The organism is Paenibacillus sp. J22FR83 (assembly GCF_059691955.1).
This window is the reverse complement of record NZ_JCAUAM010000001.1, coordinates 57,672-115,342: the sequence shown is the minus strand read 5'-3', so window position 1 is coordinate 115,342 and position 57,671 is coordinate 57,672. Positions and strand designations below refer to the sequence as shown.

The 57,671-nt window shown below is 44.0% G+C and carries 42 protein-coding genes (2 of these 42 cut by a window edge); 34 read left to right on the top strand and 8 right to left on the bottom strand.

Features of this window, described 5'->3' with window-relative positions; translation table 11 throughout:
* From AC58PV_RS00385 to AC58PV_RS00355, 7 genes are all read left to right on the top strand, one after another.
* Positions 1-95, top strand: the 3' portion of a protein-coding gene (locus tag AC58PV_RS00385) for a hypothetical protein (protein WP_497430312.1). The gene continues 88 nt to the left of window position 1, outside the view; the window shows 95 of its 183 coding nt (coding positions 89-183); the start codon falls outside the window, past its left edge; it ends in the stop codon at positions 93-95.
* Positions 96-413: 318 nt separating this feature from the next.
* The gene (locus AC58PV_RS00380) at positions 414-857 is read left to right on the top strand and encodes a GNAT family N-acetyltransferase (protein WP_497430311.1); all 444 of its coding nucleotides are present in this window, start codon (positions 414-416) and stop codon (positions 855-857) included.
* Between the two features lie 264 nt (positions 858-1,121).
* Complete coding sequence (locus tag AC58PV_RS00375) at positions 1,122-1,511, top strand: HIT family protein (RefSeq protein ID WP_497430310.1); 390 nt, start codon at positions 1,122-1,124, stop codon at positions 1,509-1,511.
* A 798-nt stretch (positions 1,512-2,309) separates the two neighbouring features.
* Positions 2,310-2,456, top strand: coding sequence for a hypothetical protein (locus AC58PV_RS00370; RefSeq protein WP_497430309.1), 147 nt, complete (start codon positions 2,310-2,312; stop codon positions 2,454-2,456).
* A gap of 610 nt (positions 2,457-3,066) precedes the next feature.
* Positions 3,067-4,473, top strand: coding sequence for a hypothetical protein (locus AC58PV_RS00365; RefSeq protein ID WP_497430308.1), 1,407 nt, complete (start codon positions 3,067-3,069; stop codon positions 4,471-4,473).
* Positions 4,474-4,478: 5 nt separating this feature from the next.
* Entirely contained in the window at positions 4,479-4,634 is a 156-nt protein-coding gene (locus tag AC58PV_RS00360; protein ID WP_497430307.1) for a hypothetical protein, read from the top strand.
* A 69-nt stretch (positions 4,635-4,703) separates the two neighbouring features.
* Positions 4,704-5,246 (top strand): ATP-binding protein, encoded by a 543-nt coding sequence (locus tag AC58PV_RS00355; protein WP_497430306.1) that lies wholly within the window; start codon positions 4,704-4,706, stop codon positions 5,244-5,246.
* Between the two features lie 658 nt (positions 5,247-5,904).
* Here AC58PV_RS00355 and AC58PV_RS00350 read toward each other — a convergent pair.
* Both AC58PV_RS00350 and AC58PV_RS00345 read right to left on the bottom strand, forming a co-directional pair.
* Positions 5,905-7,254, bottom strand: a complete 1,350-nt coding sequence (locus AC58PV_RS00350; RefSeq protein ID WP_497430305.1) for an MATE family efflux transporter — start codon at positions 7,252-7,254, stop codon at positions 5,905-5,907.
* 333 nt (positions 7,255-7,587) lie between these two features.
* Positions 7,588-10,296, bottom strand: coding sequence for an MGH1-like glycoside hydrolase domain-containing protein (locus AC58PV_RS00345; RefSeq protein WP_497430304.1), 2,709 nt, complete (start codon positions 10,294-10,296; stop codon positions 7,588-7,590).
* Between the two features lie 149 nt (positions 10,297-10,445).
* On the opposite strand from AC58PV_RS00345, the gene AC58PV_RS00340 reads away from it, so the two are divergent.
* From AC58PV_RS00340 to AC58PV_RS00295, 10 genes are all read left to right on the top strand, one after another.
* Positions 10,446-11,339 carry an AraC family transcriptional regulator gene (locus AC58PV_RS00340; RefSeq protein ID WP_497430303.1) on the top strand — a complete coding sequence of 298 codons (894 nt, stop codon included), beginning with the start codon at positions 10,446-10,448 and terminating at the stop codon, positions 11,337-11,339.
* Positions 11,340-11,560: 221 nt separating this feature from the next.
* Positions 11,561-12,511 carry an ABC transporter permease gene (locus AC58PV_RS00335; protein ID WP_497430302.1) on the top strand — a complete coding sequence of 317 codons (951 nt, stop codon included), beginning with the start codon at positions 11,561-11,563 and terminating at the stop codon, positions 12,509-12,511.
* A gap of 17 nt (positions 12,512-12,528) precedes the next feature.
* Positions 12,529-13,398: a carbohydrate ABC transporter permease gene (locus tag AC58PV_RS00330; protein WP_497430922.1), complete on the top strand. Its 870-nt coding sequence runs from the start codon at positions 12,529-12,531 to the stop codon at positions 13,396-13,398.
* A 106-nt stretch (positions 13,399-13,504) separates the two neighbouring features.
* On the top strand, positions 13,505-15,094 hold the full coding sequence (locus AC58PV_RS00325; protein WP_497430301.1) for an extracellular solute-binding protein: 1,590 nt from the start codon (positions 13,505-13,507) through the stop codon (positions 15,092-15,094).
* Between the two features lie 164 nt (positions 15,095-15,258).
* Positions 15,259-16,695: a response regulator transcription factor gene (locus tag AC58PV_RS00320; RefSeq protein WP_497430300.1), complete on the top strand. Its 1,437-nt coding sequence runs from the start codon at positions 15,259-15,261 to the stop codon at positions 16,693-16,695.
* Positions 16,696-16,907: 212 nt separating this feature from the next.
* Positions 16,908-18,509, top strand: a complete 1,602-nt coding sequence (locus AC58PV_RS00315; RefSeq protein ID WP_497430299.1) for a sensor histidine kinase — start codon at positions 16,908-16,910, stop codon at positions 18,507-18,509.
* Positions 18,510-18,613: 104 nt separating this feature from the next.
* The gene (locus AC58PV_RS00310; RefSeq protein WP_497430298.1) at positions 18,614-19,258 is read left to right on the top strand and encodes a zinc dependent phospholipase C family protein; all 645 of its coding nucleotides are present in this window, start codon (positions 18,614-18,616) and stop codon (positions 19,256-19,258) included.
* 107 nt (positions 19,259-19,365) lie between these two features.
* A complete protein-coding gene (locus AC58PV_RS00305) occupies positions 19,366-20,520 on the top strand; it encodes an acyltransferase domain-containing protein (protein WP_497430297.1) in 1,155 nt (384 codons plus the stop codon).
* Between the two features lie 660 nt (positions 20,521-21,180).
* The gene (locus tag AC58PV_RS00300) at positions 21,181-21,711 is read left to right on the top strand and encodes a GrpB family protein (RefSeq protein WP_497430296.1); all 531 of its coding nucleotides are present in this window, start codon (positions 21,181-21,183) and stop codon (positions 21,709-21,711) included.
* Positions 21,708-21,911 carry a hypothetical protein gene (locus AC58PV_RS00295; RefSeq protein ID WP_497430295.1) on the top strand — a complete coding sequence of 68 codons (204 nt, stop codon included), beginning with the start codon at positions 21,708-21,710 and terminating at the stop codon, positions 21,909-21,911. The genes AC58PV_RS00300 and AC58PV_RS00295 overlap by 4 nt, the downstream gene beginning before the upstream one ends.
* 80 nt (positions 21,912-21,991) lie before the next feature.
* On the opposite strand, the gene AC58PV_RS00290 is transcribed toward AC58PV_RS00295, so the two are convergent.
* Positions 21,992-22,993: a helix-turn-helix transcriptional regulator gene (locus AC58PV_RS00290; protein WP_497430294.1), complete on the bottom strand. Its 1,002-nt coding sequence runs from the start codon at positions 22,991-22,993 to the stop codon at positions 21,992-21,994.
* A 145-nt stretch (positions 22,994-23,138) separates the two neighbouring features.
* On the opposite strand from AC58PV_RS00290, the gene AC58PV_RS00285 reads away from it, so the two are divergent.
* Complete coding sequence (locus AC58PV_RS00285; RefSeq protein WP_497430293.1) at positions 23,139-24,020, top strand: SDR family oxidoreductase; 882 nt, start codon at positions 23,139-23,141, stop codon at positions 24,018-24,020.
* A 469-nt stretch (positions 24,021-24,489) separates the two neighbouring features.
* Here the strand turns inward: AC58PV_RS00285 and AC58PV_RS00280 are convergent, their stop codons facing one another.
* The 3 genes from AC58PV_RS00280 to AC58PV_RS00270 form a co-directional block, all read right to left on the bottom strand.
* Positions 24,490-26,025: an extracellular solute-binding protein gene (locus AC58PV_RS00280; RefSeq protein ID WP_497430292.1), complete on the bottom strand. Its 1,536-nt coding sequence runs from the start codon at positions 26,023-26,025 to the stop codon at positions 24,490-24,492.
* Between the two features lie 84 nt (positions 26,026-26,109).
* Entirely contained in the window at positions 26,110-26,991 is an 882-nt protein-coding gene (locus AC58PV_RS00275; RefSeq protein WP_497430291.1) for a carbohydrate ABC transporter permease, read from the bottom strand.
* A 12-nt stretch (positions 26,992-27,003) separates the two neighbouring features.
* Positions 27,004-27,981 carry an ABC transporter permease gene (locus AC58PV_RS00270; RefSeq protein WP_497430921.1) on the bottom strand — a complete coding sequence of 326 codons (978 nt, stop codon included), beginning with the start codon at positions 27,979-27,981 and terminating at the stop codon, positions 27,004-27,006.
* A 256-nt stretch (positions 27,982-28,237) separates the two neighbouring features.
* Between AC58PV_RS00270 and AC58PV_RS00265 the strand changes: the two genes are divergently transcribed.
* From AC58PV_RS00265 to AC58PV_RS00250, 4 genes are all read left to right on the top strand, one after another.
* Positions 28,238-30,532: a helix-turn-helix domain-containing protein gene (locus AC58PV_RS00265; RefSeq protein WP_497430290.1), complete on the top strand. Its 2,295-nt coding sequence runs from the start codon at positions 28,238-28,240 to the stop codon at positions 30,530-30,532.
* Positions 30,529-31,356, top strand: coding sequence for an AraC family transcriptional regulator (locus AC58PV_RS00260; RefSeq protein ID WP_497430289.1), 828 nt, complete (start codon positions 30,529-30,531; stop codon positions 31,354-31,356). The genes AC58PV_RS00265 and AC58PV_RS00260 overlap by 4 nt, the downstream gene beginning before the upstream one ends.
* Before the next feature lie 167 nt (positions 31,357-31,523).
* Positions 31,524-32,132, top strand: coding sequence for a pentapeptide repeat-containing protein (locus AC58PV_RS00255; protein WP_497430288.1), 609 nt, complete (start codon positions 31,524-31,526; stop codon positions 32,130-32,132).
* Between the two features lie 48 nt (positions 32,133-32,180).
* Positions 32,181-33,020: an AraC family transcriptional regulator gene (locus AC58PV_RS00250; RefSeq protein ID WP_497430287.1), complete on the top strand. Its 840-nt coding sequence runs from the start codon at positions 32,181-32,183 to the stop codon at positions 33,018-33,020.
* A gap of 29 nt (positions 33,021-33,049) precedes the next feature.
* On the opposite strand, the gene AC58PV_RS00245 is transcribed toward AC58PV_RS00250, so the two are convergent.
* On the bottom strand, positions 33,050-34,042 hold the full coding sequence (locus AC58PV_RS00245; RefSeq protein WP_497430286.1) for an aldo/keto reductase: 993 nt from the start codon (positions 34,040-34,042) through the stop codon (positions 33,050-33,052).
* A 213-nt stretch (positions 34,043-34,255) separates the two neighbouring features.
* On the opposite strand from AC58PV_RS00245, the gene AC58PV_RS00240 reads away from it, so the two are divergent.
* From AC58PV_RS00240 to AC58PV_RS00185, 12 genes are all read left to right on the top strand, one after another.
* Complete coding sequence (locus AC58PV_RS00240; protein ID WP_497430920.1) at positions 34,256-36,625, top strand: helix-turn-helix domain-containing protein; 2,370 nt, start codon at positions 34,256-34,258, stop codon at positions 36,623-36,625.
* 225 nt (positions 36,626-36,850) lie between these two features.
* On the top strand, positions 36,851-38,491 hold the full coding sequence (locus AC58PV_RS00235; protein WP_497430285.1) for a type 2 periplasmic-binding domain-containing protein: 1,641 nt from the start codon (positions 36,851-36,853) through the stop codon (positions 38,489-38,491).
* Positions 38,492-38,568: 77 nt separating this feature from the next.
* The gene (locus AC58PV_RS00230) at positions 38,569-39,546 is read left to right on the top strand and encodes an ABC transporter permease (protein ID WP_497430284.1); all 978 of its coding nucleotides are present in this window, start codon (positions 38,569-38,571) and stop codon (positions 39,544-39,546) included.
* 12 nt (positions 39,547-39,558) lie between these two features.
* Entirely contained in the window at positions 39,559-40,431 is an 873-nt protein-coding gene (locus AC58PV_RS00225) for a carbohydrate ABC transporter permease (protein WP_497430283.1), read from the top strand.
* Between the two features lie 42 nt (positions 40,432-40,473).
* Positions 40,474-43,584 carry a glycosyl hydrolase family 95 catalytic domain-containing protein gene (locus AC58PV_RS00220; RefSeq protein ID WP_497430282.1) on the top strand — a complete coding sequence of 1,037 codons (3,111 nt, stop codon included), beginning with the start codon at positions 40,474-40,476 and terminating at the stop codon, positions 43,582-43,584.
* Between the two features lie 87 nt (positions 43,585-43,671).
* Positions 43,672-46,890, top strand: a complete 3,219-nt coding sequence (locus AC58PV_RS00215) for a galactose-binding domain-containing protein (protein ID WP_497430281.1) — start codon at positions 43,672-43,674, stop codon at positions 46,888-46,890.
* Between the two features lie 248 nt (positions 46,891-47,138).
* On the top strand, positions 47,139-48,758 hold the full coding sequence (locus tag AC58PV_RS00210) for a glycoside hydrolase family 10-like protein (RefSeq protein ID WP_497430280.1): 1,620 nt from the start codon (positions 47,139-47,141) through the stop codon (positions 48,756-48,758).
* 21 nt (positions 48,759-48,779) lie between these two features.
* Entirely contained in the window at positions 48,780-50,378 is a 1,599-nt protein-coding gene (locus tag AC58PV_RS00205) for a response regulator (protein WP_497430279.1), read from the top strand.
* A 234-nt stretch (positions 50,379-50,612) separates the two neighbouring features.
* The gene (locus tag AC58PV_RS00200; RefSeq protein WP_068663776.1) at positions 50,613-51,518 is read left to right on the top strand and encodes an ABC transporter permease; all 906 of its coding nucleotides are present in this window, start codon (positions 50,613-50,615) and stop codon (positions 51,516-51,518) included.
* Between the two features lie 30 nt (positions 51,519-51,548).
* Positions 51,549-52,469, top strand: coding sequence for a carbohydrate ABC transporter permease (locus tag AC58PV_RS00195; RefSeq protein WP_497430278.1), 921 nt, complete (start codon positions 51,549-51,551; stop codon positions 52,467-52,469).
* Between the two features lie 103 nt (positions 52,470-52,572).
* Positions 52,573-54,105 (top strand): type 2 periplasmic-binding domain-containing protein, encoded by a 1,533-nt coding sequence (locus tag AC58PV_RS00190; protein ID WP_497430277.1) that lies wholly within the window; start codon positions 52,573-52,575, stop codon positions 54,103-54,105.
* Positions 54,106-54,168: 63 nt separating this feature from the next.
* Positions 54,169-55,005 (top strand): Gfo/Idh/MocA family oxidoreductase, encoded by an 837-nt coding sequence (locus AC58PV_RS00185; protein ID WP_497430276.1) that lies wholly within the window; start codon positions 54,169-54,171, stop codon positions 55,003-55,005.
* 147 nt (positions 55,006-55,152) lie between these two features.
* Here AC58PV_RS00185 and AC58PV_RS00180 read toward each other — a convergent pair whose 3' ends face one another.
* A protein-coding gene (locus AC58PV_RS00180) for an Ig-like domain-containing protein (RefSeq protein WP_497430275.1) crosses the window boundary here: on the bottom strand, positions 55,153-57,671 show its 3' portion. The gene runs 643 nt beyond the window's last position; 2,519 of the gene's 3,162 nt are visible here — the last part of the coding sequence; its start codon lies beyond the right edge, outside the window; it ends in the stop codon at positions 55,153-55,155.

Sequence of the window (57,671 nt, the reverse complement as noted above, 5' to 3'; positions counted from 1 at the left end):
TTATAGAATGTAGGAAAAATTGGGTAGCTTTCTGTAATGAGATAGACGGGACAAAACGCACTTTCGAAAAATTCATTTTGCGTTGGTTGGCGTGATGCGTACAGTCAACCTATATATTTCGCATTTTTTACAGAACCAAAATTTAAAATAATTTTCCCACGTGATAAAAACTGGGTTTCAATATTTAGAAATGAAAAAAAGAAAATCAGGCGTGATTTCGTTAGAATACAATGGAAAATTATTGATTGTGGACATACCACTTATGATCTAGGCTAATCCTGTCATTGCTCTAACGCAGAACGATAGTTGAACGGCTGCCTCAAGGCAGCCTTTATTACGTTAGCGTGCAGGATTGCTTCATCAGTTGTCGAATTCCATTGCTCATGAAAACTTCATTTTGCGGGGGGCAGGGCATGGAAATAAAGATACGAGAAATTGAAACAAACGATTTTTCTAAAGTTATTTTCTTATGGAACGATGTACTTGGCGTTCGTACTGTTACGATTGAGAACTTCCGCGTTACGATAGAACAGATGAGCAAAGCGGGCAATTACAAAACGTTTGTAGCCGTAATTGAAAATCATATAGTTGGTTTCATATCTATCGTTCATGCATTAGCTGTAGGGTCTGAGAATGGTTATCTGCATATTACCGGTCTTGCTGTTCATAGTGATTATCAGCGTCATGGGGTAGGCACTAAACTGCTACGATTCACAGAAAACTATGCGAAAGACAGAGGAATAGCCAGCATTATTCTATGTACCGGGATGAAGCGAACCAAGGCCCATGCATTCTATGAGCATAATGGCTTTGACAAAGATTCATACTGCTTTGATAAAGTTATTAGTCTTGACTAATGAATAACCAATTTGCGTTCAAGCTTTTATTAAAGAAATGAAATTGAGATTCGGTGATTCTCCATATGAGGGCATCGCTGCTATGGCCAAGAAATTGCAAGCTGAGCAGAGAGAGAAGGACGTACGCTTGGCTACAAATATTATTGAAGGTGATTGAGGGATGTAGAACGATAGTTGAGTGAAAAAAGCTGCCGTCACAATCATTAAGAGCTTTACGTTGAAGAAAAGAAAATAAAAATCAGGATCAGCAGCATTTTCTGTGAGGTGTGGAGTTTGCTTAATTGTCCATATTGCAATATTTCCGATGATAACAGTCATGAAGTCATAATGAGCAATGAAATTTGCACTTATACTTTACTTGAAGAACAAGAGATTAAAGGGGCTGGTATAATTGTCCCTAAAGAACATAGGGAAACTGTTTTTGACTTAACTCAAGATGAATGGAATGAAACATTTCAGTTACTACAAGAAGTAAAACTGTATTTGGATCAAAATTACAAGCCAGATGGCTACAATGTTGGATGGAATTGTGGTCATGTGGGAGGACAACATATTTTTCATTCACATTTACATGTAATTCCTCGCTATACTGACGAATTAATGGCTGGAAAAGGTATTCGATATTTATTTAAAAAGAATCAGAAAATCGATTAAGCTATCGAAGGAACGTTAGATGAATAAAGGAATCGCGGCAGCCGGCTATAAATGATCGGCTGCCATTCCGCGTTATAGGCAGGATAGTTTCATTATGTTCGTTTTATCCCACCTAAAAGGTTTCCCCTTAGTGATAATATTAAGTTTAATTATTACTTATAATTTGCTAATTCGATGCCAAAGGGGCTTGTTTATTCATTGGTTATTTTGGTATAGGGTTTATGGTTTCTGCAACAAGAGTCGGAATGATGAAATTACGCTTTATTCTGATCAAGATCAAATAAAATTCTTAGGTTATTTTGAACTTACAACAGTGACAGGTCTAATTAATCTTTTAAAATACGATATGGATATTATTGGTGATGAAAAAGAATAGTGTAATGATATTGAAAGTATTAAATGTTGACGAAGATATCCATTTCCATTACGTATACCCAAGAGACTTAGAGGATGTTTCTCGTCAAGTCCCTCATTATGCTCCTACGAATATAGTTTGGTATAAACCAGTCTATATTGATATATGGTCGAGACGTTAAGCACATTAAGAAAAGCGTGAGAATAATTGCAAAAGAATTTTTGGGATTGAATATAGAAAATGTTGAAATCATAGATATTCCAACGATTGAGGAAACAAAATTATCGTACGAGCGAGATTATAGCCTTTCGTAAACGAAAATTTGATTGAGCTAAAGGGACACTATAGCTCAATAATAAACCAGCTTGCCGACATATTCCTTTGCCTGTCCAAGTATCGCAATGAACAATAACCAATTATGGTAATAAGGAAAATGAAAGGGGATGGAGATTATTTTTAGAGACGCACAACATGCCTGGAATCCTACTCCGGAAGAAATAAGAGCATGGGCATACAGTGATGAGAAGATTCCAGATCAAGATTGGGAGTTGGCTGTAAATAGTTTTGAAAATATACCGATGATCTGTTGATTTATTGACGACGAGAACTGCAATGAATATCACATTTCATTTTTTCTTAGCAGCCTCTACGTTTTCACAGGAGATATCGTTAAGTCAGGAGAAATTAAAGAAACAGCAAGGCTATCTGTGTTATTAGAAAAAATGGAAGTGACAGCTAAATCGGTTAAACTAAATGACTGGATCAAACGCTCTAAGCACCTTATTCAGCAACCAAAGACCTATGATTATGCCTACTGGGGGCTTTTTTCCAAGTACGTTTACTAAACTTACGGTGAACGTTAGTTGAACAAATACAGCGGCAGTCTAAAGCTTTATTTTTTAAGTCTTAGTCCGCCGCTGTTAGTCCAATGCTTTTTATTCTGAGCCTTAGTGATTGAGGAATCCTCATAGGATTAACAATTCCAGTCTACAACTTTATTTTCATCGGATACCGTTACCCACTGTTTCACGTACTATTCTAGTTTCGATCTTAGCAAATTTTCTTTAATAAATCTCTCGAATTATTGCGTGGGGAAATAATATCCGGAAAATAGAAATGACAATGAGGACAAAATTCCAATTCTTATATAGGCGAATATGATGCTTAAGTTTACTAACTAAGATTTTGGAGGTTATTTAAATGAATTTGTTTTATCAGTTTTTTTTAACTCCGTGGGGGAGTGCCAGTTATCCATCGGCTGAATCCGATATGGAAATGCTCACAGAATTTAATCATGTTCAACTTTCTAGAAACCATAAACCTCAATTGAGCACACATATCTTTCACGATATAAATCCATATATGTCTTATATTCCTTTAATACATGATCCATATCAACGCATTACTCCATATTTCCATTCTCCTCAACATTCAATATCTTCCTATACACCATACCATGCATATCTAGATGTCCCGTTTTTCCCATACGTACACATTCCTTCTCCAACTGTACCATTTAGTTTAGACCCAATTGAAGAGTATGGTAAAGTAAGGATAGGTACAAACCAGCAATTTAGAAGTTTTAAGGTTCCAAAAACTAACATCCCAACGCCAAACATCCCAACCCCAAACATCCCAATCCCAAACATACCAACCCCAAACATTCCAATACCACCGCAAAGTCCAGCGCCGATGCCAAAAATTTCAATGCCACCACAAAGTCCAGCGCCGACGCCAAATATCCCAACGCCACACATCCCAACGCCACACATTCCAACGCCACACATCCCAACGCCACACATTCCAACGCCACACATCCCAACGCCACACATTCCAACGCCACACATCCCAACGCCACACATCCCAACGCCACACATCCCAACGCCACACATCCCAATGCCACACATCCCAACGCCACACATCCCGACGCCAAATATCCCAACTCCAAATATCCCAACGCCACACATCCCGACGCCAAATATCCCAACGCCAAACACCCCTAAACCGGATATGAAAAGCTGGGAGGAAAAAGCGAAAGCCATGGGTGGGCATTGGGTGGAAGAAGGGACGGAGAAGTGGCATGAAATTACACAAGGTGTAAAATCCGCTGGTCAACAATTAAATGAAATTAAAAAGCATTTTAAGGCATGTATACCTCAGGAAAATTACAGATGTATGGAGTATCAACTCCTTAACAATATGCCAATTTTAGGTCATTCAACTTCGCAGGATGTTCTGCTAAGGATTTGTTATCCAAAAGATGTCGAGTTAGATGCAAAAAAAATAATCAAAGACTGGATAAAAAAATGTATTGACTTAGCATTAAAAGCAGCTGAAAAGGCTTTTATGGCAACAATAATACTCACTGCATGGGGAGCCTTTGCTGGATCGATAAGTGCAGCATTAACAAATGCAATAAATACCTTTATATCTAAAGTCGAAGAGTGCTTGTTAACACCACCAGATATTGAACTAGGTAATAATCTCAAAGTAATTAGTACTATATATATCAGAGATTACAGTTATTGGGCTCCTGTAGGTAATCCTTGCTATCTTTTATATTCTACGCCAGGATCACCGATGAAGCCGAATACATGGACGGAATAAATGTAATGACTGTTATAGTATTTGACAACAATACAAATAAGGCAGCCGAACTAACGGCGAACAATAGTAAAAACAGCAAAGGGCTGCTGAGTGCAGCCCTTCACCCCGTTAACTGGCAGGATATTTCAATTGTTTCACGAATAAATTCCGGGATTGAGTAAGTTATGAACTTTCTAAAGTTTCATCTTTTCTGAAAATATGACCTAAAACATGAAGGAGTGATTACTTATATGAACCGCCTAGTCATTATGACAGTTGGAAAAACGCATAGTGGAAAAACAACCTTTGCTAAAGAATTGGAAACTGTCTTACAACGAGCTGTTATCATTGATCAGGATAATCATGCTGAATTTATTAATAGTCATTATAAGAAACTTCGCCCTATAGAAGGACCTAACACGCTAAAATTCTCTATTACAAATGCGATAGTTGAGTATGCTGCAGTGCAAAGTAATTTTCACATCATATTAAGCAATTCAAATCTAAATAGGTCAGGACGAACGAATGTACTCAGATATTTTCATGAAAAGGGATTTGAAAGTATAATTGTTTACTTTAATTTATCTACTGAAATACTTAGAGCACGAGTGGAAGCTACGCAAAGAAGTAAATCTATTTTTAGAGTTGCTTCGAGTTTTCTAGAAGTGTTGGAAAGGCAAGAAAATTCGGTAGAAAAACCACCTAGTAAAGACGAAGCTAATTATCTATTTGAAATAAAAGATCCCAATAATATCTCAGAAATAATACAACAAATAAAAACAATCATTGGTTAACCGAAGAATTTAACTTTTCGGGATTCAACTAACGAGGAACGTTAGTTGAACAAATACAGCGGCAGTCTAAGACTTTATTTTTTAAGTCTTAGTCTGCCGCTGTTTCTTTTTATAGTCAGTCTAATACTCATTTTCGAAATCTGACGATGTTATATCCCCAAAACCCTGTTAGATCAAGTCTTTCAGTCTAGAAATTTATTTTCACTGGACACAAGGAGGATTATGGAAACAAAACAGCGAACAAAGAAGAAGTTGTAATTAATTGTATAAAAAGGGGTTTATGTGGAAAATGGATCAACACAAAAATTTGCTTTATGGCGTTTTGGCTGGTGTAATTCTCATATGTTTAAATAATTCGATCTCACTTCATACCATACAAAGTCTCTTTGATAGCCTACCGATCGCTTATATTACAGTTAGAGGCATACTCTATATTTTATCTTTTATTGGTATTCTAACAGTGGCTTATTGCTCAATTGAATTGATTATAGTGGTACATAAATTTAGAAAGCAAAGATAACCGTCACTTTATCCAGAAAAAAGAAATCGTAGCTGTTCTTGCGCCAACGCACAGTTTTTACTAAAAAGCAAACAAAACGAGACTGCCGTGTAAGTAACGGCAGCCTCATAAAGATTAATCGAGAGAGGAATGTCCTAACTAAGCCATTTCCTCCCTACTTACCAACACTTTCTTCTCCCATGCTCTGCTGCGCCAACGCAATAATAGTAGCAGCCCTCGGACTCCTTCGTCCATGATGAACACGCACCACATTCCTACCAATCCGTATCCCAGATGGACACCTACCCAATAAGTTAGCGGAACGCACAGCCCCAGCATGACACATGAGCCGATTAAGAGAATAAATCTCGCGTCACCCGTAGCGCGGAGAGCTTCTCCAATCACAATATTTAAACATCGGACAGGCTCTAAGAGGAAACCGTAGGTCAATAAAAAGGCACCTAATGCGATGATTTCGACGTTGTCCGTGAATAAGCCAATTAACGATTTTCTGAACAATACGGTTAACGTAACCGCGGCGAGTGAAAGAAATAAACTAAGTAGTAAACTACGGAATAATTGCCGATAGGCTTCTTCTTTTTCACCTGCACCAACCAATCGACCAATGATAATTTGTGTGCCGCGCCCAAGCGAAATGGCCAGTACCATGATGAATGTCATAATATTTTGCGTATAGATCCGTGTGGAAAGCATCTCTGCGCCTAGCTGTGTAATGAAATATGTCGTCATCAATTGACTGATCGAATAAATAAGCTGGCTCCCGGCAGTGGGAATACCGATGGTTAATATCTTTTTTATTTCTGCAAATCTCGCTTTGTAAAAGTCGCTAAAAGATAAGTTCAATCGAACGATCTTGGTTAAAATTAGGCTATAAATAACCAGTCCGAGCAATTGGCTGAATACGGCCGATATGGCGACACCAGGGACGCCGAGCTTTGGAAAACCGAATGGGCCAAAAATAAATAAAATGCTGCCTGTCAAATTGACAATGTTGATTCCCAAGCTAACCGCCATTGTGTATCTGGTATAACCGTGCACTTGCGTTATGGCGGCGATGGTCAGATTAATAGCTTGAATAAATAGGGCACTTCCAACGATGGATAAGAATATACGCGCTTGTTCCAAGGTTTCTGGTTCCAACCCGAAGGGCTGTAGCAGTTGTTTGCTGAAGCAAACAATACAAACGCTTATGAAGAAGCCGAATATGCAATTGAGCGAGATGGCGCCAGCGGCAAATTTTTTGACATCTTTGGTTTTATTGGCACCCAGATATTGCGAGATGACGATAGCTGAACCAGTTGATATGACTTGGAGTAACAAAAATAAAAAAATAATCAGTTGATTGCTAACGCCAACCGCGGCAACAGCTTGATCCGATACATGACTGACGATGAACGTATCAGAGGTTCGCATAAACACGAGAAGTGACGATTCAATAAATAAAGGCCATGTAATAGCAAACAAACCTAACTTCTTCGGATTGGTCATGGGGACGGAACTCCTTCAATACGCCTCGATATGGATCTCTTCTTTATTTTGGGGGAAAACGAAATCGTTTTCATTGCGAAATTTGTACAAATGAATGCTTAAATTGATGAAGTTCATTTATAAGCCCATGGAAGGGATTTGAAACGGTTTTGAAAGGAAAAGCAAACCGAAGATTCTGGAGATGTTCCACAAGGATGAGAGGAAGTCTCTAATTATAAAGGATAATCATAAGATTGAGCATTATTTTAGCGAAATCTTACCATGAGGTTTTTATGTGGAAAAAAAGATAAAACGGAGAACCTGTAACCAGATTCCCCGCATACCTGTCTATGATTATTCAATAGGTTGAATGGAGATCGCCGCACGAGGTGAGCAGTCAGTTATTATCAACGCTAATCCACCGCTAGTTTGATCCGAGATGTGTACATTACAATCCGTGCCAACAACCTTATACGCTATTCCTTCGGCGAGATTGACCAGCATGACAAATGCTTGTTCAGCTTCCCCGACATAGTGAAATTCTGCGTGGTATTCCGTGAATGCTTCATCGAAGTTTTGTTGCAGCATCCATACATTGAAGCCAGTTGTTACTTTGCCTAGCTGATAATAGGAAGCAAACCAGTTGATGACAGGGGCCGATAATCCGCCAAAATGATGCCATCCTGCGCCACGTCCTGTCTGTACGATAAAATGCTCGTAACAATTGTAGGTAGCCTCGGTCTCGCGTTTCCATAGTTCTAGCGCTGTATTGGCTATGCGGAAAGCATGGTCATGGAAGCCCAAGTCGAGCATGGTTTTCCAGAAAAACCACTGATGCGACATCCAAACCGCACCGTTCCAATAACCATCCGCGCGATAGTAAGGAGCGCTTTGGTCAACGGTTGATAAGCCAATGGATGTCCAGAAGCGGGATTCATTGAACAGTGATGTAACTAAACGGTCAGCACGTTCGCTATCGCAGACACCAGCAACCAGTGGGTAGAGCCCATCCATCCCCATGTTGTAATTGGCGCCAGAGGCATGATGCAGAAGGCCCACTGACTCGCCCTGCTCATTATGGACAACATAGCCGTAGTAACCGGCATTTTCATCCCAAGAATGGGCTTCCAATGCTTCGCTCCATAGCTGAATATCCTCCTCGTATTCTCGAATATCCCTATGCCATTCCTCAGACATGGCTGCGGCCATCTTCAATGTCTTGGCGATTCGAATCGCCTGGCTTGTTGTAATGATGGGAGCAACCGTAGCTCCCAAATGCTGTTCATGCACGTATTTCTGTGGTGGATAGTCGTCCCAACCTCCGGAATTATAGAAATAATCCCATGTTTTGAGTAGTCCTGTACGGAGTGTGTTGGTCGTTGTACTGCTGGTCTTTCCTGCGAAGAACAAGTAATATTGCCGCAAACGCGGGTAAAAATGTTGCAGAAAGTCAGCAGACTGTCCGTGATTCCACAACTCTTGGAACAGATAATGCTGCACAGGTACAGGGCTGCCGTGATGAATGAAAGCGGCTTGAGGGTCGCCAGGCTCCGTCATATACGCATTCAAGCAATCGATCGCTCGCCGAGTGTCGATATCGGAGAAGCCGAGTCCGATAAACCCGGAATCCCACGTATACAGCGAATCCCACCAACGGCCAGGCGTGCTGTGCCTTATATAGGTTCGTTTCGTATAAACGGGATACACGGTATTCGTTAGCAAGGTAGCACGCATGAGCTGCTGGCTGAACGCATAGCGATTCCCCGATGGGTAGGAAGGTGGTGGGTTTAACTTAGTTCGCTCAGCATGATAGATAGACTCGCACTTCTCATAATCTAATGTGAAGTTGGATAAAGAGCCCAGCACTTCTTCATAAGTACCTGAGTAAACCATGCCATAAAGGATCGTGGTTGAATCAGGATGTAGATGAATAGGACGCATAAAGACATTGGTGTAATGCCCTTTTCCATTACCTTGCAATATATCATCGACATGGTTATGCACGGTATGGCGGGCAAAGCGGTCCAACTCATCATGTCGAATTTGCCGAATCTGGACATCTGAATAATTCCATAGGAGGCCATAATAGCAGGGACTGTCAGGATATCGTAGTATAAGGCTTCCTGGAACAGGACCTGGTAGTATGTCAGGTTCAATCTGCCATGGACGATCGATGAAAGCGACATCTTGGCATGCGCTGCCCTCCAGTAACGTGAATCCGTCAATAATCATGGGACTTGAACCTACCGTGTTGTGCATGCTAAGCCTGATCTTGCCTGCAGAAAGGATCCCCACAGGAAGCTCTGCAACGATCAATGTGTTGGATGGCTCTAAGTGAAGTCGGTGTGTCTGCTCTCCTAGCCCAATTTCAAGCTCTCCGCCATGCGCTGCTTGATAGCGCAGAAGAAACACACCCTCTTGTAAGGGAGTCGGGACATGAACCTCATAGCGCAGCATGTCACCAATATCCCTTCCGAATTGGCATCCGATTGCAGATCCGCCGGTGTAATGCTGCCCACGAACCTCTCCACGAGCAAATCCGTCATAGACTAATCCATCGGATGGTCGCGGCTTTGCAAATGTCAATTCGCTGTAATCTAACGCATCCACCCACGATGCGCCATCTGGGAGCTGCGCATCTGCATAAACATGAACTTCACCATGACCTGGAAGCCGAGGCGGTTGCAGGGATGCCATCCAATGGAGCACAAGATTTTGCGAATGCTCCGTGTGATTAACAAGTTCCGCTCGGATAAGTCGGCTCTGCTCGTCAATGCGACTGAACGAAATATCGGCGTAGACACGATCTTTCCACTCCAATTCATGGCGGTGGGAGAAGAAGCTGTAATCTGGTGTAGCTTCCCATGGATGATAGCCAGATTCCCACAAAACACTTGGAATATCTATTTTTCTTCGATAGAACCCTGGCATGAAACTCAGGTCAAATCGTAATCCTCTCGCGGGATCACTAATATGGGAGATGCCCATATATTGTTTGGTGTAGGGTCCCCAAGCAGGAAGATTAAGGTCATGATTAGTGGTGAGGTTGTCATATTCGTACATGAAGTATCGCTCCTTTAACATCGGATCCTTTCTCTTTATTTTAAAGTAAGACAATGATAAAAGCCTCTTGATAGCGGGCTAATTTATCTTGAAAACGGACATTCGTGATATACTAGTAGGAGTTTCGCGAAAGAAAGGACTATCACCTAATGGCCATCAATTTGACCGCTTATGATAACGAACAAGTCGATTATGAAGATCCGAATTTTCGGATGAAAATTTGGACCATCAGTCACCCACCCCAAGCGAACATGCAATACGGTCCCTGGCATTACCATGAAGAAGTAGAGTGGATCACGGTGCTGGAGGGGATGATGATCATTGAGACGACACAGCAATCCTACACGCTGCAAGCTGGTGATGTGGTGATGTTAGGCTCGAATGAACTGCATCGGTCCCACAAATACGGGCATTCTCCTCTGATGTATATCGTTTGCCATGTCGATATGTCTGCGTTTATGGACCCATCGTTGCTGTCGTATCTCGCTGCTTTTACCGGGAGATCAGCTAATTTAACAGGGCTGAATGACGCGTTGAGGAAGTATCCATTAAGCATTCAACACATGCATGAACTCCTTCATGAGATGCTTCAAGACTTTACGGCTAAAGGGAGAGGCTACGAGCTTGCCGTTAATGCTAGTTTGAAGAGGCTCCTATACCTATTCATTCAAATTGACGATGAGCAAATGATTGAACCCATGGATCATCAACTAGCCCTGAAGTTGCGCCCAGCACTAGCCTATATTGAGGAGCAGTTGGAATCACCTTGCCAAATTACAGATATCAGCTCTAAGTTGAATTACAATAGCAGTTATTTTGCCAAGCTGTTTAAGAAGGGAATGGGGATGACGTTTACGTCCTATGTGCAGATGCGTAGAATGAAACGAGCAGAACAGCTTCTGTTGACAGAGACATGGTCAGTAACAGAAATAAGCGGTAGAGTGGGTTTTACAAGCCCTGCCCAGTTTTATCAATTGTTTAAAAGGCATTTCGGCTGCAGCCCGAGACAGTTCGTTGAACGAAGGAATATCCATAAAATGTAAAATATCGCCGTAGCATATAACAGCTCTCATCATCAACGTGGTGGGGGCTTTTTTGTCACTTCTTTGTATGCAAATTGTAAAAGTTAATTTATTACAAAAACAATTTAAATTAATACATTTTATTAAAAATCCACGCGCGTATAATTCTTTACATAAGTGATCCAAATTTGAAACGCAAATGCACTTGCGCAAACAACTTTGTAGTGGGAGGGATGATATAGTTGAAAGCGGTTTTAGGGAAGTATGGAGACAACATCCAGCTAAGAAAGAAGAACAGTATCGTACATTATTTAAAAAGAGATTTTCTACTATATGTGCTCTTACTGTTGCCCATGGCTTATTTACTCATTTTTAGATATGCGCCTATTTATGGTGTGCTGATGGCTTTTCAGGACTATAACATCTTTGAGGGAATTAGCGGTAGCGAGTGGGTTGGCTTGGATGTCTTCAAATTCATTTTCGAGCAAAATAGTTTCTACCGTGCGCTTAAGAATACGCTTGTTCTAAACTTTCTGGATCTGATCGCGGGTTTCCCAGCACCAATTATACTAGCCATTTTGTTAAACGAAATTCGGCATGTTAGGTTTAAAAAAGTAACCCAAACCATTCTATATTTACCACACTTTTTATCCTGGGTCATTATAGGTGGAATGGTCTACCTGATGTTTTCTTCAGGCGGGATGGCGAATAGTGTCTTATCTAGTATTGGCATTGGCAATATTGAGTTTCTTTCTCAGAAAACCAACTGGCTGATCATGTATCTGGCGATTGGGGTATGGCAAAGTGCAGGATGGGGGACCATCATCTACTTAGCATCCATCATTGGTATTAATAAAGAGTTATATGAGGCAGCAGATATGGATGGGTGCAGTAGACTTCGGAAAATATGGCATATTACATTGCCTGGCATCAAGCCGACCATTATTATTTTGCTGATTTTGCAAATTGGAAGAATGCTCTCCATTGGGTTCGATCGGCCATTTGTCATGGGGAATTCCTTGGTCAGTGAATACTCGGATGTTATTAGTACATTTGTCTATCGGATCGGGATTGGATCTGGGGATTTCTCGCAGGCAACCGCAGTTGGATTGTTTCAATCGGTTGTAGGATTAGTATTTTTATTAGCAGCTAATTATATAGCCAAGAAAATTGGTGAGCAGGGAATTTGGTAGGGAGTGTGAGCTAGTTGATTAGGAAGCAGAGAATAAATTTCGTTGATATAGGTATTATCGTATTCATTATTGCTGTAGCCATTACCTGTCTTGTTCCATTTCTATATATGATTGCGCTTTCTTTGAGTTCAAATAATGCGATTACTTCACAGAAGGTGACGTTATGGCCGGTAGAATTCACGCTGGAAACTTATAAAACGATCTTAAGTGACGTAGAGATGATCTATACGTTGGGGTATTCCATTGTGCTTACCATTGTATACACACTCGTTTGTATGTTTTTAACCATCTGTGCAGCGTATCCGCTTACAAAGAAAAGATTGAAGGGAAGAAGCTTTTTTCTATCCCTGTTGGTTATTACGATGTACTTTAGCGGTGGATTAATTCCAAGTTATTTGTTGGTGAAAAATTTAGGCATGATGAATTCCATTTGGAGCTTAATTCTGCCTGGTGCGATGAGTGTGTTCAACTTAATTATTCTCAAAACATTCTTCTCCTCACTCCCAGAAAGTTTGGAAGAATCGGCATCCATAGATGGCTGTAATGAATTAGGGATACTTTTCCGAATTGTTCTTCCACTTTCCTTGCCGTCTATCGCAACGTTAAGTCTCTTTTATGCGGTGGACAGATGGAACGGATTCCAGGATGCACTCTTTTATATAACCGATAAGAATTTGTATCCGATGCAATTAAAGCTGTATCAAATCATTACGGCCAATCAACAGTTAGATACCCAGCAAGGAGAAGGAAGTGTCGGTGCCTATATTGTGCCAGAATCATTAAAAGCTGCAAGCGTGATGTTCGCCACAGTGCCGATCTTGGTTGTATACCCGAAGCTACAGAAATATTTCGTTGAAGGTGTCATGACAGGAGCAATTAAGGGCTAAGAAATAAGGAACATGAAAGGTGGTGATTCTGTTACCGTTAGGCTAGGATTAGATCATGATGTGAACACGAATCGAAATGACTATGAGATAAAGGTGAGGTTGAACGATGAAAATAAAAAAAATGATGGTTATCTTGCCAGTTTTAACACTCCTAACGAGTGGATTAGCGGGATGCAGCAGCAATAAAAATGAAAGCCAAGCAACATCAGCGGCAACTACAACAGAAACGGCATCTGCGAAGCCTTCAGGACCACCCACTACACTTACCGTTGAAATATTTGACCGAGGTATTCAAGGCCAACCTGATCTCAACAATAATACGTGGACAAGGTACATCAATGATAATTTTGGTAAGCAAAATAATGCCATTGTTAAATTTGTTCCGGTTCCAAGGTCACAAGAAATTGATAAACTGAATGTATTGATGGCAGCTAATGAGGCACCTGATATTTCATTTACCTATGACAGCCCGACAATCTCGAGATATTCCAAAGTGAATGGTATCCTTCAATTAGATGATTTATTGGCTAAGCATGGTAAGGAATTAACGAATTATTTAGGTAAAACTGTACTTTCTTACGGACTATTTAATGGGAAACAGATGGCGATCCCTGCCAAAAGAACTTCGCTAGCATGGGGTGGCATGTTTATTAGAAAGGATTGGCTAGATAAACTAGGGATGCCGGTTCCGACTACAAAGGACGAATTATATAATACGTTGATTGCGTTTCGAGATAAAAATCCTGGTGGCGTGAATAGTGTTATTCCATGGGGATTGGCAGCAACAGGGTTTAACTATAACACTGGCAATCTTAGTGAATCTTACTGGGGAAAACAGACAGAAGAAGAATTCGTTACAGCTCCGAACTGGTTAAAACCAGGAAATAAGGATGCCCTAAAGTTTCTTAATAAGCTTTATAATGAGAAGTTAATCAGCCCTGATTTCGCATTAGATAAAACAGCCAAGCAAGCGGATGCCGATGTGACTAACGGTAAAGTCGGATTCTTCAGTGCAAACTGGGATTATCCATTACGTCAAAATATCAGTGTACCTTTGAAAACGAATGTGCCTGATGCAAACTTTATACCTGTTGATGTGTTCAAGAATTACGAGGGTAAATACAAGAAAATTGCGTACAATGAAAATGGCGTGAATGTGTTTATCCCTAAGAGTTCCAAAAATGCCGAGTTGGCGATTAAATATTTAAACTGGATGTCCGATCCTAAGGTATTATTCTTCTTGCAATACGGACTTGAAGGTGTCAATCATAAAATGGTTGATGGTATTCCACAAGTGATTAATCAAACAGGCGACAATATGCAAACCAGCTATCTGAACCTGGATCTTACCTTAGTTGTAAACGGTGTTGAGCTTGGTGATCAGCAGAAGAATATTAAAGCATTAGCTGCATCGGCTCCTGGCCTTGAAGCTGTTGCAGAACAGTCTTACAAAATCAATACGACAGATACGTACACAGGCTACTTCTATGATACGCCAAGTGAATCCAATATTAAATTTGGTAAAACACTTGGGGATATGAACAAACAAATGACGGATAAGTTAATCGTCTGTAAGCCTGCAGAATTCGACGCTTTGTACGACAAGTTGGTTGCCGAATATATGGCAGCAGGCGGGCAGGCAGTAATGGACGAGAATGTGAAAATCTACAAGGCTATGCAAGCAAATAAGAAGTAGTACATTCGTTTTATCGAGCTTTATCGCATACAAAGCCTATGGACATAACAACGTTATTTCCATAGGCTCTTATCATGAAATGCCAAGTAGCGAGCACTTGTTATCTTTCTAGCAAAGCGTTAAAATTCTGAGTACGATTAAATAAGCTGACACAGGGGGTACTTATGCATCGTGTAATTATTGTAGATGATGAACCTTGGGCAATAAAAGGCATCCGGAATGCATTTAACTGGCATAAATACGGGTTCGAAATTACGGGGCAATTTACAAGTGTTCATAAAGCGATTGCGTATATCCGTGAAGAGAGTCCTGATCTGGTGTTTACAGACATTAGAATGCCTGAGATTTCAGGTCTTGATCTGATGAAAAAGACTAAAGACATGGGATTGGATGTAGACTTTGTTGTTGTAAGCGGTTTCGCGGAGTTTGCTTATGCACAGGAGGCATTGCGATATGGAGCGCTGGATTATTGCCTCAAGCCACTGGATATCGAGATGGCAGATCCATTAATAGAAAAGCTGGCCGTGCACTTTGCTAATAAGCGAAGTGTTAGAAATAATCTTATTTTAGAGGCGCTAACCTCATCGGATAAAAGTGAATTGAATCGTTTAACCCAAGTTTTTAATGGGTCTTCGAGCGCTTATTATCGTGTAGTAATCACGCATGCCAATGGTGAGAAGAAGCATGACCATAACCGAGAGGCGTTCCCTATTAAACCTGCATTGGAAGTGGATTTGGGCTCAAGGAAGACGCTCTATATTCTCAAAAGTGACAATCCCACAGTTTTGGATGTTCATTTGGATACAACCGGTTTCAATGATTTAGATTTGCAAGCCGTGGGCATTAGCTCCATGTCCAATCAATATGATCATATGGCAAAACTGATGAAAGAAGCAGATATTGCCGCCTCAATCGTATTTATAAAAGAAGCGAATGGTATTTATGAGTATGAACAGAAGCTTAATTTGGTTAAGCCGTATATAGATGGGATTTCTACGATTATCCAAGAGAAAAAGTTTGAAGAGATGGATGACATCATGGAAAGGCTCATTGCTTTCTTTCATCAGAATCAGCTAGGGATGGGCGAAGTTGTTTATTTATGGAATCAGGTGGTCAGCAACTTGGTTGGCAGTTATTATGAAGAGCTGCAAGACATGGAGCTTGATTTCCTCAATTACTCGGAATTGAAGGAGCGGTTTGAATCCTTTGAGTCCTTATGCAGTTTCTTGCATGACATCTTGACTTACATCAAACAACTGAATTATCAGTCTGCGAATGAAGCGGATAGAAACACCTATTTTGCCCAAATGGTGAAATATATCGATAACAACTTTCAGAGCGAGTTGTATTTGAAGGATTTATCCGTGAAATTTTTAATTAATCAAGTCTATTGCTGTCAGCTGTTCAAAAAAAACCTGGGCAAAACCTTTACGGAATATGTCACTGATTTACGAATTAAGAAAGCTTGTGAACTTCTGAAACAGACCGAATTGTCCATTGATGAAATTGCAGCAAAAGTAGGCTACATGGATTATTATTATTTCAACAAAGTATTTAAGAAACAAAGTGGGATCACACCTACGAAATTCAGAAAGAGTTGAGGGTTGGGGTGGGGAATTTGCAGATTAGCAGGCTGAAACTAAAACATCAGATCTTACTGATATTTTTATTTTCGGTTACTATTTTTACAATAATGGAATTTTATTCCTATTATAGCTTCTATAATCTGACGCAGAACAGAGCTGCCAATTATGGCAATAAGATCATTGAACAAACAAGTCAGAAGATAAATTCCGTTTTTAATGATATAAAAGTGAGTACGAACATAGCTGTTGATAATAAAAAAGTACAAGAGTTTACGATTGTTGATGATGATTATAAGCGAAGTTTCGATATCGGTACGTATGTCATTGAACTGATGGAATATATGAGGTCCTTTAATTCCTATGTGAATGGCATTGTGATTAATGATAATTATGGGCGACGCGTTCATAGTAATGGGAACAATGATATTTTTTATTCCAATCAATACGAAGCGTTTATCCGTACATATAAATATAATTTGGAGTCTGTAAAAAAAGGGCAGTTTACAAGTCTCCTAAAAGACGAAAAAACAGGAAGTGAATATTTCTTTTACATAGCACCCATAGTTGAAGCGATTGGCGGGGTTCAATTTTCCGAGAAGACAGGCTATTGTTCCATCATGGTGAATACAGAAAAGTTGAAGGAGCTTGTTGAGAATACGGAATTAACTCCTAACTCTACGTTGTACATTTTAAACAGCCAAAATGAGGTTATCGTATCCAACAATGCTAATTTCCGCGGTATTTTGTTTGAGGATATCCTCCCTGTTGATCGGAGCCGTTTAACGAATGGCGTCACAACAAAGATTAATGACGAAGAAGTGATTGTCCAGGAAAAAGATTTGGAGCAGGCAGATGGCTGGCGTATAGTCAGTATTATCCCCGTGCAAGAGCTGACGACGGACATGCATGCCATTAAGAACATTAGTATCATAGCTGGAGTTGGAATCATAGTAAGTATGCTTATTCTGGGGTATTTTTTCTTGAATAACCTAACGCGGCCTGTTATGGGTCTGATTGCAGATATGAAGAAAATTGGCAAGCTTGATGTAGGCTTCAGAGTGAAAGTACGTTCAACCAATGAAGTCGGCGTGTTGGCTTATGATATTAATAGCATGATTGATAAAATGGAAGAGATGACTAGCAATATTTTCCACACACAAGCAAGGTTATATGAATCAGAACTCAGTAAAAAACAGGCAGAATTCTCTGCCTTACAAAGTCAAATCAATCCGCATTTCCTCTATAACACTTTAAATTGTATAAGCTCTATCGGACTTGAATATGGCAGCAAAGAAATAGCGCTGATTACGTCATCCATGTCTAAGATATTTCGATATAGCATTAAAAAAGACGAGCTTGTGATGATTAGTGAAGAAATTCAGTGTATTCAAGCGTATCTGAAAATTATCTCCATTCGCTATGAGAACAAGTTTGACATGGAAATAGATGTAGATGACAAGCTTATGGCCATGAAAACACCTAAAATGATCTTGCAACCCATCGTTGAAAATTCCGTCTACCACGGACTTGAAAGTATGGACGCTGGGGGACATCTTCGTGTGAGTGGTCATGTCGATGAGAATGGCGACGTCTGTTTCCAAATTTGGGATTCTGGAAAAGGGATAGAGAAAGATGAGCTCGACAAGATGAAAGCGAAACTGAATATGGCCTTTCCAGAACGCGTGGCAAACAGCTTTGTTGGCAACAGTATCGGGATTTCCAATATTAATAACAGGATTCAACTGCTGTTTGGGGAAGGTTATGGGGTTGGGATCGAGAGTGAGATTGGTTACGGGACAACGGTAATTGTTAAGATTCCGAGTTTGTGAGGGGAAGAAAAATAGTCCAACTAAGCGGCTATGAACTATTTTCCACTTTCTGGCGTCATTATGTTGCTGGAATGTTATGAACCTGAAAGGTGGAGTAGTCAATCATGCCTTGGCCAATGGTACATTTTAGTATTGCGGAAAAATGTTGGGATCATGAACCATCGCCAGAATTTTTGTTGGGAAGCATCGCCCCGGATGCTATTCATATGAGGGCGAATTCCACTAGGAAAGACAAAGGTAGAACTCATTTGTGTGAGGATGACGGCACGATGCCTAATCTTCAAGTTTTTCATGATTTTTGTAAACAACATAATACACATGGTGATCACAAGTATAATCAATTTATACTTGGATATGTCTCACATCTGTATGCTGATTTAAGATGGACGGAGACAGTTTGGAATGACTATGTCGAGAAAGTTAATCTTGTGATAGACGGACAGAAGGAATCGATTAAAAGTCGATACAACATAGAAGTTTGTCAAATTGATTATCATTTATATCGGAATGAAGGTTGGTCAAATAGGATATTCGACTCCTTGCTTTTAGCAAGGGTATATTCAGTTCCTCACCTACTTACTCCCATAGAAATTACGCAATACCGTGAGCATATCATGCAGAATCTTAGAAATGAAGGAAAAGAACCTTGTATTGTACCCAGTTATATCACGGATGACATTGTGAAGTTATTTATTAACGACACCGTAAATGAGCTGCGAAGTCTAATAAGAGTTTGGACGAGTGGGTAGCCAAATGAGGAGACGCGGCGGTGAATTGTGAACGGAATTACTATCCGTAAGATAATCGGTTATAATTGTTTAGATAGCAATTGTTTAATTTGAAGGGGAGTACAGAAATGGAATTATTGTTATTAAATAAAGAGGTAACAGAGCAGTACTGCCGGAAAATATTGATGCCCGAAGGTGCTACCGAAATCTTGATGAACATCGTTGATCACCTGCATAATGATCCCAAACTGTTGGGGATTTATAAGGATTTTTATAAAAATACGATTGAAAGCGGCTATTGGACAACGGTATGGGAACCCTTGGCTATAGATGCTTATGTGGAAGAAATTCTCGGAAACTCGGCTTCCCTGTTATATCTGCATGCAGCACTTCAACGACTGCCTCTTGCCGAGCAGAAGTATGCTGAAAGAGGACTAAGTGAAGAGTTATTCGTAGAAACGTTACGGGATATCGGTGTATGGGTTCAAAATGCTTACAATCTAGTCGGCCATTATGCTATTAGAAATTTCAGTTGGATCTGGCGCCATCTAGAGGCTAGAATGTTCAGGATCAGTGGTATGCAATTCATTGCAGTCAATTTTTCTGGAATCGTCAAAGGTTTTTACAATGCGAAAGAAGACCGTTTATTGTACTTAGCCAGTGCAGGGATGGAGTTAAGGGCAAATGGCGATAAGCAAGGCGTGTGCAATAAAGAGAAAACAAGCGGTTTTGTGACGGAATATGAAGAAACGGAAGATTATTTCATCGGAAATCCCATTACACCTGAGGGTAAAGGTTTGAACGACCTTGTGAAGCTTAAGAAGGGTGAATGGGAGAAAGTCCTGGACAAAGATGATACGTTGCTTGAGATTCATATTCCGCGAGATACGTCTTTTGATATGGAACAAATCAAAGAAACTTACCAACAAGCCAAGGCATTTTATGCCACTTATTTCCCGGAGGTCAACTATAAAGGTATGGCCTGTCATACATGGCTGTTTACGCCTCAACTCAAGGAAATGTTACCGGCTACCAGCAATATTGTCAGGTTCCAAGAGCAGTTCTACCTCTATCCGACAGCGGGTTCGGTGCGTTTTCTATGGAATTTCGTATTCAATGAATTAACCGAAGTGAAGGATGCGAAACCGGATACATCGTTACGGAGAAAGGTTCTTGCTTATTTGGAAGAGGATAAAGAGATCTTCGATATGAACGGTATTTATCTTGATGTATACGGAGATTTCGGAACTGTAACGTACTCCAAGGAAGTCAAAACCGTGTAGACGCGGGACGTTATCGAGAAGCGATCGTGGAGGAGCTTGCCTTGTGGCAATGGCTCCTTTCTGCGATCGAATAGTATCCCCATTGCCTCCAATACACCTCAGTGCTCCCCGTGTGCTCGTACCGTCGCCAATACGCCTTAGCGCTTTCGGTGCATCCGCAGCCAATGCACCTCAAACTCACCGTACTCCCACAGTCGCAGATACACCTCAGCGCTTTCGGTGTTCCCACCACACCCTCCATCACACTTCAGCACTTCCGGCAACACTTCCGGCAACACTTCTGGCAACACTTCTGGGAACACCTCCGGCAACACCTCCGGCAAATAGATGGATTTTATGTAGTTAATTTCTTAGATTTCCCAGTCAAATGGCGAATAAATGGAATACCTACAGTTAATTAGGTGGATTTTACTCGATCAGCGTGAAATCGCCAATTTTAACTACATGTTTTCCAGTTAAATTGAAATCTCGGAGAAATATCGTGTAAATAGCTGTACTTTTTCCAGTTATTGCACGAATGTCACTAATCACTCCCCCTCATTTCACCTACGATCTTCATCAGCAGGAGGAGGGGGAGGAGGTTTTTTCCAATTCATAGGGAAGTAGTATGAACTAGCATCGGTACGATAGAAGCAGCCTGCATGTGAGAGGAGTAAGCAAGTGAAGAGACATTGGATGATTACCCCTTGGACCCAGGAATGGAACCTGCAATTCGAGGTAGAGTCGAAGGTTTTACAGGATATTTTCCAAATGGAAGTTGTCGGCATACATCATGTTGGCAGTACCGCGGTGCCCTCGATCGGTTATGCCAAGCCTATTATCGACATTTTGATTATCGTCACAGATATTGAGCGAGTGAGTTTGTATAATGAACAAATGGTTAACGCGGGGTATAGGATTAGAGGGGAGAACGGTATTCCGAACAGAAGATACTTCTCCAAAGGAGATACCCTACGAACGCATCACGTTCATATATTCCAGACGGGGGATTCTAGGATATTAACCTATTTGGATTTTAAAGCGTACTTGTTGCAACATCCTCTTGAAGCTGAAAAGTACGGTCAACTCAAGCTTGACATACTAGCGTCCTATCCCAATGACCAATACCAACAAGTGAAAGAAAACCGCATAAATCATTTGGTTGAGAAAGCACTGCGATGGGGAGAAGAAGAAAGGAAACGATTGGATTGAGTCGGAAAAATGTGATGATGGGAATACTTGTTTCCTCGATTGTACCTTTATTGGCTTATATTGTAACGGTTGCAAATGTCAATCTTAGTCGTTTACATGAGCCTCAAGAAGATTTTCAGTATCATGACTCGTACTTTACCGTGATTCATATGGATCCAGTCATGTTTCCAGTCATTGCTGTAATTACTTTCATTATGTAAGCAGCCATTTCTAGTGTTGTGCGATACGTTAGGCGAAAAGAGTAGGCATAAATGAACTTACGAGTACGTCGGAAGAGACTTCAGTTACCATTATACATTGCAGCAATGTTATTCGCTGCCTCAAGCAGCGCTTCGCGGAGCTCCACTGGTTCCAACACACGGACCATAGTTCCAAAGCCGAGCAAAATTTCACACGCGGAGCTCAGCGTGTTGAACGCCAACTCCGCTATGCGCCAGGCCTCGGAAGGGTTGGCGTTTGCCGAGCTTGCATCGTCTTCACACTCGTCATGCCAGGCGGTTACACGTACGAAGCGGGTCATCTCGAGCCGAGTGGCGACACTCGGATGCACAAGTGCATGTGCCGCATAATGTGGAAGCCCGTTGCGGAACAGGTCAACCGAACGCTGCCAATAGGCAGCGAGGTTGAAGTGATCCGGTCGGATCACCGGCTCATCTAGCAAGACAGCATCTTGGATGCGCGAAACCCGATAGGTGCGGGGTTCCTCCTCGAGCCCAGCTGCTGCAATGAGATACCAAAGTGAACCCTTGAGAACAAGCCCGAGTGGGTTCACAATGCGTTCACTTGCCCCCGAGTCGCCGCTCGAGGCATAACGGATTCGCAGTTTGCGGTCTTCCCAAACAGCTTCTTGTAAGAGGGATAGCCATGGCAGTTCTTCAACATTGTGATGCCAGCCTATTCCATCCACATAAACTCGTTGTCGCATATAATCGGCATCACGCCGCAACGAAGGAGAGAGCGATGCCAGCACTTTCAGAACCGCCGCTTCATAAGCGCCTCTGAAGCCCAAATCGGTTAAATGGCGATGGGGCTCAGATGCCAGCAACGCGAGTAGCTCATCTTTGTGCAGTCCAGCCCAATCTGCGCGATACCCCTCCATAAGCCGCCATCCACCTGCTGCTCCACGTTCTGCATAGACCGGCACGCCCGCCGTGCTTAGGGCTTCCATATCCCGATGAATGGTCCGTTCCGACACTTCCAGTTTCGTGGCTAACTCGCGAGTTGTCATGCCGCCGCGAGTTTGCAACAGCATCATAATTTGCAATAACCGATCCGCTCTCATCTGCTTCCCTCCTTGTGTAATTTGATTCTATCATACATATATGACAACGGGTGACATGATACTAGAGGTAAAATGAAACAAAGGTAGATACTCGTATGATAACCACATACAGTCCACTATCTTATACTTGGGAGGAGTTGGTTCCATGACAACGACAAATCAACCATTACGCCATCAAATCGCAGTAGTCGCAGGAGCGACTCGTGGAGCGGGACGCGCGATTGCAATCGAACTCGGTCGCGCAGGAGCGACAGTTTATGTAACAGGACGTTCCACGAGAGCGAAACGCTCGCCGATGAACCGACCGGAAACCATTGAAGAAACTGCCGAACTTGTGACGCAAGCAGGGGGGAAAGGCATCCCAGTCTGCATGGATCACACTAGGGAAGAAGAGGTTGTAGCGCTGTTCAATCGAATTAAGATCGAGCAGCAGGGGCGGCTGGACATTCTAGTTAATGATCTTTGGGGCGGTGACCCGCTTACTGAATGGGGCAAAGGTTTCTGGGAAACCCCGCTTGCAAACGGGTTGTTAATCCAACGACAAGCGGTCCACTCTCATATAATGACCGCTTATTATGCTGCTCCATTAATGGTGGAGCGCAAAGCTGGGCTTATTGTTGAAATTACGGATGGCGTCGGCTATCACTATCGGGGGAACTTGTATTATAGTTTGGCCAAAATCGGAGTTTCCCACTTAGCGCAGGGAATGGCGGCGGATCTGAAACCTCACGGTGTGACAGCTCTTGCCGTAACGCCTGGTTTCCTACGTTCGGAAGCGATGTTGGATTATTTCGGGGTGCAGGAGAAGAATTGGCGAGATGCTGCGAAGCAGGACATCCATTTCCTGCAGTCCGAGACGCCTCACTTCGTTGCTCAGGGGATAGCCGCACTCGCTGCAGATCCGCAGGTGGCAGAGAAATCAGGGCAACTCCTAAGTTCCTGGTCATTGTCCGACGACTACGGCATCATCGATATCGATGGGCGCAGTCCCCATTGGGGGAAGTACGCTGAGGAGAATGGATTCTGAGTCGACTGGCCATAAACGCGCGCCCACCACGCTGCAACGGTGAAAAACACGCTTACAGATGCCACTTATACAGCAAATGTATGCGGTGCATGGTCAAAGATGCAAAAGGGCACTTATTTTCGCGGGGAACGCATCATTTTGGATGAATACGTGCAAACGTGCAACCTTTTGGCCCAAAAGAACCCGAAATGGGCAGTGACAGCAAAAATTGTTGCACATTTGCACGCATTTTGCCTAGAGGAGCTATTCATAGGTAAAAAGGATGCTCTTTTGCACTTTGCCTTTTTCCCTTACGCCCTAGTGCATTATGCTTGCTCCAATGCGTCGTTTGTACCCTTGTGCTATATACCCTAAAGCCAACCAGACCAACCCAGGTACAATTGTACCTGGGTTGGTCTGGTTGACGTTCAGCGCTTTTATTAATTTGCTAAGTTTACCTACCTGTTTATCTGTTAAGTTTTCGGTATCCTTATTTATTCTTATAAGCATCCGTCATTTCTTGCACAATTTTCAGATACGTTGGATCTGCTTTCGTTTTGGCAACGAATTCATCCCAAGCGGCTAAGGTTTCCTTGCCCATGATGACTTTGATTTTCATATCCAAAATTTTCTTGTTCAATTCGGGTCCGGCCGTCAAGTTGGTTTGTGAAATGAGGCCGTAAGCGGCATTGGGTTTACTAAATGCTGAACGGTCATCGATAATTTTCTTGCTGCGATCATAGAATTCTTTGGGAATCCCGTTATAGTAAGCTCGCGTATATTTATCGTATTTCTGTGCAATTTGCAGTAGATTATTGGTCACGTCTGGAACGTTGTCCACTTTGGCTTGTTCAGTCGCCTGCTTAAATCCGTCTTTAATCGTATAATGCTTATCCAAAATGCCATACGCTGCAAGATCAGCTACATCATCGGATAACAGTTTATCCATAAAGCTTAAAAGTTGCTTCATTTTGGCTTCTGACACCGTTTTCGGAATGACGTACATACCGAAGTTCCCCGAATCTTGAGCGGCAAATTTATTTCCGTCTGGCGTCATCAAATATGTGAGTGGGAATGAGTCTGCTTTCGGATCAATTTTGCGCATCGCATCTGTGTAGAGCCACTGTGGGTTAAGGGCAGAACCAAGTACACCAGCCTTGCCACCCATGTATTGCTCACGTGCTTGAGAATTCTTGATTACAGCGAAGTCTTGCGTTAGCACTTTCTCGTCATATGCTTTTTTGAGCCATTCTAATGCTTTGCGTTCTGTTGGCTCTAAAGCAGCAATAACAATTTGATTATTGGACAGCTTCCAGTACCCATTATTGTTATTGAATACATCTTCAATCCATCCATATAAGCCCATGCCATCTGCATCAACTTGACCTGTGATTCCAATTGTATCGTTTTTGCCATTGCCATCGGGATCTTTTTCGGTGAAAGCTTTCAGCACAGCATACATCTCATCCATCGTTTCAGGTACCTTCATACCAAGCTTATCTAACCAATCTTTACGGACATGCACACCCCAAGAACCTTCTAGAGGACGAGGACGAGGGATCCCATAGTTTTTTCCTTTGATTTTGGCATTGTCCCATACGACAGCGGGCATCGCACTTAAGGTTTTATAATCTTTAATATATGGTGTAATGTCCCAGAACGCGCCGGATGTCGCCATTTGGACAACTTGTGAATCAAAGACATTCATCACTAGACTAAGATCGGATAAATCACCGGAAGCCAGCATGACCTTCGTTTTCTCCGAGTATGTGTTCACGGGGACCCAAGTTATATTCAACTTCGTATTGGTTTTCTTCTCGATCTCTTGCAGAATAGGATTCGACGGGTCAACGGCCTGAGCCCCCTGTTGATTCGTGAACATGGAAATCTTGACAGGCTCGTTACTAGTAGCTTCCGCTTGCTTATCCGTTGTTGCTTCTTGTCCAGAGCTGCAAGCTGTAAGTGTTAAAGCCGCGATCATGCTGATAACGGTGCCCTTCGTGAATACGTGTTTGTTAGTGTTCAAATGAATCAACCTCCCATGGTTATCATACAATTTCTCATTGAACTTATAAACCTATCTGACTTCGAGGTGCGTTTCCCCAATCTTTTACCCCTTAATTGAACCGACCATCACCCCTTTAGCAAAATGTTTCTGAAGCAGCGGGTACACGAGTAGGATAGGAATTGTTGCGATGACAACTGCAGCCATCTTCAGCGTATCTGTCGGAATGGCAATTTCCCCAACCATGCTATTGGCAATCTCTCCAGATGAAGAGGATGAGGAATCGATAAGAAGCTGTTGAAGCACAATTTGCAAGGGACGAAGATCAGGCTTCGTAATGTACAGCACAGCAGAGAAAAATGTGTTCCAATAAGCAACCGCATAGAAGAGGCCAAAGGCTGCAAGCGAAGGTAAGGATAAGGGTAAAATAATTCGGAACCACACGCCCATATCCGATGCGCCATCGATCTTGGCTGCTTCTTCAAGCTCATCAGGGATGCTGTCAAAGAACCCTTTCATTAAGATGACATACCAACCACTCGTCAGAACGGGGAGAATAAGCGCCCAGACCGTATTAATCAGATGCAAATCTCTCACAACGAGATAAGGGGGAATGATCCCAGGGTTGAATAACGTCGTCATTAAGATTAAGATGAGCAGTACTCTTCGACCTTGAAGTCGTTTTCTAGACAAGGCATATGCACCGGCAGAGGTAACGATCAAGCTTAACGCGGTACCGACAGTGGCTAGGAAGGTGCTGACACCAGCAGCCTGAATGAAGACATTATTGGAGAACAGATAACGATAGGAGTCCAGTGTCCATTTTTCCGGGAAAATCACGATGGTTTTCTGTAAGTATTCAATTGGTGATGTGAAAGAGACAGCCGTTATATAGTAGAAAGGAAATAGCATGACTAGAGCGACCACGATCAATGCTGCTAAAATACTTCCCTCAAACCACTTGTCGGATGTTGTACGTTGATTCATGGGTGAACCCTCCTAATAGATGCCGTCATCGCCGAATTTCTTGGCAAGCCGGTTCGTTAAAACTACCAAAATGACACCAACAATGGATTTAAACAAACCAACAGCTGTACTGAAGCTGAATTGTGCTTGTTGAATACCGCTGCGATACACATACGTATCGAAGACATCTGCGACATCTGAAACTGCGCCGTTCATCATAAGATAGACTTGTTCAAACCCGACATCCATCATATGTCCAATACGCAGAATGAGCAGAATAATAATGACATTGCGGATCGCTGGCAGTGTAACGTGCCATATTTGGCGAAGTCTTCCTGCGCCATCGATGCGAGCTGCTTCGAAGAGTTGTGTATCCACAGATGCGATGGCAGCCAAGAAGATAACGGTACCCCAGCCGACTTCCTTCCATATGGACTGCAGGGTAAGTAAGGCCCAGAATAAGCTCTGACTTGTTAAGAAATTGATTTTGTCATAACCAAGTGATTCCAGAAATTTATTCACGAAACCGCTTGAAGTCGATAGCATCAAATAAGTTATCCCTACAATGACCACCCACGATAAGAAATGCGGCAAATAGATAACGGATTGAATGATGCGTTTCACCCATTCTTTGCGTACCTCATTGAGCATAAGTGCGAGTACAATTGGTAAGGGAAAGAAGAAGATCAAGTTCAGTAAATTGATAGCGAGCGTGTTTCGTAATAAAAGGAAGAAGCTGTCATTCGAGAAGAAACGTTCGAAATGTTGGATTCCCACCCATGGACTGTTCCAGAATCCTAGATAAGGCGAGTAATCTTTGAAAGCGATCAGAACGCCCCACATTGGCAGATACTTAAAGATTAGGAAGTAGGCCAACATAGGAGAAGCGATGAGGTACAGCATGCGATCTCGTTTCAACCCTTGCCATACACGCCTGCTTGGCGAGAGATAAGAAGTAGATGCGGATTGTCTTTCGCGAGAAAGTGTTGTGTGTGTGGTTTCAGTTTTCATCATTTTCACCTTTCCCAGAAGAAGTAGTTTCGGTCTCTTGGCTTTACTATAGGGAAACCGCTAATTTCCGACAATTAGACAGTTATTCTAGGGAATTTCCTAACGTATCACTTTTCAGTCCAATGAATTTCCTGTCATTGCACATTCATTCTTGGCTTATTTTTGATGATTTTCCCTTTGCAGATGGCTTTTTTTTCTTATATGATGGATGGACAACAGGTGAAAGGTAATCATCCAATGTTGATAGGGAGGCGTAATGAGCATGCGGAGACAGCATTATCAACGGAAGGGATTTCTCATCGCCATTATAAGTGCTTGTCTACCAGCAGCGATTATCGGAATGATTCTCTATGTGGTAGGCATAGGGCAGATTGAGGCTGAAGGGCAGAAGTCGCACCGCAATCAAGTTACTTACGCAACAGAGCGTATTAATGAGAATTTAAACCATTTGGAATCGATTATGGCCCAGTGGTCATTCAATTTAAATTTAAGCAGCAGTTATAAGGATTTGGATCTGTACAAAGATTACCGAAGTACACGTTCGATCTATCAAGCGCTCTCCTGGATCAAAGCGTCAGACCCTCTCATCCAAGAAGTAACCCTCTATCTGGACAAGCAGCAAGTGCTGATCAAAGAAAGTACAGGTATTGTAGGGATTGAATCCCTGGAAGAGCAGCAGTTGTACCGGGCATTGGCTTCGTACCAGCGGGATGTGTATTGGACGAATCGCCTGGCGCCGCGCAAGGAGAATGTACCGTATACGTTAGTTGTTCGTATTCCAGGAGGGCTAGTAGAAACGGAAGCAGCGTTGATTATTGATGTAAGTGCCAAACAATTAAACGCGCTCATCGCCGAATTAGATTCGGAAGGGAGCGGGGCAACGGTTCTTATGCAGCAGGATGGGGGCATTGTTTCATTAGGTGCAACAGCTATTGGTCAGCCAACTGCGTTAGATCAGACATTGATGAAATCGGTTCTTGGGCAAAAGACAGAGCGTGCGTCCTCTATTGAATCTTGGGATGGCGAAGCTTATTCTGTCTCCTATGGTCAGATGAAACGCATCGAGAATATGTGGATCATAGCGGCTGCCACGCCACTTGAACAAATGACCAAACCCGTTCAGACAGTGTCACGTGTCATGATTATGACCGGTTGTTTCGGAATCCTGTTGGCCTTGTTTCTTTCGTGGTATTCGTATCGTCACATGTACCAACCTGTCTACCGACTGATGCAGCAGCTGTTACCAGGCCGAGCTGGCGTTACGGCAGATGAGTTTACAACCATCGCGGATGAGTGGAAGCATCTCTCGCGTGAGAGTCAGATCTTACAGGAGCGTGTTGATCAACAACTGCCTTCCTTGCGGGAAAATTTCCTCCTCCAACTGTTGCAGGGACATCTTTCTTTCCTAAGTGAAATCGAATTAGCGGATCGCATGGCGCAGTATGGCTGGGAGGTATCAAATCGCATTTTTGCCGTATTAGCCGTCCAAATGCACGGTATTTACCGCTCCGAAGGAAAATTCTCACAAGGGGATGAACAACTCGTTACTTTTGCCGCGGTGAACATCACCCAAGAGTTAACGAAGGGGAAGGGTATGGAGGCGAATTCAGTTAATTTCCAGGATATGACGCTTGGGATACTGATACGTCAACCTGCGAATATGTCTGTAGAAGCCATGCAATCCAGTCTATTTCATTTGGCAGAAGAACTTGCACATACGTTGAATAGTTTGCTTAAATTGGAAGTGACTGTAAGTGTGGGTACGCGAACATCGGAGTTGAGAAGACTTCCTGTTTTGTTCGATGACGCGAGAAGTGCATTGAATTATCGAAAAATCGGTGAGGAGCAGCAGATTCTCGATGTGAATGAGCTCATTCCAGGTGGTCATGATGCCATTTTGTACCCCTTTGAAGAAGAAAGCTTGCTCCTTAAGGCATTGCGCTCAGGAAATGAAGAGGAGCTAACGCAGCGGTTGGACGAGTTTCTTCGCTTATTGAAGAATCAATCGGTGATCGAACTTGGCGTTCGCCAAAGTCTGCTTCAATTGTGCAGCAATATGCTGAATACTATCATGATTTCGGGCTACAATCCGCTTGCGTTGAATGAAGGACTAGATATGTGGGAACAGCTTGCCGAAGTGCGGGAACCAGAAGCTATTCTTGTTTGGATGAAGCAGCATATTATCGAGCCTTATGTGTCGCGCTTGCACAGCACGCAAGATATGCAGCTGAAACAGCTCGTAGAGAATGTACTGCAAACGATTCATTCGAATTATGCCAAAGATATTTCGCTTGAGGCCTGTGCTGATCTACATGGTACTTATTCCAAGAAGCTAAGTCTTGGCTTTAAACAAGTAACGGGTCAAACGTTCATCGATTATTTAACACAGTTCAGGCTCAATCAGGCCAAAAAACTGCTTGTGGAGACAGATGAGAAAATTAATGATATTGCGATGCAAGTGGGCTATCAGCCTCCTTATTTCAACCGCTTATTCAAGAAGTATGAGGGCATTACACCAGGTCAATACCGCGAGAAGGCGGATCAATTATGAGTGATGAATTTCTAACGAGCTTCACACCAAGAATTATTGATGTCGTGGAGCGCAATCCAGCATTTTGGGCGGAATTTAACTATCTCTTGCAGCGGGATAAAACCAAATTGCATACCTTGTCATACGTCTATCAAGGTTCAGGGTCACTTGAGATTGACGGGGAGAAATATGAGCTTCAAGGGGGCCATCTGTTTCAAGTAAGGCCTGGTGTAAACATGCGAATCGTATCCAATCCAGCGTCTCCTGCTTGTTTTATTTCGTTCCATTTTCTGTATCGCTTAGTGCGTTGGGAGAATGGTGAGATGCTGTCGGTGGACAATAGGACGAAGTTGCCGATTTGTGGGGATGTTTTTCCAATAGGGCAAGTTCATATTGAAGAATCGTTTCGCAAAGCGTTCCATCTATGGCAGTCCAAAAGCAGGAACTATGAATGGCTGGTCAAATTAGAGTTTCTCAATAATGTGCAGGCTGTGAATGAACTTGCTAGCAGGGAAATCGAGCAGAGTTCAACGGCAAGCATGATTGAGAAGGCATCAGCCTATATTCGAACCAACTATCGAGAAAATATCACCCGGGAAATAATTGCGGAGTATGTCTCGTTATCTCCAAGTTATTTATCCATTACATTCAAAAAGCATACGGGATTAAGCTTGATTGAATATGTGACTAAAATCAGGCTGGATCGAGCCAAGTTTTTGCTGAAAAGTTCGAAACTGCCAGTCAAACAAATCGCCGAGGAGAGCGGGTTTACGGATTCCTTCTATTTCTCTCGCATTTTTACCAGAGATACAGGAATGAACCCTCGAGACTATCGAAGCTCATAGTACAATATATAAACACGGATCTAAGCGACATCGGAGCTTCTATTTGAAGCGAAGAGGTCGCTTTTTCATGGGGATAAAAATAAACATGTTGACTTCCATCTGTCGGTATGCAGGTGCTTGACTTCCATGTGCTATATTAAAATAATCGAAAACTTAGGAGGCAGCTCATGTTTCAACAAATGAATCAAACCTATTCAAGAGTAAATTTCGGCACACAAGATTTGAGATACGGCGAGTTAATCGGTTGCACATTCGATGAATGCTCATTTGCGAATGGTTCTCTGGAAGAAATTAATACAAGTAACTGTCGCTTCATTGCATGTGACTTTCGTGGGGCATTGCTAAATGGCTCCTTACATAAAGAATCTGCGTTTGAGAATTGCAACTTCAGTAGTGCCAATCTATTTGTTACCAAATTCGATAACTGTAAAATGATGGGATCTGATTTCTCGAACGCGAATATGGATGGCATTACGATTGACCAAGGAGATTGGTCTTACACGAATTTAAGGCACAGCCGACTCGTTAGACAAGACTTGCGCGGAGTGAATTTCCATGAAGCTGATTTCTCGGGAAGCAATTTGGAGAAGGCTGACCTACGAGATTGTGATCTGACCATGGCGAACTTCGCGAAAGCGAAGCTGCAAGGCACGGATGTAAGAGGTGCACAAATGGCTGGCGTAGACTTCAAAACACTTACGATCACGGGCATGCGAATGGATCGAGAGCAAGCTGTTTTATTTGCAATTTCCCATGGCGCTAAGATAAATAGCTAATTCCTTTATGGTATAATGTCTGTACGCAAGGGAAGGCGATGATGACGTATGGCTATCTTTCAGTACAATCAGGAACGTTTATATCGGAAGGATCCGGATCTGCATGTATTGTATTGGGGCAAAGAGGATTGTAAGCCTGGTCATGCCGTAGGGCCTGGGGTTCGCGATCTGTACAAGATTCATTGGATTCATAAAGGCAAGGGAATTGTTCGTATCGGCAATGAGACCCACCAGCTGAATCCAGGACAAGGATTTCTTATATACCCGCATGTGATTAGCTATTATGAAGCAGACCAGGCAGAGCCGTGGACGTATTCATGGATTGGCTTTCAAGGAGCGCAAGTGGAATCAATCTTATCTCGAACACGATTATCACCAGAGCAGCCCGTTTTTCCGATGGATCGGAAAGTCATGCCGACGATGTATGATCAATTAACTGAAGCTAACAATCATGCCCATAGTGCTGACTTACAGTTGAAAGTTATCCTGTACGAATTCATGACAGCATTGCTTGAAGTGGCGCCTGCCTCGTCGCTGGGAGATGTTCTTCCGAATAAATGGGATAGTTATATGATTCAAGCTATGGAGTTTATTCATGCTCATTATAATGAGCCTATTTCAATCGAGGGGCTTGCTGCGCTTCTGAAGCTAGATCGCAAATATTTCTCGGCTATTTTCAAAGAAGCGACAGGGCTGCCTCCCCAGCAATATCTCTTGCAATTTCGGATGAATAAAGCAAGTGAATTACTGGAGAAGAGCAACTATGCCATAGGGGAAATTGCGAACTCCGTCGGTTATCCCGATCAGTTAATCTTTTCCAAAATGTTCAAGCGCGTAAAGGGCGTATCCCCCAAACAATTTCGGAATCAGACATTGAAGAATGTATAGTATTCGCTGCAGCTGAAGTTTGCGTCAACTTAGGAATTCAGAATTCCATCGATAAGATCTAATTCCGTTTGGGTAAATGTAGCAACTTTCAATGCTTCAACCGCATCTTCAATTTGGCTCACTTTACTCGCACCGATAAGAGCTGATGTGACACGACCACCGCGAAGCACCCATGCGAGCGCCATCTGCGACATTTTCTGACCGCGTTCAGCTGCAATGATGTTTAATTGTCTGACTTTCGAAATGCGTTCTTCATTAATATCGGATTCTTTAAGGAATACACTGGAGCTTGCAGCTCGTGAATCAGGCGCGATACCGTTCAAATAACGATCAGTAAGAATTCCTTTGAACAGGGGTGAAAAGGCGATCGAACCGATGCCTTCCTCTTCCAAGACATCCTGAAGACCATCCTCAATCCAACGGTTCATCATGGAGTAACTCGGTTGATGAATTACACAAGGCGTCCCAAGTCGCTTCAAGATGCGGGAGGCTTCTTTCGCTTCCTCAGGCTTATAGTTGGAAATACCAACGTAAAGCGCTTTGCCTTGTTGAACGATTTGATGCAGGGCAGCCATCGTTTCTTCAAGCGGTGTATTCGGATCTGGACGGTGATGATAGAAGATGTCGACATAGTCCACTTGCATCCGCTTCAAGCTCTGATCCAAACTGGCGATCAAATTCTTTTTGGAACCCCATTCTCCGTAAGGCCCTGGCCACATGTAATAGCCTGCTTTCGTCGAAATGATTAGTTCGTCTCGATAGGCAGCGAGATCACCTCCCAGCATCTTACCGAACATTTCTTCTGCTGAACCAGGCGGCGGGCCGTAATTATTGGCTAAGTCGAAATGCGTAATCCCCAAATCGAATGCTCTCTTCAGCATCGTTCTCCCATTCTCAAACGTGTCAACCCCGCCGAAATTATGCCAAAGTCCGAGCGAAATGGCAGGCAGCAACAGGCCGCTGCGACCACTGCGGTTATAAGTCATTGCATCATATCTGGATGTACTTGCTGAGTAACTCATCTTTAAACCTCCTAGTCGTGTGAATAAGTTCCATTCTAGTGAAATTTGATGGGGAAGGCAATGTTCATAAGGCTGTTATTTATGTCCTAATGTCTGATAGTAGGGCCTCGCAGCTTGTTTATAGTATAAAATGCTATATTGCAACTTTGATGAAGAGAGGCTACAATTTTTAGTAAATTCGTTCTCAGACTGGATGGTGAGCTTGTTTTGAAAATGCCTTTCATTATACGTCTTTTCAATAGTCGCAAAAGTGCACTTTCAACGATCATCGCCTCCAATTTATTTATTTTATTGATACCGCTTGCAATGGGACTATTTCTGTACGCGAAGGTAGAACAAAGCCTGGAGAAGAGTTCGACAAGAACCAATGTGGCGATGCTTGAGCAGCTGAAACTATCACTCGATAACAAATTATCGGAAGTAGATACGTTAATGCGCCAAGTCGTGTTTGATCCGAAGTTGGATTATATGCTTAAAATTCCTGCTAAATCTACGGATTCGGACAAATACGAGTTTATCCAATTCATGCGGGACAAGATGAGTAAATATCAGAGCATGACCAGCAGCTTCATTTTAGATTACTATGTGTATTTCGCAAGCAGTGATTCGATTGTCAAATCGGATTTGGTAACGGATTCTCGTACCTTTTATTCCCTCTACTACTCCTATAAGAACATGTCGTACGAAGGTTGGCGCCAATTGCTGGATCAGGAACATCGGATGTCGTACATGCCGCTCAGTTCGGTATCGGATGGGGCTGATCAACCACCGAAAGATGTGATTACCTATATACAGTCACTTCCTGTGCATTCACAATCTCAAAATCTAGGCAGTTTTATCATATTAATTGATGTCGATCAGGTTAAGCAGTTGTTTGCACAGATGCAATCAGCGAGCCACAGCTTAGTCTACATTATCGATGATGCTGGAAAAACAATTATGAGCAATAGTGAAACACCATTTCCATCTGATTTGCTGACTCGAATCCAGAGTGGCACGGAACCATTTGATTACCGATTGGCGAGTGTGGATCAAGTCGTATCCGTTTCCGCTTCGCAAAAAGCTGGATGGAAATACGTATCGATTATGCCAAGTGATGTATTCATGGGGCAGGTAAATCAAATCAAGAGTTGGTCAGTGGGGTTATTCATCCTCTGTTTGTTTGCCGGACTCATTGCCGTCAGTATCGGGGTATATCGCACGTATAAACCACTTCAAAAAACCGTTCATGCCATTATGTCTGGCAAAGAATTGATTAAACGGCCATTATCCAATGAATACGAATTTATTAGGCTAACGGTTGAAGGATCCATCCATGAAGAGAAACATCTGCGAAGCACGTTGGCACAGCAAACGCCTTTTATTCGAGCCAACTACTTATCACGGCTTCTGAATGGTCACATGGATGTGGATATTTCGGCAGCTAATGGAGATTCTCTCCAGTTTATGGATCTGAAATTCGTGAGTGACCGTTTTGCTGTTCTTATCGTAAAGATCGAAGATATTCATCTACTAGGAGAAAATGAACAGCAATGGGCCCATGCTAGATTTATTGCCGCAAATATTGGTGCCGATCTCATTGCGGCTCATCATCGAGGATTCTCGCTGGAGCTCGACCGTGATCGAATTGCACTGCTCATTAATCTATCGGCCATTGGGATTGAATCCGCTGAAACCGATATTCGGGAAATAACCAATTCGCTCTTCACCATCATGTCGGCTCGTTTCCAAATTGGTATCACCATCGCTGTCGGAGGCATCCATGAGGGCCCTAAGGCCATTCGCGATTCGTATCCGGAAGCACTTGCAGCGCTTGAATATCGACTTATTCAGGGTAAACATGCCATTATTTATTACCAGGAAATTGTCGATGTGAAGCAGCATTATTATTATCCGCTGGAGATCGAGATTCAATTGATTAATTTTGTTCGCAGCGGCGATGCCGAAAATGTAGAAAAATTGCTCGATAAAATGTATGCGATGAATTTTGATTCCAATCAGATCACGCCTGAATTAGGTAAAGCTTTATTTTTCAATGTGACGAGTACACTCTTGAAGATTATAAACTCGACGAATACGAATCAGGAAGACGTGCTTGGTGCGGACTTTGATCCGATTAAAGAGGTATTCAGTTATCCAACGGCACAGGGCATGTACACGAAAACGAAGGAGCTCTACGAGACGCTTACCCGTTCGTTCAATCTCGATCGTTCGGAACACAGCGTGGGTAGACTTCAGGAGATCGTCAGTATCGTGCACGATCATCTAGGTGATTCGAGTCTAGGCGTTGCACAGATTGCGGAACGAATCCAGATGACACCGCAGTATTTGTCCACCTTCTTCAAGAAACATCAAGGGCAGAATTTACTTGATTACATTACGACGAAACGGATTCAACATGCGAAGGTGCTCATGCAGAACAAAGAACTGACGATTGTTCAGATTGCGCAGAAGGTCGGTTATAACAACGATGTCGTCTTCATTCGAGCATTTAAGAAGATGGAAGGTGTAACGCCAGGCAAATACCGTGAGACGAGCTTAGCGGAGCATGCAAGCACAGAACACATCAAGAGCAGCCTTTAGGGGCTGCTTATTTCTTTAGAAATAGCTACTGCCCATTTCTAATACGGACTGATGATTTCTCAGAACGCCCGTATTTCTTAGGAAAATACAATGGAAATGAGAACTAGACAGTATTCATATCCGACTTGGAGAAGCATACTTGGGAACAGGTGCTGACGAGATGACGTAAACAGGATCGGTGCCCAATGAACGAAGCGTTACTCATATTAAAGGGAGGCTAGAAAAATGAAGACAAGATTAAAACAAGTAGGATCTGTGGTATTGCTTTCTGCCCTAGTCATTTCAGTAACCGCATGTGGCGACGATACGGCCAGCACAAGCTCATCGGCATCGCCACAAGCAGGTAGTGAAGCTCAACCGCCTAAGTTGACGAAATTATCCTACTGGGTATCGAATCACTCAGCTGTCTCCACGACAATGAAATCCTACGCGGAAATGGGTATGTATAAGGAACTTGAGAAAGTAACGGGTGTCAAAGTGGAGTTCCAACATCCACCGCTTGAGGTTCCGCAAGCACAAGAACAATTCAATCTGATGATTGCCACGAATGAGCTGCCCGATGTGATAGAAGCAAGTTGGGGGGCAACTAGCGGTGCGGTCATCCGTTATCCAGGCGGACCGGAGAAAGCGATTTTAGATAAGAAAATCATTAAGCTTAACGATCTCATCGATAAATACGCCCCGAACCTGAAGAAGCTGCTTGAGGCTCATCCGGATTGGAAAAAGCAGATTTCAACAGATGAAGGAAGCATTTATGCATTCCCATTCTTGCGTGGTGATGACAAAGTCAGAGTGTTTTTTGGACCCTCGATCCGTCAAGATTGGCTGGATAAGTTAGGCCTCAAGATGCCGACGACGATCGATGAGTGGTATACCGTGTTGAAAGCTTTTAAAGAGAAAGATCCAAATGGCAATGGCAAAGCGGATGAGATTCCAATCTATCTGGATAAAAATTTATTCTCAACCGACGCTCCTTTCCTTGGCGCATGGGGCATTAACTACAGCTTCTATCAAGAGGGTGGCACCGTCAAATACGGTCCGATTCAGCCTGAATATAAGGAATTCCTCGCAACCATGAACAAGTGGTACAAGGAAGGCTTACTGGATAAGGATTTCGCAGCTCCGAACGATAAGTTATTAGATAATAAAATGACCACCAACCTCTTGGGGGCCACAGCGTCCTTCAATGGTGGCGGCATTGGGAAATATGCCGGTCTCATGAAGGATAAAGATCCTAAATTCGATTTGGAAGCGGCTCCATATCCCGTGTTGAAAGCTGGCGACAAAGCGATCTGGGGTCAGAAGGATTTTGCCTATAACGGTGTTGGTGCTGCGATATCGGCTGTCAACAAGAACCCCATCGAAACGGTGAAATGGCTGGATTACGCGTATGGGGAGAAGGGCGATCTGCTGTTCAACTACGGGGTTGAAGGCGCGAGCTACAAGATGGAAAACGGTAAAGCTACGTTCTTACCGGAAATATTGAACCCGCCAGCAGGAACGAGCATTCAGCAGTCGATTGCCAAATATAATCGTGCAACATGGAGTGCACCTTTCGTGCTGAGCGATAATTTCCAATTGCAATATCTGGCGCTGCCACAGCAGAAGAAAGCGTTGGAAATTTGGTCGAAGCCAACAGCTGAGCGGAAGATTCCGCTCATTTCACCGACACAGGATGAGAGCAGTAAATTCGCTTCCATCGTGACGGATATTCAAACGTATCAAGATGAAATGCTCTTGAAATTCATCATGGGTGTAGAACCAATTGATAACTTTGATCAATATGTGAAGAAGATTAAGAGTATGGGCATCGATGATGCCACCAAGATTCAGCAAGGGGCTTTGGAGCGTTTCAATAAACGCTAAGGCATGATGTACCGGGGGATGAACGGCGGTTAGAGTTTATCCCCTTTTTCTAAATCGAGGAAGGGGTAGGGAAAACGATGAGGCATAGCCACGCACCTATAGAGGCCGCAGAGGCCATAAAGACAACGAAAACTTATCGCAATCCGACTGTTCTGGAAACAATACGTGGGGATTTGAAACGGCATTGGTCTATTTATGTTATGGCCATTCCCGTGCTTGCGTATTATTTGATTTTTCATTATGGACCCATGTATGGATTGCAAATAGCGTTTAAGGACTTCTCCCCAGCGAAAGGGATTCTGGGAAGTCCATGGGTGGGCTTTAAACATTTCGAGAGCTTCTTTAATGGGATTTACTTCTGGCGATTAATCAAGAATACCATCTTAATTAACCTCTATGATCTACTGTTCGGCTTCCCAGCAGCGATCGTTCTAGCGTTATTGCTTAACGAAATCCGCCATAGTGTGTTTAAAAGAGTCGTGCAATCGATCTCCTATTTGCCGCATTTCATTTCAATTGTTGTTGTGGCGGGGATGATGATTGACTTTCTAAGCCGCAATGGACTCATCAATCAAATCCTAGGCATCTTTGGCATGGAATCGATTGATTTCTTGCAAAAGGAAGGCTGGTTTCGCTTTCTGTTCGTTTCCTCCGGCATCTGGCAAGGCATTGGCTGGGGCTCCATTGTGTATTTGGCGGCCATGTCTACCATTGATCCGACGCTGTATGAAGCGGCTAGGATGGATGGAGCAAACCGCTGGAAGCAGACGCTGCATATTACGATTCCAGGCATTATGCCGACGATCGTTATCTTATTTATTTTGCAAATGGGAAATATGCTGACGGTTGGCAGTGAAAAGGTACTCTTGTTGTACAATCCACTAACTTATGGCACAGCTGACGTGATTTCGACCTACGTGTATCGCAAAGGGGTTCTAGAAGCAAGTTACAGCTTTACAGCGGCTGTGGGTCTATTCAACTCGGTGATCAGCTTTATTCTAATCGTAGCGGCCAATAGTTCTGTCAAACGGATTAGTGAGAACAAACTGTGGTAAGGGGATTTGCATATGAAACCAACCCGTGGAGAGCGTACATTCGGCTACTTCAACATCCTTTTCATGCTCGTACTTTGCGCGGTCACCTTATATCCATTCTTGTATGTGGCATTTGCCTCGTTTAGTGATGCGACATCTCTATTGCAGCAACGCGGTATTATGCTCAAACCGGCAGGCTTTGATCTAGGCGCCTATAAAGCTGTATTCCAGAACCCCATGATTGTAAAAGGGTATCAGAATACCCTCCTATATGTGGTTCTGGGTACGGCGATAAACCTACTGATGACAGCTATCGGTGCTTACGTATTATCGAGGCCCAATCTTTATTTTAAAAATATCATCATGTTTTTCATCGTTGTGACGATGGTTTTTCATGGAGGGCTCATTCCGAGTTACTTGCTTGTGAACGATCTAGGCATGATGAATACCATGTGGGCTGTACTCGTTCCAGGTGCAATCAACACGTTCAATATGATTATTATGCGTACGTCTTTTCAAGGCATCCCGGTCAGTTTTGAGGAGTCCGCTAGGATGGATGGGGCAGGCGATTGGAAAATTCTATTTCGCATTGTCATCCCGCTTTCGATGCCGGTCATTGCTGTCATGATCTTGTGGTATGCGGTAGGACATTGGAATTCCTACTTTAACGCGCTCATTTATCTGCGAAATAGGGAAGCTTATCCCCTCCAGTTAGTACTCCGTGAAATTCTGATCTCGAACAATACGGATTCCATGATGTCCGGTGGAGGCGACGACAAATATGCGATCGGTGAAACCATTAAGTATGCAGCCATTATGGTCTCGACGCTGCCGATCATCTGTCTGTATCCGTTTCTTCAGAAGTACTTCGTCCAAGGAGTGATGATTGGAGCTATTAAAGAATAAACATGCGGCGTATCACAGCGATAAATAGAAGGAGAGATCTGTGTGAGAGGCGTTACATTCGAGAATGCTCCGAGTAGTTGGAATGAGGCGCTGCCAATTGGCAACGGACATTTTGGGGGCATGGCGTATTTCGAAGAAAACAAGCTGACACTAGCGCTTAATCATTATGAGGTGTATTATCAGAAACTTCATCGTTACAGTCAGAAGTATCGGAATGGGGAAGGGCCTGATTTCACACGTCAGTATGGGCGGACATTGGAAGAATTGAGCGCACTGGCTGCTGATAGGTATCGTGATCCTGAGCAGGAACCTATATTTCTATACGGCGATGCCTTATCTGCTAACAGTATGTATAGGAAGTATGGCAAACCCTCGGGCGGCACTTCACATTATCCAACGGGGGAGATAGGGCTTTTTCCTTCTAAGGAGCTGGAAGAACCTGATGAATATTCCCTAAGGCTTGATGTTGAAAGGGCTGTAGTTCACCTGCAAGTGGCAAAGGATCATCAGCAGTTGCAGGTAGAGACGAGAATCGCCCAGGATGCTGACTTGGTTATCACCGAGATTAAGCAGACAGCTCCCTCCCTGATACAATCTGTTGCGTTGTCAGTTCCACAGGGAAGATATGTGGATATGCAGGTGGCGTATCATCGTCTAGATGAGCAGACTTTCTATTACCTAGGCAGCTTTTATCCGGATGGTGAGGACAGGGAGCACTATGGACCCTTCGCATTCATCGTGATGATGAGAATGATTGGGGCCAAAGGATCTGTTGTTTGTTCGGAAGGTTCCCTCCGAATCGTGCTTCAAGATGCAGAGTCCGAGATCACGTTGCTAACAACCGTGGTGACAGAGGAGGAAACGAAGGAACTCCTGCTTACTGCTCAGCGAAGACTGGATGAGGCATCATCCCACCTGCAGGAGCAGATCGTTCATCACCAAGAACATTGGCGCAGCTTTTGGTCGCGTTCTTCTATTATTTTGCCGGATAAAATGGTGGAAGAACTATGGTATATCAACCTCTATGCTATCGCTTGCTCCAGCGGCAAAGGGGGAAGAATGCGCGAGCAAGCATGTGGATTGAACGGACTATGGGATATTAAACAGCCGACCAAGTGGGGCAGTATGTGGTACTGGGACGTGAATATTCAAGCGGCGTTCTGGCCGCTGTATACGGCTAATCATCTTGAAGTGGCCGAAGTGTTCAATGAAGGGCTGCTATCGTATGTTGAGTTAGCGTCACAGATGTCGAAGCAGTTTCATGGTCTGGATGGCATTGCTGGAGATTATCCACATGCGTTGTATGTGAGTATTTGGCCATGGTGTGCTCAATTCTTATGGGATTATTATCGATACAGTATGGACCATGCGTTTCTTAGGGAGCAAGCGTATCCGCTGTTTAAGCAGATTGCCCATTTCTTCGAAGGTTATGTGCAAATGAATCCGCTGACTGGACATTATGACATCTTCCCGGATATTTCGCCGGAACAGGGGCCTCTGACCCGAAACTCAACCTGCAGTTTATCTGCGGTCAAATATGTGTTGAACATAGCAGTTGAAGCAAATGAATTGCTTGGTGAAAATGAGGATGATCGTCTGAAGTGGAAACATTTGATCAAAGGATTGGCTCCCTATCCTACAGCAGATTCCAATCGCTATGGGGATGTTCTGCGAGATTCAGAGTGGGCACCGGTAGATATGCATTTGCGGCATCCTTCGCTGCTTATGCCGATTTATCCGATTGGAGAAATCGGCAAAGATAGTGAGATGATGTTGAGGAAAAGAGCGGAGAACACGCTTCGCTATGCGGAACAACAGACCGAATACGGCATGTTTCAGTTCGGCTGGCTTTCCTGTGCCGCTTCGAGATTAGGCAAAGGTCATACGGCGCTTAGGCTGCTGTATGAGCAAGGGATCGACTTGTCACTGCGGAGCAACGGTCTGTTTGCGGAAGAAACCGAACGTTGGATGAATTACTGCAACATTACAAATGAACCGTTGTACCATCCACACATGATGGAGGCATCGGGAGAAGTGGTAGCTGCGGTGAATGAAATGCTGCTGCAAAGCTACCAAGGTGTGATCGAGGTGTTTCCGGCTTTGCCATCGGGCGAACTAGAGCAGGAACGGATGATTGGTTTGTATGATCATGCGGTAGAGACGAGTGTAAAGCGATATGAGGCATGGCGCGATTGCTCATTCCGGGGATTGCTAGCTGTTGGTGCATTTGAAGTGAGTGCTGAAAGGAAAGAAGGACGCACGACTTGGGTGTCGATCCGAAGCAAGGCAGGGAATAAGGTTGTTATACGCAACCCCTTTGAAGGGTCCACACACATCATAGTGACATGCAAAGTTGGTTCAGCTTGGCAGGCCATGGATGTTGTACATGACAAGGAACGAATTTCTTTTGAGACTGTGCAAGGCGGGGAGTATGCCATGTACCCAGCATCAGCATCTTACGAACCTGATCTGTATGGGGTAGCGTCGACATGCTTAATGGCCGAGAAGAAAGATCCTTTGGTTCATGTCGCCCATACCCATCGACGTGTATTTCTTGGCAAGAGCAGCGACACGCACCACTGTAGAATGCTTGATCATTTTACATTTGACTATTATTCAGGCAATTATCGGGAATCCAGACTGGCTGCTTATCGGCTTGATTTTGGCGTAGCTCCTCCTGTATTGGAGAAAGATTACACGAATGCGCTGCCAAGGCAAGTGCATATGGACGGTGTTCTTGGTCAAACGTTTCGCAAAATAAGCCCAGAGAATGTGTTCGAATCGTATACTGGAATCGGATGGGAAAGCAGAGAACATCTCCTTGCGATGGATCGTGAAATGCCTGACGAGCTGCGCAGAGACTTCATCGGCGGCACGTGTGAAGCAACGTTTATTGTGGAGCTTCCGAAGGGGCGTTATGATTTGTTATTTGTAACGGGGGATGAGATGGAACCATCGTATACCGAGATTGAGATCGTCCAGCATAGCAGCTGGAAACCCGAATTAGCATTGAAAGCCGGACAATATGCAACAGAAATACTGCCTGTCACACAGCGAAAGGATGGATATGTAAGAATCAAATTTAATAGTTGCATGGGTATGGCGTGGCGAGTAAATGTGTTGATTATCAACAAAAACTACACGTATTTATAGGCGAAATCACTGAAAGGGGGTGAGTTATTTCTGAAGTAGGTCAAGTGGTTGTTGCGTGACAAATAGGAATAAGATGGAGGTTGCGAGATGCGTGATACAAAGAAAGCGACTTTGACAAAATCACTAGCAATTCTAACAATCCTAACGGTGCAAGTCGTTGGGGGCGTTCAATCGGTGGCAGCGGCAACAGAGAAATTTCCTACGTATGTGCAGAATACAGCCGTTCCAAGTTTAACATTGGGCAGAGCGGATATTGCTGGCTCTGCATTCGTCGATAAGGACGGGGAATTTCACTGGATGTATTCACTAGCCGACTATTCGGCATCGGATAGCGGAGGGTCGTGGATTAAATACAACACGAATACCGACATGGGAGCCTTGAATACGAATTGGGGCACGACAACCATTTATAACTCGTATTGGAATCGTCCGGGAACTTTCAACTATAAGATAGATGAAACGTACGGAATTCCGACGCCTTACCAGGATGATCATAATGATGGCATCGGAGTATGGATTGATCCGGATACAGGATACTGGTATGCCTTGATTAATGATGAGTATCAATTCTCACCATTTGCGACGAATAATCCAACGAACAATGAGCGAATTGCTACAGGTATTCATAACAACCGTGTACTGTCTACCTACTCGACGGATAAAGGAGCTACTTGGCAATTAATTGGGCAAGTTGCCACTTCTCCATGGAACGATAGCAATGAAGCTGCTACCAGTACGAACTTTCCGGGCACGACTTGGTCATATGGTGTAGCTGGCACGCGTTTTTTTGTCGATAATGTTAACGGTTACTTCTATGCCCTCTACAACAACCATATTAATTGGAAACCAGGGTATAGCAACATTCTTACCTACTTTAGTCTTGCTCGGTCACCAATCTCTGCCAAAATGGCGGAAGGCTCTTGGGATGTGTGGTACAACGGGACATGGACGCGTTCTGCACTGAAAGGATATGCGGGTTGGATTGGCAGCCCAATGGGTGCTGGTAGCGATCACAATCTAACTGTTAACTATACACCAGCTACCGATAGTTTGACTTTAACGGGTACGGGCATGGACGGTTCCGCCCTGAACATCACGTATACGAAGCTAGCAAGCAACGGAGATTTCACCTTCCAAGATCTCGCAGGCAACACGTATACGGCGAATAAGACCACGGGAACGATTAAGAATGGGAGCGGAACCAGCATTCCTTCTGTCTCCTATTCGGATCCAGCACTGGATGCGACGATGACGATTTACGTCAAGAACAGTCAAGTCTGGATCGATCAAGAAAACAATTCGACGGGATACCTGACATCCATTCAAGCTGGTTCTAACGGCAATGCCGTATTCAAAAATACAGCGACACAACGCCTATTCCTGCCAGTCAATACGCAATATCAAAATGCTTTCTCCTATAATGCCTATAGTGGCAAGTACCGTTCTGTCGGTTATGACGGGTACGTGTACGAGACAGATGATTTGGGCAAACCCGACACATTTAAAGTGGTAGGTAAACTCCCTTCAACAGTTGGCAGTTATTTGTCTCAATTGGACACCGGCAGTTTGACGAATCAACAAGTCAGCGGGTCTTCCTTCCGGACGATTTCCGATTTGTCGGGTTCCCAGAAGAATTATACAGCAGCCGTACCTAGTGCAGGGCAGACGTATTACTCCGTTTATAATCCACCTAAAGATCAAACGGGGACAGCGGTTTCGGCATCCACAGCCTATACGATTCAAATAGGTGGAACGGCCCTTCAAGATGGCACAGCGGGACAGTGGCAATTCGTTCCTGTTCCAGATGAATTCGATGGTTCCAAGAACAGCGGGTTCTATCGCTTGCAGAACATTTCCACCGGGAAGTATTTGAAAGTAGCAGGATCGACGGCGCCAGCAACGCGGGCGATGGGTGCAACCGTGGTAACTGGTGGGGCTGATGCCGATGCGAATCCTAGCGGTAATGGTGGAAATGGGGCAGCAAGCGGCAGTGACCAGTGGTATCTATTACCTATCGGGAATGCAACGCCGGCCTATCTCACGCCATCTTCCTCTGCTGCTACGATCGCAGCAGCAACGAATACAAGTCTGGATGGTTTAACGACCTATCGTTTGGTCAACCGAGCAAGTGCGCTAGGTGTCGAGTTTACTTCAGGTCAAGCACGCATACAGAGTATGAAGTTTGGGGCAGGTAACCCGCAGTCAATGACGATTACGCCAGTTGCATCAAATCCAACTGTACCCTCGATACCAACTGGTTTCCAAGCGAACTCAACCTCTATGTCTCAGATTCATGTTAGTTGGCAACCGGTGACAGGAGCTACGGGGTATGATCTAATCGTTGATGGCTCCTTGGTAAGTAACGTAAGCAACCCCTATGCACATTCAGGGCTATCGGCGGGTTCCACGCACACGTACACGGTAAGAGCCAAGAATAGCCAAGGCTCTGGCATGTGGAGTTCATCTGTAAGTGCTGCTACAGGTACAGGCATTGTCTCACAAGGCAAGACAACGACGGCAAGCTCTTATCAAACAGGCAATGAGGTCAACTATGCCAATGATGGGAACACGACATCTACCCGATGGGCTGCTGTGACGAATACGAATCCGCAGTGGTGGAAGGTTGATCTAGGCAGTTCCCTGCCGATTTCCAAGCTCGAAAGCTACTGGTACAACAGTTCGACCTACCCAAGATCGTATCAGTATCAAATAGAAGGCAGTAATGATGATGTGACGTATACGACAATCCTCGATCGAACGAGTAACACGACACAAGGATTAACGACAGATACATTTAATGCGACTTACAGGTATGTGAGAGTCACGGTAACAGGCTCCAGCTATAGCGGTGGAAGTGCGTCCGCCTACGAGTTCAGAGTATATGAAGGCACAAACCCAACAGGGCAAGTTGTTTCACAGAGCAAGACAACGACGGCAAGCTCTGTCCAAACAGGTAATGAGGTCAGCAATGCCAACGACGGTAACGCAACGTCAACGCGGTGGGCGGCTGTCACCAACACCTATCCGCAGTGGTGGAAAGTCGATCTTGGAAGCAGCATGGCGCTAACTAAGCTTGAAAGCTACTGGTACAACAGCACAACCTATCCGAGGTCGTATGCCTATAAGATTGAAGGCAGCAATGACGACGTGACCTATACAACCATTCTAGATCGAACGAGTAATACGACCCAAGGATTGACCACAGATACCTTCAGTGCCACTTACAGATATGTCAGAGTTACCGTAACGGGCTCTAGCTACAGTGGTGGAAGTGCATCCGCCTACGAGTTTAAGGTATATAATTAGTTTGGCAAAGAGAGGCCGTTTCTTAGGAAATGGCCTCTCTTTCGTTAGGGGTTGATGTGTAGTTTATACATCTAAACACCACTGACCAGCTAGGCTGGTTAAACAAGCTCTGCCATTTCTGATAGTGAAGACTTGTTTTTCCTGTTCTTCCACATCAGATTACCAAAGGAAGTCATGAAAGCCCCCTAGGAAGAGAAGGCTGTCTATGATATTTTCTATACCAAACACTTACAAGGGGAGCTTGACCCATGCCTAATCAGGAAATCGAACGTTGTTTAGAGCAGGTAGCAAGTCATATTACAACTGCAAAGAGAAGGATAGAGACGAACTGGGAGCACTATATCAACGCCCCATATGACGTGGCTAGGCATCATCTAGCAAGAGCCGAACAGCTGCTTGAAGAGGCGCGACAGTTCGCTGCTACCGATACGGAGAGTTGTCTAAGTAAGGCGACGCTTGCATCAACGGAGGCATGGGAGGGATACCTGCATTCCCTACCGAGTCGAGTAGCGGAAGCGCGAGGAGTCTGGTATCGTCCCGTTGAGAAAAGTCGAGAAGAAGTGAGCCGTACGTTGGATCGCATACAAGCGGCTGGTTTCAATGAGTTGTATCTGGAGACATGGTTATGGGGATACACGATTTTCCCAAGTCATACGGCAATGAGACATGGGATCGAAGCACAGCATCCTGCTTTTCATGGGTATGACCCATTGGAAGCATTCGCCCAGGAAGGAGAGTCTCGAGGAATTGCAGTCCATGCGTGGTTGGACGGATTTATGGTGGGTGTCGACCCAACGGGAGGACCTGTTCTGCGAGTTTATCCAGAGTGGTCTGCGCTATCCTATCGACAAGCGCATTCACAGAAGCCACTACCTCAGGAGGAGACAGGTTATTATTGGCTTGATTTGACCAATCCTTCCGTTCGAGCGTATTTCATGGACATTATTAGAGAGATTGTTTCTACATACGCAGTGGCTGGTATTAATTTGGATTTTATGAGGTTCCCGCATGGGGACGAGGATTGGCAGCATAATTATTGCTTCAGCAAGCATGCCCGAGAGGCCTTTGAACGTGAACATGGAAGGGATCCGTTGGAGATAGCTAATGAGCAGGGGGATCTTTGGATGACATGGGTGAGATGGCTGGAGCGACAGGAGGATGATTTTGTTTCGCAGCTGTACAAGGAATTGAAGCAGATCAACCCGAATTTAGTTGTATCGGCTGCACCGGAACCGGGAGCGGAGTCTACTAAAATTGGTAGTTGGTCGCAGCACGTTGATATCGTTATCCCACAGGCTTATCATTCAACAGCCTCGGAGGTTCGCCCCTCTGTCCAATTACATAAAGAAGAGTTGATGCCTGGTAATCTTGTATACAGCGGTATTTACCCGATGTATGCGCAATTAAGCGCTCAGGAAACGATCGAACAGGTACTTGCAGCGCAGGATATCGACAGGGGTACGGTCATCTTTGCCTTCGGCCAAGCGACGGACGATATGATTCGCGCGCTGCGACTCGGTCCATGGCGAAACGCTGCGATATCCACGGGATTGTTCCCACTGCGCGCGATTCAAGCGTTGTTGGAGGCGGTCAAAGCGGATGTGGAACACGTTTACCTTCCGCGTCTTGCGGTTGATGAGCATGCTGCGATTGCCATTGTGGATAGGTTGGATGCGTTTGTTGTTGTTGTTTTACAAAACGAAGGGGCATTTCCCATTTTGAATGAAGCGTTAGCAGAGTTACAGCAGTTGCTATCCCAACATCAAATGAATGAGGGGATCCATCCTGTTGTCGTGCAACAATTGATGAATACACTACAAGGCGTACAAGAACTTCTATATTACGCACAGAGGAAGCAAGTGAAATAATTTCCGAGTGGAGGTCTCTGGATGAATTTATTAATCGTGGAAGATGAGATCCGTCTCCGAAATGCGTTAGCGAATAACATTCCATGGGATAAGCACGGTATTGAAGTTGTGGGTCAAGCTGGCAATGGGACGGAAGCACTGCGAATGATTGACCGTAAAAAGCCAGACATCATTCTGCTGGATGTACAGATGCCAGAAATGGATGGCTTAACGCTAGCCAGACATTTGCGCCAAGTGGATCCATTGTTGAAAATTATTGTACTGAGCGGTCATGATGATTTTGCTTACGCCCAGGAGGCACTCGGGCTTGGTATCATGAAGTATTTATTAAAACCAGCGGGTGATGAGGAAATACTGGGGACCGTGCTCGAAGCCGCAGAGAAACTGCGAAGTGAGCTTGAGCAGCGTCATAATGAAGATGAGTTGAAGTTGAAATGGAAGCTGCATCTTCCGCATTTGGTTAATGAATTTTTCCAAGGTTTGTTGAATGGGAAGTACGAGAACTGGGAGATTAGTCAGAAGTCGAAGGATTTGCAGTTGAATTTGCAAGAGGATGCTGTTTACGCTGTGACGATTATGGATATGGACCCGATTTCAGAGACGGACAACCGGTTTAGCCGCAAAGACATGTCATTGCTGCAATTCTCGCTCAGCAGTATTGTTAAGGAAATGCAATCGTCTGCACGTTGTTGGGTTTCTACCACCTATACGGGATGTACAGTCATCATTTTTCAAGTGGATCGTGAAGAAGAACCTCAATTGGCGCTGCAAAAAATAAATGCATTAACCGAAAAATTGTTATTTACGGTAAAAAGCTGTCTCAAACTTAGTGCCAGTGCGGGAATCAGCGGGATGACCGGCAGGTTAGCGGATATGAATAAGCTCTATATTCAAGCCGTACGTGCTCTACAAGATCGCATTGTACTGGGCCATGATCTGGCGATTCCTTACCGGGCGGAGCAAGGGAGTGATCCGGAACTGACGTTTCAGCCGAACCATGAGAAAACGCTTGAAATTGCGCTTGAAACAGGTGATGGGGATACCGCATTAGAGATGTTAACTGCGCTTTGGAACGGTGGCATGGCGAAAGCGGAGACCGTAGATGAAATTCGTGAGCATATTCTGTATTTTACTTGTTTATTCGTAGGCATGATTCAAAAGCAGGGATGGCCCGTACGGGAAGTAGCTGGTGAGGATTATGTTTATTTCCATAACCATGCGGAGCTGGCTTCTAAGGAGCAGATCTTCAACTGGCTGCAGCGGATGATCAAGGCCTATTTGGCCTATGCCGGTGAGAGGCGCAAATCGACCAGCCATGGCATGATCAAAACCATTCTTAGCCTCGTGGAAAACGAGATCGACCAGGAAATGACCTTGCATGCTGTCGCAGACAGAATGTATGTGAATTCCTCCTATTTGAGCCGTCTATTTAAACAGGAAACGGGTAAAGCCTTCTCTACCTATGTGATGGAGCGCAAAATGGAGCGGGCCAAAGCGATTCTGCAGGAGGGCTCACGTGTGTATGATGCCGCATCTGCCGTGGGGTACAGAGATGTTAGTTATTTTACAAGAGTATTCCGTAAATACTGGGGTGTCACGCCTGGGGAAATACGTAATTAATAACCAAATAAGATGGTAAGCGTCCTTCTCGGATTTCTCGGGAAGGTTTTTTCTTTTTCCTATTCGAGAAGTTATGAAAGTACCAAAACAAGTAATATTCCTCTAATTCGCATTAAAACGCGGGATGATACACTAGGTTTAGAAAGTGATCACGAAGGAGGAGGCACCTTGAGCGAAACGAATACGACGGAAGAAGCAGTCCCAGCTACCAGTAAAAATGTTAAAAAAAGATATATGCGTCAATTGGGAATCGATGTCAGGAAAGATTGGGATCTCTATCTCGCACTCCTGCCTGGCATCGCATTTCTCCTGCTGTTCAAGTACACCCCCATGTACGGAATTATCATTGCCTTCAAGGATTTTAATATTTTCGATGGGATGGCAGCGAGTCCATGGGTTGGGATGAAGCACTTCGATAAATTGATTTCGTCGGCAAGTTTTTTGCAGGTATTTCAGAACACGTTACTGATCTCCCTTTACAAAATTGTGTTTCTCTTCCCACTACCGATCGTTATTGCGATCCTGCTTAATGAATTGAAGAACATGGCCTTCAAGCGAAGTATTCAAACCGTTGTCTACTTACCTCACTTCCTATCTTGGGTCATTGTCAGTGGATTATTCATCGATTTACTTTCCACGAATGGTGGTATCGTGAACAAAATGATCGTCGCCATGGGCGGTGAACCGATTCGGTTTTTCTTAGACAGTCAAATTTTTCGTTCTGTGCTCATTGGGACGGCTGGCTGGAAAGAGACAGGTTGGAACACGATCATCTATCTAGCTGCCTTAGCAAGTATTGATCCCGGTTTATATGAAGCAGCTAAGATCGATGGCGCTAACAAATGGAAGCAAATTGTACATATCACGTTGCCTGGTCTGATCCCCATTATTTTGCTCATGTTCATACTGCGTCTGGGCTATGTGTTGGAAGCCGGAACGGAACAAATCCTCGTCATGTATAATCCGAGTGTTTACAATGTCGCAGACGTTATTGGCACCTATGTGTACCGAATTGGACTCGGTGAACAGGATTATAGCTTTTCGACAGCTGTAGGGGTATTCGAATCTGTTGTTGCGTTTATTCTGATTCTAACGGGGAACGGACTGGCACGAAAGTTTTTTGGACGAGGTATCTGGTAAATGATGCATCCAGCATAAGGAGGATCTGAGATGAATATGAAGGGCAGTTTACAATCTAGGCACAGCAGAAAGTCCTCAGCCATCCCATTATCGCTTGGCGAGAAAGTGTTCACTGTGGCTAATCACGCCATCTTTATTTTATTGGGCTTATCAACCATTTTTCCGTTTGTTAACCTCATTGCCAAATCATTAAGTAGCGAGGCGGCTGTTGTTTCGGGGATGGTGAGTCTATATCCGATTGATTTCCAAATAGGGACTTATACGTATGTGGCTAGCAACGCTATGTTTCTAAGTGCCTTTACGATCTCCGTTACCGTAACGATTGTGGGGTCACTCATTTCGCTTTTCATGACGACACTAGCCGCATATCCGCTCTCCAAACCAAGATTAAGGGGACGGAAGTTGTTCATCCTCATGTATTTATTTACGATGCTGTTCAGCGGTGGTCTGATTCCAACGTATCTGCTTATGCACAAGCTCCATCTCATTGATAAGCTCCCGGTTCTCTTCTTACCGTATATGATTAACGTCTACAATATGCTCATTGTCAAAAATTACTTCGAAAGCCTGCCTGACAGCCTGGAAGAATCGGCCAAAATGGATGGGGCCAGCAATATGCGGATATTTGCACAAATTATCTTGCCTCTTTCGATGCCTGTACTTGCGACGATTGCCTTATTTTATGCGGTGACATTCTGGAACGACTATTTTACATCGCTTATCTATATTAACTCTGCTGATTTGAAGCCGTTGCAATTGTACTTGAAGGAATTGTTCGTCTCCTCCACGGATACATTCATGCGGACGAACGTCGATGCCTCATTGAACGTATCACCGCAGTCGATTCAGGCGGCCTCGATCATACTTGCTACACTTCCAATCGTATGCGTGTATCCTTTCTTGCAAAAATATTTTGTTAAAGGTGTCCTGGTAGGTTCTGTGAAGGGATGATATCACTTGTGAAGGGTGGTGGTGGGCCAACTCTGCAATGGTTCCAAGTTTGTTGGTATATGGCAGTATCCATACTCATAGGGAAAAATAGGGAGGCTCTTACATGGTGAAAAAAATGTTAGTTCTCATGTCCATTACAGCGGTGACAGCGGCGATTACAGCTTGTGGTGGAACCGGTTCAACTACAAGTAGTTCCACAACGCCAGCCCCATCTGCGGCACCTGTTGCAACCGCCGATGCGAATAAGCCAAAACCGGAATTCAAAGCATTGCTGCAGTATGCACGTTTTGATCCCAATACCGAAGTTGTCGCCAAGTTCCTGAATGAAAAAACGGGCTACAAGGTGACCTACGACATGCTGCCGGTTGAGAATCCAGATGACAAACTCAATTTGCTGATGGCGAACAAAGAGAAATATGCTTATATGCTGCTTAGTGGACCTCAATATTCGAAGTTAGCAGCTTCAGGTGCGCTGGAGCCGATTGATGAGTTGGTCAACAAATATGGTACGAATATGAAAAATGTGATTTCCCAGACTTCTTGGAACGGTGCGAAGCTGAATGGTAAAATTTTCGGCATCCCGCAAACAGGATCAGGGACAATTGTAAATACACAGCTAATCGTTCGTCAGGATTGGATGGATGAGCTAGGCTTGAAAGCACCAACGACACGTGATGAATTGTATACGGTTCTAAAAACATTGAAAGAAAAGAAAAATGTCATCGGTATGTCTGGCGGGAAAAGCCCGCTATTGCCTGAGGTGCTTCCTACTTTTGGCATACCGATGGTTCAGGGGACAGCGACGACTGGGTGGCAGGATGTCAACGGTAAATTGGTGAATTCCGTTGAGAATCCGAATATGAAGAAATATTTGGAATTCATGAAGAAGCTGTACACGGAGAAATTGATCGATCAGGAATGGTCGCTGAACCAAGCGAATAAAGTGATCGAGAATTTCACAAGCGGCAAAGCGGCAATCATTTCAAATGCGTATTTTAACGCGCCGACTGTGCAAAATGCGCTCTTGAAAAACTCCCCAAATGCCAAAATCGGTAGTTTCCCTTACCTCAAAGGGGATGATGGCAAAGTCCAAGTCATGGGCAGCGCAGGGATCAGCTTCTATGTCGGTATACCGAAATGGGCGGATAACAAAGAAGATATTATTAAATACTTGGATCTGAAGCTGGATAAAGATATTTTCAAAGAAGCGGCGATTGGTAAAGAAGGCGTTCACTATAAGTTGGAAAACGGCAATTATTTCCCGATACTGCCGAAATTCAATGATGAATACAACAATGCATCTACGTTCTTGACAGGTGTGGATGAGAAAAATTATCCGATCTACTGGCAAGCGCGTGTTCGCAAAGATCCGATCTTAACGGATTCCTTCAATAAAATACAGGAAGCGGCTAAAGGCAACATTGTGCTGGATCCACTTGCTTTTGCACCACCGTTAGAAGCGATTGGGAAATACAACTTGAAGTTGCAAAAGCTGATGGAAGATACGTACTTGAAATTCATTACGGGTGCAGAACCGCTCGAAAACTATGATAAGTTCCTAGCACAGTGGAAAGCGGATGGCGGGGAAGAAATGACCAAAGCGGCCAATGAATGGTATGCAGCGAACAAGAAATAGGTGAGAAATCCCCTGCGGTGATACCGTGGGGGTTTTCATTACATGAGGGAGTGGAGATTTGACATGAAGAAGATAGGATTTATCGATTATTTTCTAGATGAGTGGCATGCGGAGAAATATCCGGCATGGATTGATAAGGCGTCGAATGGACGTATGCAAGTTGCGTATGCTTATGGGAAGACGAATCAGGATGGAAAGCTCAGTAATGCGCAATGGTGCCAGAAGAAAGGGATTCAGCTGCTGGATGCCATTGCGGAAGTCGTGGAGCAAAGTGATTATTTGGTCGTTCTTTCGCCAGATCACCCTGAGTATCATGAAGAGCTTGCACAGTTGGCGCTGCAGTCGGGCAAGCCAACGTATATTGATAAAACGTTTGCTCCAGATCGCGCAGCTGCGTTACGGATGTTTGAACTCGCCGAGAAGCACCGAACACCCATGTTCTCAACCTCTGCGTTGCGGTTTGCAACGGAGTATGCCGGCATTGAGAAGACTGGGATTGAGTCTATTAATTGCCTAGGGCCTGGTCAGTATGCCAACTATGCCATTCATCAAGTAGAGCCAATCGTCTCGTTAATGGGGACAGAGGTGAGACGCGTGATGTGGACGGGGACAGCGAATACGCCAGCACTGCTGCTTGGGTATGCGGACGGTCGGCAAGCCATGATCAACCTGTATGGCTGGGAGTGTCCGTTTAGCATGGCACTTAATTATGAGGCGGGATCATCGAAATTTCTAAAAATTGAGTCCGATTTCTTCGGGGGATTTATCGAAAATTTGGTAGGATTCTTCGATTCGGGTAAGCCGCCAGTCGCTCAAGAGGAAACGTTGGCAATAGCAACGATTCTTGACTTTGGAGCGAGGGCAGCGAAGACCCCTTATCAGTGGCTGCAACTGAAATGAGCATAGATCCAGTTTCTTCTTTGGGAAGAGGCTGGATCTTTTTTTTGTTCATGCGAGGGAGTGACAAATAGAAAAGGAGATAGTCGGTTCATCCGACTATCTCCTGCAAAGCAACGGTATGAGTATGGAGAGGGAGGGGAGGCTTAATTACTCAAGGTCTTCATCAAAATCAGTCAAGCTCTCTTCACTTTTGTCCTTATGGCTATTGAATACCTTAATCTTAATATCCGCTTGCTTGCCTCGATAGGTGGCTGTGATCGTAGCGGAACCTGGCTTCACTGCTGTGATGATGCCGTCAGCTGTAATGGACGCTACTTTATCGTGGGAAGAGCTATAGGTCACACCTTGGTTGATGTAGCCATCTACACCATCGGAGTAAGTTGCTTTAAGCGGTACTTGGTACGTGTCACCTTTGACAAGACTGTGTTTGTTTTCGTCGAAGCTGAGACGTGTCACATCTACGACAGTGATGACGGACTTAGCGGTTCTGCCCTCAAACGTAGCCGTAATTTCGGTAGTTCCTGCCCTCAAAGCCGTAACGGTACCATCTGCGGCAACCGTTGCTACCGATGGATTACTGGAGTTGTAGGAAGCTCCAGCGACAACGACTCTTGTCTGATCTGAGTAAACAGCGGTCGTAACCGAAGCATGTGTATCGCCTGCAACAAGACGATACGCTGGAGCATCCAATTCGATCCCTGTTAACGTTGGGGCTGTACGTGTGATGGTTATCGTTTTTTCATTTGTCTTGCGATCGTCGACATAGACGGAAACTTGCACGCTATTAACGCCGATGGCAAGCGGGACATTTCCGATAAAGTCTCCATTACTGGACACCTCAGCTGGTACACTATTTAGAAGTACACGTGCCGTCCCCGTTCCAATCACTTCCACTTCGCCTTTGATCTCTAGATTGCTCAGTGCGGTGCTCGTGTTCGCATAGTCCAAATACCCGCGAAGCACAGCTGAACGAACGTCATCGCCAACCTTGAAGGTCCTTGCGACTAACTGTCTTCGGGTTCGCACACCGGAAGCATCCAGTGCAGAGATCACGAAGCCGCCTTGTGGAATCACGCTATTATTAGGCGACATATTGGTCCAGTTCCAAGTAAGCGCCTGGGGTTGGTTCACGACTTTGGTGACTTTACCTGAACTGTCCACGACAGCTTCTACACCGAACGTGCTGGTGGCAGTCGTTTGTCCGAAGTCATCCGAATAGATGTTGAGATTATTCTCGTTCCGACTCACATTGAAGAGATCCCCTTCAAGGAATGACTCAGGATTACCCGGTATACTGGAGCCGATTTGATAATCCTTGACGTATGCGACATCATGGAGAGATGCTTTTACCACAGACCAGTTGACTTGTGACAGATCGAAGAGCATGAGGCCATTCGATTGCGACAAGCCTGCTTGGAACACGGAACGCTGCAACGGCGGGTCTTGGATGTTCGCCAAAGCAATACTGGCGTACATCGGTACTTCACCGTTAGTTACAATATTGCCCAAGGTAATATGATGTTCAATTTCCTTTTGTGTCGTTTGATACGTCCCAATCATTAAGAAATCGATGTTGCCCGAATAACCAGTTTGCGCATAGGAGTCGGTATAAAGGCTATCATCCGGTAGTTGCAAACGGCTGTCGTACTTGAAATTCGGGCTGCCCCAATGGACGCCGTTCAAGTAATAGGACTCAAACCAAGAACCCACATAAGCGGAGGAATAAACCTTATGACCTTTTAAAGCGGAATAACGATCGGTTAGGGAACGAACTTCATCTGTAAACGTTTTGATCACTTGCGAGCGGAACTCCCACCAGTCATTGATGAGCGGACCCGCTTGGCGAACATTGTTCACGTAACTGAAAACATCCGCAGGCCAATTCGTCAGCTGCTTACCCCGTGTAGCAAGAAACGCTTCAAACTTCGCGCGTGTCAGCGGGCTGAAGTCGGCCGTTTCGTTGTCATAGCGGGTACGATCAAGAACAACGCCGTCTACATCGTAGTTCTTGATGACTTCTTCCATATTCTTCAACTCAAACGCTCTAACATCATCATTGGCAGGGTTAACAAATGCAACAAGGGACTTACCCGATGTATAGTATTTGCTTTCTCGCAGACGCAGAATTTGACCGTTATCCTCGGGACGATACACCTGCTCTTCCCAATCTAGATGCTGGTTGAGCAATCCATACTCGTTGTGTGCAGGCGAGCCTTCGGCAAATACATTGAAGGCAGCGTGGATTTTAATACCAAGGGGATGCCCGTATTTGATAAACTCTTCCAACATATCCAAATTCGGATTGGCACCCGCGCGCGTCGGTGCTGTCATCTGGGAGATGTGCGGACGCCCAGTCAAATCGTTCTTCTTATAGTTGGCAAAGCCCTCGACACCTTTGACATCAAGCGCAACCGCCGTCACGCCAGCATCTTTCGCTTTGGTCAACATATCCCGGATATTTTCAGGCGTTTGCAGTTTGAAAATATTGGTACCTTGGTCGACCCAGAGGACGACCTCTTTGGCGGCACTCGTTTGTATTTTATAAAACACAACAAGTGTTTTCCGATCATTCTCTACGCCGTTCTTGGAGGCGACGATATCCAGATAATTAACGCCCTCTGTGAGGTTGACCTCGCTTTGGAAGGAGCCATTCGCCTGCAAAGGAA

What these genes read in the sequence shown, in the direction of transcription:
- AC58PV_RS00370 (WP_497430309.1), top strand. Translation starts at nt 2,310, where the DNA reads ATGGAGATTATTTTTAGAGACGCACAACATGCCTGGAATCCTACTCCG.
- AC58PV_RS00380 (WP_497430311.1), top strand. Translation starts at nt 414, where the DNA reads ATGGAAATAAAGATACGAGAAATTGAAACAAACGATTTTTCTAAAGTT.
- AC58PV_RS00215 (WP_497430281.1), top strand. Translation starts at nt 43,672, where the DNA reads ATGCGTGATACAAAGAAAGCGACTTTGACAAAATCACTAGCAATTCTA.
- AC58PV_RS00210 (WP_497430280.1), top strand. Translation starts at nt 47,139, where the DNA reads ATGCCTAATCAGGAAATCGAACGTTGTTTAGAGCAGGTAGCAAGTCAT.
- AC58PV_RS00200 (WP_068663776.1), top strand. Translation starts at nt 50,613, where the DNA reads ATGCGTCAATTGGGAATCGATGTCAGGAAAGATTGGGATCTCTATCTC.
- AC58PV_RS00360 (WP_497430307.1), top strand. Translation starts at nt 4,479, where the DNA reads ATGACTGTTATAGTATTTGACAACAATACAAATAAGGCAGCCGAACTA.
- AC58PV_RS00340 (WP_497430303.1), top strand. Translation starts at nt 10,446, where the DNA reads ATGGCCATCAATTTGACCGCTTATGATAACGAACAAGTCGATTATGAA.
- AC58PV_RS00345 (WP_497430304.1), bottom strand. Translation starts at nt 10,296, where the DNA reads ATGTACGAATATGACAACCTCACCACTAATCATGACCTTAATCTTCCT.
- AC58PV_RS00285 (WP_497430293.1), top strand. Translation starts at nt 23,139, where the DNA reads ATGACAACGACAAATCAACCATTACGCCATCAAATCGCAGTAGTCGCA.
- AC58PV_RS00290 (WP_497430294.1), bottom strand. Translation starts at nt 22,993, where the DNA reads ATGAGAGCGGATCGGTTATTGCAAATTATGATGCTGTTGCAAACTCGC.
- AC58PV_RS00185 (WP_497430276.1), top strand. Translation starts at nt 54,169, where the DNA reads ATGAAGAAGATAGGATTTATCGATTATTTTCTAGATGAGTGGCATGCG.
- AC58PV_RS00205 (WP_497430279.1), top strand. Translation starts at nt 48,780, where the DNA reads ATGAATTTATTAATCGTGGAAGATGAGATCCGTCTCCGAAATGCGTTA.
- AC58PV_RS00265 (WP_497430290.1), top strand. Translation starts at nt 28,238, where the DNA reads ATGAGCATGCGGAGACAGCATTATCAACGGAAGGGATTTCTCATCGCC.
- AC58PV_RS00310 (WP_497430298.1), top strand. Translation starts at nt 18,614, where the DNA reads ATGCCTTGGCCAATGGTACATTTTAGTATTGCGGAAAAATGTTGGGAT.
- AC58PV_RS00245 (WP_497430286.1), bottom strand. Translation starts at nt 34,042, where the DNA reads ATGAGTTACTCAGCAAGTACATCCAGATATGATGCAATGACTTATAAC.
- AC58PV_RS00195 (WP_497430278.1), top strand. Translation starts at nt 51,549, where the DNA reads ATGAATATGAAGGGCAGTTTACAATCTAGGCACAGCAGAAAGTCCTCA.
- AC58PV_RS00270 (WP_497430921.1), bottom strand. Translation starts at nt 27,981, where the DNA reads ATGAAAACTGAAACCACACACACAACACTTTCTCGCGAAAGACAATCC.
- AC58PV_RS00275 (WP_497430291.1), bottom strand. Translation starts at nt 26,991, where the DNA reads ATGAATCAACGTACAACATCCGACAAGTGGTTTGAGGGAAGTATTTTA.
- AC58PV_RS00355 (WP_497430306.1), top strand. Translation starts at nt 4,704, where the DNA reads ATGAACCGCCTAGTCATTATGACAGTTGGAAAAACGCATAGTGGAAAA.
- AC58PV_RS00305 (WP_497430297.1), top strand. Translation starts at nt 19,366, where the DNA reads ATGGAATTATTGTTATTAAATAAAGAGGTAACAGAGCAGTACTGCCGG.
- AC58PV_RS00250 (WP_497430287.1), top strand. Translation starts at nt 32,181, where the DNA reads ATGGCTATCTTTCAGTACAATCAGGAACGTTTATATCGGAAGGATCCG.
- AC58PV_RS00225 (WP_497430283.1), top strand. Translation starts at nt 39,559, where the DNA reads ATGAAACCAACCCGTGGAGAGCGTACATTCGGCTACTTCAACATCCTT.
- AC58PV_RS00325 (WP_497430301.1), top strand. Translation starts at nt 13,505, where the DNA reads ATGAAAATAAAAAAAATGATGGTTATCTTGCCAGTTTTAACACTCCTA.
- AC58PV_RS00230 (WP_497430284.1), top strand. Translation starts at nt 38,569, where the DNA reads ATGAGGCATAGCCACGCACCTATAGAGGCCGCAGAGGCCATAAAGACA.
- AC58PV_RS00240 (WP_497430920.1), top strand. Translation starts at nt 34,256, where the DNA reads ATGCCTTTCATTATACGTCTTTTCAATAGTCGCAAAAGTGCACTTTCA.
- AC58PV_RS00255 (WP_497430288.1), top strand. Translation starts at nt 31,524, where the DNA reads ATGTTTCAACAAATGAATCAAACCTATTCAAGAGTAAATTTCGGCACA.
- AC58PV_RS00320 (WP_497430300.1), top strand. Translation starts at nt 15,259, where the DNA reads ATGCATCGTGTAATTATTGTAGATGATGAACCTTGGGCAATAAAAGGC.
- AC58PV_RS00235 (WP_497430285.1), top strand. Translation starts at nt 36,851, where the DNA reads ATGAAGACAAGATTAAAACAAGTAGGATCTGTGGTATTGCTTTCTGCC.
- AC58PV_RS00365 (WP_497430308.1), top strand. Translation starts at nt 3,067, where the DNA reads ATGAATTTGTTTTATCAGTTTTTTTTAACTCCGTGGGGGAGTGCCAGT.
- AC58PV_RS00190 (WP_497430277.1), top strand. Translation starts at nt 52,573, where the DNA reads ATGGTGAAAAAAATGTTAGTTCTCATGTCCATTACAGCGGTGACAGCG.
- AC58PV_RS00260 (WP_497430289.1), top strand. Translation starts at nt 30,529, where the DNA reads ATGAGTGATGAATTTCTAACGAGCTTCACACCAAGAATTATTGATGTC.
- AC58PV_RS00350 (WP_497430305.1), bottom strand. Translation starts at nt 7,254, where the DNA reads ATGACCAATCCGAAGAAGTTAGGTTTGTTTGCTATTACATGGCCTTTA.